The 56,974-nt window shown below is 74.1% G+C and carries 44 protein-coding genes and 1 pseudogene (1 of these 45 cut by a window edge); 21 read left to right on the forward strand and 24 right to left on the reverse strand.

The window, feature by feature from the left end:
• Positions 1–536: 536 nt before the first annotated feature.
• Together TNCT1_RS29045 and ptsP are read left to right on the forward strand one after the other, a co-directional pair.
• Positions 537–986, forward strand: coding sequence for a PTS glucose transporter subunit IIA (locus TNCT1_RS29045; RefSeq protein WP_143637959.1), 450 nt, complete (start codon positions 537–539; stop codon positions 984–986).
• A 75-nt stretch (positions 987–1,061) separates the two neighbouring features.
• The gene (gene ptsP, locus TNCT1_RS29050) at positions 1,062–2,732 is read left to right on the forward strand and encodes a phosphoenolpyruvate--protein phosphotransferase (RefSeq protein WP_143637961.1); all 1,671 of its coding nucleotides are present in this window, start codon (positions 1,062–1,064) and stop codon (positions 2,730–2,732) included.
• Between the two features lie 70 nt (positions 2,733–2,802).
• On the opposite strand, the gene TNCT1_RS29055 is transcribed toward ptsP, so the two are convergent.
• Both TNCT1_RS29055 and TNCT1_RS29060 read right to left on the reverse strand, forming a co-directional pair.
• Positions 2,803–3,696 (reverse strand): hypothetical protein, encoded by an 894-nt coding sequence (locus TNCT1_RS29055; RefSeq protein ID WP_143637963.1) that lies wholly within the window; start codon positions 3,694–3,696, stop codon positions 2,803–2,805.
• A 155-nt stretch (positions 3,697–3,851) separates the two neighbouring features.
• Positions 3,852–5,819, reverse strand: a complete 1,968-nt coding sequence (locus tag TNCT1_RS29060) for an acetoacetate--CoA ligase (protein ID WP_143637965.1) — start codon at positions 5,817–5,819, stop codon at positions 3,852–3,854.
• Positions 5,820–6,031: 212 nt separating this feature from the next.
• Between TNCT1_RS29060 and TNCT1_RS29065 the strand changes: the two genes are divergently transcribed.
• Complete coding sequence (locus tag TNCT1_RS29065) at positions 6,032–8,392, forward strand: glycoside hydrolase family 31 protein (RefSeq protein WP_143637968.1); 2,361 nt, start codon at positions 6,032–6,034, stop codon at positions 8,390–8,392.
• Between the two features lie 10 nt (positions 8,393–8,402).
• Here the strand turns inward: TNCT1_RS29065 and TNCT1_RS29070 are convergent, their stop codons facing one another.
• Positions 8,403–8,939, reverse strand: coding sequence for an NUDIX domain-containing protein (locus TNCT1_RS29070; protein ID WP_143637971.1), 537 nt, complete (start codon positions 8,937–8,939; stop codon positions 8,403–8,405).
• 201 nt (positions 8,940–9,140) lie between these two features.
• Between TNCT1_RS29070 and TNCT1_RS29075 the strand changes: the two genes are divergently transcribed.
• From TNCT1_RS29075 to glpK, 3 genes are all read left to right on the forward strand, one after another.
• Positions 9,141–10,790 carry a GGDEF domain-containing protein gene (locus tag TNCT1_RS29075; RefSeq protein ID WP_143637974.1) on the forward strand — a complete coding sequence of 550 codons (1,650 nt, stop codon included), beginning with the start codon at positions 9,141–9,143 and terminating at the stop codon, positions 10,788–10,790.
• A 364-nt stretch (positions 10,791–11,154) separates the two neighbouring features.
• Positions 11,155–11,904, forward strand: coding sequence for an MIP/aquaporin family protein (locus tag TNCT1_RS29080; RefSeq protein ID WP_143637977.1), 750 nt, complete (start codon positions 11,155–11,157; stop codon positions 11,902–11,904).
• An 87-nt stretch (positions 11,905–11,991) separates the two neighbouring features.
• Entirely contained in the window at positions 11,992–13,512 is a 1,521-nt protein-coding gene (gene glpK, locus TNCT1_RS29085) for a glycerol kinase GlpK (RefSeq protein ID WP_143637981.1), read from the forward strand.
• 189 nt (positions 13,513–13,701) lie between these two features.
• Here the strand turns inward: glpK and TNCT1_RS29090 are convergent, their stop codons facing one another.
• Genes TNCT1_RS29090 through TNCT1_RS29110 form a run of 5 tightly spaced genes read right to left on the reverse strand, consistent with a single transcriptional unit; the run spans position 13,702 to position 21,618 of the window.
• Entirely contained in the window at positions 13,702–14,307 is a 606-nt protein-coding gene (locus tag TNCT1_RS29090) for an ATP/GTP-binding protein (protein ID WP_143637983.1), read from the reverse strand.
• Positions 14,288–17,926, reverse strand: a complete 3,639-nt coding sequence (locus TNCT1_RS29095; RefSeq protein ID WP_143637986.1) for a hydantoinase B/oxoprolinase family protein — start codon at positions 17,924–17,926, stop codon at positions 14,288–14,290. Before TNCT1_RS29095 ends, TNCT1_RS29090 begins: the two co-directional genes overlap by 20 nt.
• A 24-nt stretch (positions 17,927–17,950) precedes the next feature.
• Positions 17,951–18,346, reverse strand: a complete 396-nt coding sequence (locus tag TNCT1_RS29100; RefSeq protein ID WP_143637988.1) for a DUF742 domain-containing protein — start codon at positions 18,344–18,346, stop codon at positions 17,951–17,953.
• A gap of 9 nt (positions 18,347–18,355) precedes the next feature.
• Complete coding sequence (locus TNCT1_RS29105) at positions 18,356–18,790, reverse strand: roadblock/LC7 domain-containing protein (protein ID WP_143637991.1); 435 nt, start codon at positions 18,788–18,790, stop codon at positions 18,356–18,358.
• Positions 18,787–21,618 carry a nitrate- and nitrite sensing domain-containing protein gene (locus TNCT1_RS29110; protein ID WP_143637993.1) on the reverse strand — a complete coding sequence of 944 codons (2,832 nt, stop codon included), beginning with the start codon at positions 21,616–21,618 and terminating at the stop codon, positions 18,787–18,789. Before TNCT1_RS29110 ends, TNCT1_RS29105 begins: the two co-directional genes overlap by 4 nt.
• A 418-nt stretch (positions 21,619–22,036) precedes the next feature.
• Here TNCT1_RS29110 and TNCT1_RS29115 point away from each other — a divergent pair, with 418 nt between their 5' ends.
• Positions 22,037–22,567 (forward strand): hypothetical protein, encoded by a 531-nt coding sequence (locus TNCT1_RS29115; RefSeq protein ID WP_143638258.1) that lies wholly within the window; start codon positions 22,037–22,039, stop codon positions 22,565–22,567.
• Positions 22,568–22,631: 64 nt separating this feature from the next.
• On the opposite strand, the gene TNCT1_RS29120 is transcribed toward TNCT1_RS29115, so the two are convergent.
• The 4 genes from TNCT1_RS29120 to TNCT1_RS29135 form a co-directional block, all read right to left on the reverse strand.
• Positions 22,632–27,311, reverse strand: coding sequence for a hypothetical protein (locus tag TNCT1_RS29120; RefSeq protein ID WP_143637996.1), 4,680 nt, complete (start codon positions 27,309–27,311; stop codon positions 22,632–22,634).
• Positions 27,312–27,348: 37 nt separating this feature from the next.
• Positions 27,349–28,227 (reverse strand): hypothetical protein, encoded by an 879-nt coding sequence (locus TNCT1_RS29125; RefSeq protein WP_143637998.1) that lies wholly within the window; start codon positions 28,225–28,227, stop codon positions 27,349–27,351.
• Between the two features lie 31 nt (positions 28,228–28,258).
• On the reverse strand, positions 28,259–29,785 hold the full coding sequence (locus TNCT1_RS29130; RefSeq protein WP_143638000.1) for a hypothetical protein: 1,527 nt from the start codon (positions 29,783–29,785) through the stop codon (positions 28,259–28,261).
• Positions 29,786–29,983: 198 nt separating this feature from the next.
• Positions 29,984–30,685 carry a GntR family transcriptional regulator gene (locus TNCT1_RS29135; protein ID WP_143638002.1) on the reverse strand — a complete coding sequence of 234 codons (702 nt, stop codon included), beginning with the start codon at positions 30,683–30,685 and terminating at the stop codon, positions 29,984–29,986.
• A gap of 165 nt (positions 30,686–30,850) precedes the next feature.
• On the opposite strand from TNCT1_RS29135, the gene TNCT1_RS29140 reads away from it, so the two are divergent.
• The 5 genes from TNCT1_RS29140 (at position 30,851) to TNCT1_RS29160 (ending at position 35,371) form a co-directional block, all read left to right on the forward strand.
• Positions 30,851–32,170, forward strand: coding sequence for an MFS transporter (locus tag TNCT1_RS29140; protein WP_143638004.1), 1,320 nt, complete (start codon positions 30,851–30,853; stop codon positions 32,168–32,170).
• On the forward strand, positions 32,170–33,006 hold the full coding sequence (locus tag TNCT1_RS29145) for a putative hydro-lyase (protein ID WP_143638006.1): 837 nt from the start codon (positions 32,170–32,172) through the stop codon (positions 33,004–33,006). Before TNCT1_RS29140 ends, TNCT1_RS29145 begins: the two co-directional genes overlap by 1 nt.
• 73 nt (positions 33,007–33,079) lie before the next feature.
• Entirely contained in the window at positions 33,080–33,838 is a 759-nt protein-coding gene (locus TNCT1_RS29150; RefSeq protein WP_143638008.1) for a LamB/YcsF family protein, read from the forward strand.
• Between the two features lie 5 nt (positions 33,839–33,843).
• Positions 33,844–34,461: an allophanate hydrolase subunit 1 gene (locus tag TNCT1_RS29155; protein WP_143638260.1), complete on the forward strand. Its 618-nt coding sequence runs from the start codon at positions 33,844–33,846 to the stop codon at positions 34,459–34,461.
• Between the two features lie 40 nt (positions 34,462–34,501).
• Positions 34,502–35,371: a biotin-dependent carboxyltransferase family protein gene (locus tag TNCT1_RS29160; protein WP_143638010.1), complete on the forward strand. Its 870-nt coding sequence runs from the start codon at positions 34,502–34,504 to the stop codon at positions 35,369–35,371.
• Here the strand turns inward: TNCT1_RS29160 and TNCT1_RS29165 are convergent.
• The 5 genes and pseudogenes from TNCT1_RS29165 to TNCT1_RS29190 all read right to left on the reverse strand — a co-directional run bounded on the left by TNCT1_RS29165 (position 35,272) and on the right by TNCT1_RS29190 (position 41,289).
• Positions 35,272–36,240, reverse strand: coding sequence for an SGNH/GDSL hydrolase family protein (locus TNCT1_RS29165; RefSeq protein WP_143638012.1), 969 nt, complete (start codon positions 36,238–36,240; stop codon positions 35,272–35,274). The genes TNCT1_RS29160 and TNCT1_RS29165 overlap by 100 nt on opposite strands.
• Positions 36,241–36,623: 383 nt before the next feature.
• Positions 36,624–37,754 (reverse strand): annotated as a pseudogene (locus TNCT1_RS29170) (glycosyltransferase); the annotation flags it as partial.
• The gene (locus tag TNCT1_RS29175; protein ID WP_143638015.1) at positions 37,751–38,881 is read right to left on the reverse strand and encodes a glycosyltransferase family 1 protein; all 1,131 of its coding nucleotides are present in this window, start codon (positions 38,879–38,881) and stop codon (positions 37,751–37,753) included. The gene TNCT1_RS29175 and the pseudogene TNCT1_RS29170, both read right to left, overlap by 4 nt.
• 297 nt (positions 38,882–39,178) lie before the next feature.
• Positions 39,179–40,597: a HEAT repeat domain-containing protein gene (locus TNCT1_RS29180; protein WP_143638017.1), complete on the reverse strand. Its 1,419-nt coding sequence runs from the start codon at positions 40,595–40,597 to the stop codon at positions 39,179–39,181.
• A gap of 299 nt (positions 40,598–40,896) precedes the next feature.
• Positions 40,897–41,289 (reverse strand): ankyrin repeat domain-containing protein, encoded by a 393-nt coding sequence (locus TNCT1_RS29190; RefSeq protein WP_143638019.1) that lies wholly within the window; start codon positions 41,287–41,289, stop codon positions 40,897–40,899.
• 264 nt (positions 41,290–41,553) lie between these two features.
• Here TNCT1_RS29190 and TNCT1_RS29195 point away from each other — a divergent pair, with 264 nt between their 5' ends.
• Positions 41,554–41,748: a hypothetical protein gene (locus TNCT1_RS29195; RefSeq protein ID WP_143638022.1), complete on the forward strand. Its 195-nt coding sequence runs from the start codon at positions 41,554–41,556 to the stop codon at positions 41,746–41,748.
• A 57-nt stretch (positions 41,749–41,805) separates the two neighbouring features.
• Complete coding sequence (locus TNCT1_RS29200) at positions 41,806–43,431, forward strand: hypothetical protein (protein ID WP_143638025.1); 1,626 nt, start codon at positions 41,806–41,808, stop codon at positions 43,429–43,431.
• Positions 43,432–43,511: 80 nt separating this feature from the next.
• On the opposite strand, the gene TNCT1_RS29205 is transcribed toward TNCT1_RS29200, so the two are convergent.
• Complete coding sequence (locus TNCT1_RS29205) at positions 43,512–45,017, reverse strand: PLP-dependent aminotransferase family protein (RefSeq protein WP_143638027.1); 1,506 nt, start codon at positions 45,015–45,017, stop codon at positions 43,512–43,514.
• A 102-nt stretch (positions 45,018–45,119) separates the two neighbouring features.
• Here TNCT1_RS29205 and TNCT1_RS29210 point away from each other — a divergent pair, with 102 nt between their 5' ends.
• The 4 genes from TNCT1_RS29210 (at position 45,120) to TNCT1_RS29225 (ending at position 48,580) form a co-directional block, all read left to right on the forward strand.
• Positions 45,120–45,773 (forward strand): YitT family protein, encoded by a 654-nt coding sequence (locus tag TNCT1_RS29210; protein WP_143638031.1) that lies wholly within the window; start codon positions 45,120–45,122, stop codon positions 45,771–45,773.
• Positions 45,770–46,546: a glycerophosphodiester phosphodiesterase gene (locus tag TNCT1_RS29215; RefSeq protein ID WP_143638034.1), complete on the forward strand. Its 777-nt coding sequence runs from the start codon at positions 45,770–45,772 to the stop codon at positions 46,544–46,546. Before TNCT1_RS29210 ends, TNCT1_RS29215 begins: the two co-directional genes overlap by 4 nt.
• A 57-nt stretch (positions 46,547–46,603) precedes the next feature.
• On the forward strand, positions 46,604–47,950 hold the full coding sequence (locus tag TNCT1_RS29220) for an MFS transporter (protein WP_143638037.1): 1,347 nt from the start codon (positions 46,604–46,606) through the stop codon (positions 47,948–47,950).
• Positions 47,951–48,205: 255 nt separating this feature from the next.
• Positions 48,206–48,580: an RNA polymerase-binding protein RbpA gene (locus TNCT1_RS29225; protein WP_003977404.1), complete on the forward strand. Its 375-nt coding sequence runs from the start codon at positions 48,206–48,208 to the stop codon at positions 48,578–48,580.
• Positions 48,581–48,667: 87 nt separating this feature from the next.
• Here the strand turns inward: TNCT1_RS29225 and fxsA are convergent, their stop codons facing one another.
• The 4 genes from fxsA to TNCT1_RS29245 form a co-directional block, all read right to left on the reverse strand.
• Entirely contained in the window at positions 48,668–49,219 is a 552-nt protein-coding gene (gene fxsA / locus TNCT1_RS29230; RefSeq protein ID WP_143638040.1) for an FxsA family membrane protein, read from the reverse strand.
• A gap of 54 nt (positions 49,220–49,273) precedes the next feature.
• Positions 49,274–50,092, reverse strand: a complete 819-nt coding sequence (locus tag TNCT1_RS29235) for a polyprenol monophosphomannose synthase (protein WP_235902954.1) — start codon at positions 50,090–50,092, stop codon at positions 49,274–49,276.
• A gap of 535 nt (positions 50,093–50,627) precedes the next feature.
• Positions 50,628–52,232 carry an amidohydrolase gene (locus TNCT1_RS29240; RefSeq protein WP_143638045.1) on the reverse strand — a complete coding sequence of 535 codons (1,605 nt, stop codon included), beginning with the start codon at positions 52,230–52,232 and terminating at the stop codon, positions 50,628–50,630.
• A 52-nt stretch (positions 52,233–52,284) separates the two neighbouring features.
• The gene (locus TNCT1_RS29245; RefSeq protein WP_030677853.1) at positions 52,285–52,725 is read right to left on the reverse strand and encodes an Lrp/AsnC family transcriptional regulator; all 441 of its coding nucleotides are present in this window, start codon (positions 52,723–52,725) and stop codon (positions 52,285–52,287) included.
• Positions 52,726–53,013: 288 nt separating this feature from the next.
• Between TNCT1_RS29245 and TNCT1_RS29250 the strand changes: the two genes are divergently transcribed.
• Together TNCT1_RS29250 and TNCT1_RS29255 are read left to right on the forward strand one after the other, a co-directional pair.
• Entirely contained in the window at positions 53,014–53,451 is a 438-nt protein-coding gene (locus TNCT1_RS29250; protein WP_143638047.1) for a hypothetical protein, read from the forward strand.
• A 226-nt stretch (positions 53,452–53,677) separates the two neighbouring features.
• A complete protein-coding gene (locus TNCT1_RS29255) occupies positions 53,678–53,920 on the forward strand; it encodes a hypothetical protein (protein ID WP_143638049.1) in 243 nt (80 codons plus the stop codon).
• On the opposite strand, the gene TNCT1_RS29260 is transcribed toward TNCT1_RS29255, so the two are convergent.
• Positions 53,883–55,055, reverse strand: a complete 1,173-nt coding sequence (locus tag TNCT1_RS29260; protein WP_143638051.1) for an acyl-CoA dehydrogenase — start codon at positions 55,053–55,055, stop codon at positions 53,883–53,885. The two genes, TNCT1_RS29255 and TNCT1_RS29260, sit on opposite strands and share 38 nt — an antisense overlap.
• Positions 55,056–55,390: 335 nt before the next feature.
• Here TNCT1_RS29260 and TNCT1_RS29265 point away from each other — a divergent pair, with 335 nt between their 5' ends.
• On the forward strand, positions 55,391–56,629 hold the full coding sequence (locus TNCT1_RS29265; protein WP_143638053.1) for a glycoside hydrolase family 18 protein: 1,239 nt from the start codon (positions 55,391–55,393) through the stop codon (positions 56,627–56,629).
• A gap of 71 nt (positions 56,630–56,700) precedes the next feature.
• On the opposite strand, the gene TNCT1_RS29270 is transcribed toward TNCT1_RS29265, so the two are convergent.
• Positions 56,701–56,974 carry the end of a TetR/AcrR family transcriptional regulator gene (locus tag TNCT1_RS29270; RefSeq protein WP_174266493.1) on the reverse strand. 389 nt of this gene lie beyond the right edge of the window, so 274 of the gene's 663 nt are visible here — the last part of the coding sequence; its start codon lies off the right edge, out of view; it ends in the stop codon at positions 56,701–56,703.

The following is a 56,974-nucleotide window of genomic DNA, read 5'->3' on the forward strand; positions in this document are numbered from 1 at the left end:
TGAACACCACGAGAGCGGTGCGAGAGGAGGAATAATCCCCTCGCACACAGCGTCCTCGCTGTGTTTTTCAAAGGAACCTCGTCCCGATCGTGATGACCGGAGACGGGGTATCAACATATCTGGCGTTGATTTTTGGCACGCTGTTGAGTTCTCAAGGAACGGACGCTTCCTTTGTACTCACCCTCTCGGGCTTTCCTCCGGGCGCTTCCCTTCGGTGTTCCAAACTCTATCAGTGTTTTTCCGACTCTCGGACCACCCTCCCGCAGACATGCGGAAGCGATCCCGAGAAAAGGATCTGACCAGTTTGGTTGCTGCCGGGCCGCGACACTTTCGCGTCGCACCGCCCCAGGCAGGAGTAAGACAGTACACGGGGTCTCGGATGGCATGCAAATCGGCGGTGTTGGTGGTCTAGACCACTAGCTGGTAGGTTCCGTACGGAACCGTCACTTCCTTTGGCATACGCTGCTGCTCAGCGCGCCGTTCACGGGACAAGCAGTGGCGGCCCTACCTGCAGCTCCACTCCTGGGAGGCTTCCCATGACCACCGTGACGTCCCCTCTCGCCGGACGGGCCATCGGACTGGCAGAAGTGCCGGATCCGGTCTTCTCCGGGGCCATGGTCGGCCCGGGTACCGCGATCGACCCCGTGCGTGAGCCCTCCGAGGCCGTGGCACCGGTGGACGGCGTCATCGTCTCCCTGCACCCGCACGCGTTCGTCGTGGTCGACGCGAATGGGCACGGGGTGCTGACCCACCTCGGCATCGACACCGTTCAGCTCAACGGCGAGGGCTTCGAGCTGCTCGTGAGCAAGGGCGACACCGTGACGCGCGGGCAGAGCATCGTGCGCTGGGACCCGGCCGCCGTGGAGGCGGCGGGCAAGTCCCCCGTGTGCCCGGTCGTGGCGCTCGAAGCGACCGCCGAGTCCCTCTCCGAAGTCCGGGACAGCGGTGACGTGAAGGCCGGCGACAGCCTCTTCTCCTGGAACTGACGGCAGGCCGCCGGCCGGCGGCGTACAGGACGACCATCGCGGCGGCGGCCCCGCCGCACTATCGGAGACGGTGAGATGGACACAACGCTGCGAGGCGTCGGCGTCAGCCACGGTGTGGCGATCGGCGAGGTCCGGCACATGGGGACGGCGGTGCTCGAGCCGCCGGCCAAGCAGATAGCCGCGGGTGAGGCGGCACGCGAGCAGGGCCGGGCCCGACAGGCGGTGGACGCCGTGGCGGCCGATCTGACGGCGCGCGGCAACCTGGCCGGCGGCGAGGCCCAGGCCGTGCTCGAGGCGCAGGCCATGATGGCCCAGGATCCCGAGCTGATGGCGGACGTGGAGCGGCGGATCGCCGTCGGCAGCACGGCGGAGCGTGCCGTGTACGACGCCTTCGCCTCGTACCGCGAGCTGCTGGCCGGTGCCGGGGAGTACCTCGCCGGGCGCGTGGCCGACCTCGATGACGTGCGGAACCGTATCGTCGCCCGGCTGCTCGGCGTACCGATGCCAGGCGTTCCGGACAGCGACCGGCCCTATGTGCTGGTGGCCCGCGATCTGGCGCCCGCGGACACCGCGCTGCTCGACCCCGCCCTCGTGCTGGGCTTCGTCACCGAGGAGGGCGGGCCGACCAGTCACAGCGCCATCCTGGCCCGCGCCCTGGGCGTTCCGGCCGTCGTGGCGCTGCCGGGCGCCGGGGAACTGGCCGAGGGCACAACGGTCGCCGTCGACGGCAGCACCGGTGAGGTCTTCGTGAACCCGAGCGCCGGCAAGAAGGCGCAGATGGAGTCGGCGGCAGCCGAGCGCAAGGCCGCGCTGGCCGCTTCCACCGGTCCGGGCGCCACGGCCGACGGGCACAAGATGCCGCTGCTGGCCAACGTCGGCGGGCCGGCTGACGTGCCGGCCGCTGTGGAGGCGGGGGCCGAGGGTGTCGGTCTGTTCCGCACGGAGTTCCTTTTCCTGGACGACAGCAAGAACGCGCCGTCCGAGGACAAGCAGGTGGAGGCCTACCGGCAGGTGCTGGAGGCGTTTCCCGAGGGCCGTGTGGTCGTGCGGGTGCTGGACGCGGGCGCGGACAAGCCGCTGGAGTTCCTGACTCCCGCGGACGAGCCGAACCCCGCGCTGGGCGTGCGGGGTCTGCGCACGCTCCTCGACCATCCCGACGTGCTGCGCACCCAGCTGACCGCGCTGGCCAGGGCCGCGGAGGGCCTGCCGGTCCACCTCGAGGTCATGGCGCCCATGGTGGCGGACCGTGCGGATGCCAAGGCGTTCGCGGACGCCTGCCGCGAGGCGGGGCTGCGGGCGAAGTTCGGCGCGATGGTGGAGATCCCGTCCGCGGCGCTGCGGGCGCGCTCCATCCTGCAGGAGGTCGAGTTCCTGTCGCTGGGCACCAATGACCTCGCGCAGTACACGTTCGCCGCTGACCGCCAGGTGGGCGCGGTGTCCCGGCTCCAGGACCCGTGGCAGCCGGCGCTGCTCGACCTGGTGGCGCTGTCCGCCGAGGCGGCCAGGGCCGAGGGCAAGAGCTGCGGCGTGTGCGGCGAGGCCGCGTCCGATCCGCTGCTGGCCTGTGTGCTGACCGGTCTGGGTGTCACCTCCCTGTCCATGGGCGCGGCGTCGCTCCCGTACGTACGGGCGACTCTCGCGAAGTACACGCTGGCGCAGTGCGAGCGGGCCGCCGCGGCGGCGCGGGCGGCGGACAGCGCGGCGGAGGCCCGCGGCGCGGCGCAGGCGGTGCTGTCCGGGGAGTAGCCGGGCCCGGTGCACAGCGGTCGGCCGGTTCAGGGGCGTCCCGCCTTCGGGTGGGGCGCCCCTGGCGCGCTCAGTGGCGGTGTTCCGGTGGCGTGTCCTCCTGTCCGAGGTCGGGCGGTGCGCAGTAGTCGACGTCCGGTTCGGGGCTGATGATGTCGCCGGATTCGGCGTCGGTGCAGTAGGCGTCGAAGACCTCGGCGGCGCTCAGCGGCACGAGGGCGCCCGCGCGCAGCCGCCAGCCGTGCACGCGGTCGGCCGTGCCGGCGGAGGTGACGCGCATGACGAGGCCGCCGGCGCGGCCGGTGGCCAGGCCGAGTGCCAGGACGCTGGTGAACTCCATGAGTTCCGCTTCGTCGAGTCCGGCGGCGCCCACGGCGTCCTGGTCGGCGTGCAGTACGGCGACGAGGGTTTCCGCCGGCGCGGAGACGCTGCAGACGAGGTGGCGGTCGCCGGGCGGGGCGGTGTCGAGGATGCGGGCGACGAGGCCGGAGGCGCGGGTGAAGGCGGCGCGGCCGATGTCCTCGCCGCAGGTGGCGCAGGGCCCGAGGCGGGTCAGGAGGGTGGTCGCGTACTCCCAGGTGGCTTGTCGTACGGCTTCGTCGACGAGGTCGGGCAGGAGTGCGGTGAGGGGACGGCCGTCGTAGGGGATGGTGGGGCCGGTGGCCGCCAGTCGTGCGGTGAACCGGGTGCGGCTGGCGGGTGCCTCCGGGTCGAGGCCGGTCTCCGCGCAGAAGACGGCGTAGTCCTCGGGGTCGAAGAGGGCCAGCGTGGTGTGTCCCCCTTGGGCCGCCCGGGTTTTCAGCAGTGATTCCACTTGTTGCAGGTAGGCGGTGTGGTCGTCGAAGACGAAGCTCCGGTAGCGCCGCATGGCGCGGAAGTCGTGCTCGTCGGTGAGCAGGCCGATGGTGCCGGCGATCTCGCGGCGCAGGACGCGTCGCATGGTCCGCTGGTCGGTGTGCGCCATGTTTCCCCCAAGTGCGCGGTCGATCAGTGCTCACTCACAGTAACCAGGGGTACTGACAACGGGCCGTGAGGGGGCGGCCGGCCGGGGGACGGAGGCGCCCGGCCCCGGACCTCGCCGGTGTGCCGGGCGAGTCCGGGGCTGGGCGCGGGGGCGGGTCAGGCGCGCTTGCGGGCCAGTTCCTCGTAGAAGCCCAGCAACGTGAGGTCGTCGATGGAGCCGGGGTTGACGGCCTTCTCGAGGGGGGTGCCCTGGAGGAGGCGCTTGACGGGGACCTCGATGCGCTTGCCGGTGAGCGTGTGCGGGATGCCCGGGACCGCGATGACCTCGTCGGGGACGTGGCGCGGCGAGAGCTGTTCGCGGATGGCCTGCTTGATGCGGCCCAGGAGCGCCTCGTCGAGGACGGCGTCCGGCGCCAGGTGCACGAAGAGCGGCATCCAGTAGCCCCCGTCGGGCTGTTCGATGCCGATGACGAGGGATTCCTTGATCTCGGGCAGCCTCTCGACCACCTCGTAGATGTCGGCCGAGCCCATGCGGACGCCCTGCCGGTTGAGGGTGGAGTCGGAGCGGCCGTGGATGATCACCGATCCGCGTGAGGTGACGGTGATCCAGTCGCCGTGCCGCCAGACGCCCGGGTAGGTGTCGAAGTAGCTGTCGTGGTAGCGGTGGCCGTCGGGGTCGTTCCAGAAGTGGATCGGCATGGACGGCATGGGGTTGGTGACGACCAGCTCGCCCACCTCGTCGACGAGGGGGTCGCCGTTCGGGTCCCAGGACCGCAGGTCGGTGCCGAGGCCGGGCGCCTGGAGTTCGCCGGTGTAGACGGGCAGGGTGGGTACGGCTCCGGCGAAGCAGGAGCAGACGTCCGTGCCGCCGCTGACGGAGGCGATCCACAGGTCGTCGCGTACCTCGTCGTGCAGCCAGCGGAAGCCGTCCGGGGGCAGTGGCGAGCCCGTGGTGGCGACGCACTGGACGCGGGAGAGGTCGAAGTCGCGGGAGGGGTGCACGCCCGCCTTGCGGCAGGCCATGACGTAGGCGGCGGAGGTGCCGAAGAGGGTGGCTCCGGTGCGTTCGGCGACGCGCCACTGGGCCCCGGTGTCCGGGTAGCCGGGGCTGCCGTCGTACAGGACGATCGTCGTGCCCGTGAGCAGGCCGGAGACGAGGAAGTTCCACATCATCCAGCCGGTCGAGGTGTACCAGAAGAAGCGGTCCCCGGGGCCGAGGTCGCAGTGCAGGCCGAGCTGTTTGAGGTGCTCCACCAGGATGCCGCCCTGGGACTGGACGATGGCCTTGGGCAGGCCGGTGGTCCCGGAGGAGTACAGAACCCACAGCGGATGGCCGAAGGGGACCTGTTCGAAGACGGGCTCGGTCTCGGCGGCCGTCAGCGCCGACCACTCCAGGGCGCCCTCGGGCGCCTCGGTGCCGAGGAGCGGGATGTGGACGACGGCGCGCAGGGTGGGCAGTTCCCGGCGCAGTTCGGCGACGGTCTCGCGGCGGTCGTGCTCCTTGCCGCCGTAGCGGTAGCCGTCGACGGTGAACAGGACGACGGGTTCGACCTGCTGGAAGCGGTCGAGGACGCTGCGGGCGCCGAAGTCGGGGGCGCAGGAGGTCCACACGGCGCCCACGGCGGCCGTGGCCAGGAGGGCGGCCACGGCTTCGGGGATGTTCGGGAGGTATCCGCTGACCCGGTCGCCGGGGCGGACGCCGAGGGCACGGAGTTCGGCGGCGAGGGAGCCCACCTGCCGGCGCAGCTCCGCCCAGGTCACCGGGCGCGGTTCGTGGGTCTCGTCGACGTACAGCAGGGCCGGTTCGTCCGGGCGGGCGGCCGCGGCGCGCAGGGCGTGCTCGGCGTAGTTGAGGGTGGCTCCGGGGAACCATTCGGCGCCGGGCATGGTGCGCTCGCCGAGCACGCGCGTGTAGGGGGCCGAGAAGCGGACGTCGAACCACTCGGTGACGGCTTTCCAGAACGTGTCGAGCCGCTCCACGGACCACTGGTGCAGCGCGGGGTAACCACCCTCGGCCGGGGCGCCGTGGTGCTCGGCGGCCCAGGCCTGGAACTCGGTGATGCGGGCCTGGGCGATCCGCTCGGGATCGGGCTGCCAGAGCGGCTGGGGGTTCGCTGTCGACATGGGGGCTCCCGGGCTGTGCGCTTCGTGTGCGTCGGTCCGCGCACGGGCTGGGGTGTGCGCGTGACGCGGCTGACAGGGACGATGCCATGTGATCGACTTCTGCACCAGGGTGGGCCCCACATAGTCCGTGTCGTGAAGATGTGGCCCGGGCACGGGTGAACGGCAGTTGAACGACACGCGCGCGTGGGGCGGTCAATGGCAGGGTGAACAGCATGGACGGTCGTGACCTGGTGCGTTCGGTGAGTGGTGGCGGTTCGGGGCGGGCGGCTCACGGGTTTCGTACCGTGCGGGCGGCGTGGCGCCGGCGGCGGATCGACGCCGCCGGGCTGCCCCCGCGGGGGGCGGAGCGGGCGCGTGTCCCCGGGCTGGTGCAGGGGGCGGAGCCGGGGCCCGGGGGCGGTCTGATCCGGTTCGGCCGGTCCGAGCTGCGGATCACCGTGACGGTCAGCGGGGCCGTGTTCTGGGGCTGGGACGGGGCGGGCCCGGAGCCGTCGTACGCGCTCGCCGGAGCGTGTCCGGAGCCCGATCCGCGGGCCGTGCTGGAGCCGGACAAGGACGGCGGCTGGCGGGTGGTGGCCGAGCGGGTGACGGTCGTCGTCTCGCGGCACGGGGCGCTGGAGGTGTGCACGCCGGGCGGTGTGGTGCTGCGGCGCGAGATGCCGCCGCGGTGGTGGGAGCCGGACGGCGGGGGCGCCGGGCGGTGGCTGCAGCGGTCCGAGGTGGCGGCGGACGCCCGGTTCTTCGGTCTGGGCGGGCGCGCGGCGGGTCCGCGGCTGCGCGACGGCACCTACCGGCTGTGGAACACCGATCCGGGTCGCGCGTTCGGCCCGGGGGACGATCCGCTGCACGTCACGATGCCGGTGCAGATGGTGGTCGCGGACGCGGCGACCCATCTGATGTTCCACGACAACACGTGGGACGGCACGGTGACGCTGCGGGAGGGCGAGGAGGGCGCCGGGTCCGGACACGACCGGGCGGGACGCTGCGAGCTGCGCATGGACGGCGGGCCGCTGCGCTGCTGGGTGATGGTGGGCACGCCCGCGCGCGTGCTGCTCACCTGGGCCGCGCTGACCGGGGCGCCCGCGCTGCCGCCGGCGTGGGCACTCGGCCACCAGCACCTGCGGCGGGGCCCGGGCGGTGAGCAGGAGGTGCGCCGGACCGTCACGGCCCACCAGGAGAGGGATCTGCCGCTGGACGCCGTCCATCTGGACGCCGGGCACCACGACCGGCATCAGGTGTTCACCGTCGACCAGGAGCGGTTCCCCAAGCTGCCGGTGCTCGCCGAGGAACTGCGCAGGGACGGGATCCGGCTGGTGTCGGCCGTCGGCCCGGCGGTGAAGGCCGTGCCGGGCGGCGCCGTGTACGACAGCGGTTCGGCGCTGGACGCGTTCGTGCGCGACGGTGCGGGGCGGACGGTCCGGGGCGAGGTGCGGGCCGGCGAGTCGGTCTTCCCGGACTTCACGCACGCACGCGTGCGCAAGTGGTGGGGCGGCCTGTACGAGGAGCGGCTGGGGCAGGGCTTCGCGGGGTTCTGGCACGACATGGACGAGCCCACGTCGTTCAGCACCTTCGGCGAGACGACGCTGCCGCGCTCGGCCCGGCACGCCGTCGAGGGGCGTGGCGGCGACCATCGCGAGGCGCACAACGTGTACGCCCTGTGCATGGCCAGGGCGGGCTACGAGGGGCTGCGCGAGCTGTCGCCGCAGGAGCGGCCGTTCCTGTTCTCCCGGTCCGGCTGGGCGGGCATGCAGCGCTACGGCGGCGCCTGGTCCGGGGAGGTGGCACCGGGCTGGCCGGGGCTGCGGGCCGCGCTGTCGCTGGTGCTGGGGATGGGGCTGTGCGGGGTGCCCTACTCGGGTCCGGACGTGGGCGGCCCCGACGGCGGTCCTTCGCCCGAGCTGTATCTGCGCCGGCTCCAGCTCGGTGCGTACCTGCCGTTGTTCCGGACGCACGCCGGGCCGCCGGCGGGGGGCGGGGAGCCGTGGGAGTCCGCTGCCGAGGTGCTGCGGCACGCGCGCGGGGCGCTGCTGGAGCGCCGGCGTCTGCTGCCGTACTTCGTGACGCTGGCGTACCTGGCGCGGCGCACCGGCGCGCCCTATGTGCGGCCGTTGTGGTGGGGAGCGCCCGAGGACCGCGCGCTGCGCGACTGCGAGGACGCGTTCCTGCTCGGGGACCATCTGCTGGTGGCGCCGGTCCTCGGCCCCGGCGGCGAGGGGCGTGCGGTGCGGCTGCCGCGGGGCCGCTGGTACGACATGGTGACGGAGGAGGCGTTCGAGGGCCCGGGGCGGGTCCGGCTGGACACGCCGCTGTCGCGGATACCGGTGCTCGCGCGCGCGGGAGCGGTCGTTCCCGTGCGGGGTGCGGACGGCGCGCTCGAACTGGAGGTGTGGGCGCCGGTCCAGGGGCGGACCGGGGGCGGGCTCGTCGTCCAGGACGCGGGCGACGGCTGGGCCGAGCCGGAGATCGAGCGTTATACGGCCCGCCGGCAGGGCCGGCGGGTGGTGGTGACCCGGGAGCGGGAGGACGGGGCGGCCGAGCCGCCGCACCGGGTGCGCGTACGGGGGCTCGGCTGAGCGGGCGGCTTCAGATGTAGCGGCCCTCGAAGAAGCCCCGTACGGCCAGGGTGTGCAGCGGGAAGGCGAGTTCCTCGGGTCTGCGCAGGAGGTGCCAGCCCTCGGTCTCGTCGGTGGGGCTGGAGGCCGGGAGCCCCTCGGCCGGGCGTTCGGGCAGGAGACCGAAGAGCAGCAGGTGCCCGTCGGGTGAGCTCATGGCGTCGACGAGGCGCACGTCTCGGGCGGCGGCGTCGATGCCCGTCTCCTCCTTCAGCTCGCGCACGACGGCCTGTTTCCAGTCCTCCCGGTCGTCGACGTAGCCCCCGGGCAGTGCCGTTCCGCCGCGCGCGGGGGCGACGGTCCGGGTGATGACGACCAGGGCGGTGCCCGTGGTGTCGTAGACGGGCTGGAGCGCGACGGCGACCGGGAGCGGGTTGCGGTAGGCGGCGGTGCCGCAGGCGGGGCAGGTGCGCGGCCAGCCCGTGACGCCCTCTCCGTAAGCCGCTCCGCAGCTCGAACAGTGGGAACCAGGCGCGGAGTTGGCGCTTGAAAGCTGATTTTCGGACACGCGCGGACTTTATCCGATCACAGGAGGGGCTTCTTCCGGCACCGGCGGACAGAAAGCCGGGCTGCGCCGGGAGGGTCCGGCCGGTGCGTCGCAGCCGCGGCCGCGACGGCGCTTTCCCACGCTCCGTGATCAGCCGGGAATGCTGTGTGAACGTCTCATGAACTGGGCCTGGGCGTGTTCCGGCGGCGTCATCATGCTCCCGTGCACTCCTGGTCGGATACTCTCCGCTTCGCCTTCCAGCCGGTGGTCAATCTGCGGACCGGCGCGGTCACCGCACTGGAGGTGCTCGCCCGCCCGGAGACCGGCGACGTCCTGGCCGAGGCCCGCCGTGATCCCGAACTCGACGGCCGGCTGGCCGTGCTGGCGTTCTGCGCGGCGGCGCGCAAGGAGACGCTGCTGCCGCTGCACCTCAACGTGTTCGCGGCCACCCTCGCCGACCTCGGCGGCCTCGCCCCGCTGTACGACGTCGTCCGCGGCGCGGGCCGGATGCCCTGGGAGGTGACCCTCGACGTCGTGCCGCCCTGCACCCACGTGCCGCACCGGGCGCTGCTCGATGCGGTCGGCGCGCTGCGTGAGCAGGGGTTCCGGATCAGCGCGGACGGCATCGGGGACGGGGACGTGCCCCTGCGGCTGCTGACCGACCTCTCCCCCGACCTGGTCAAGCTCGACGCCTCGCTGCTGGCCAGGCCGGCCGCGGTGCGGGCGATGCGGACGCTGTGCGAGCAACTGGGCGCCCTGGTGGCGGTGGAGGGCGTGGAGACCGAACTGCAGTGCGCGGCGGCGCTGTCGGCCGGTGCGCAACTGGCCCAGGGTGAGCTGTTCGCGCCGCCGGCCCGCATACCGGCGGCCGACGTGTACGTACCGCCCCGCTCCCCCGGGGCCCTGACGCAGCCCCGGCCGGGGCCGCCGGTGCGGGAGTTCGTGCGGCCCGCCGCCGTTCTGCCGGTGACCGCCTCGGCGGGGCAGGTGCGGGCGCTGCTGACCGGTTCGCCCGAGGTCTCCGGGGTGCTGCTGGTGGACCAGGCCGGGGTGCCCGTGCGTTCGGTGCACCGCTCGCGCTTCCTGCTGTCGATGTCCGGGCGTTACGGGCACGCCCTGTACGCGGACCGGCCCGCGCACAGGCTGGGCGACGCTCCGCGCGCGGTCGGCGTGGACGCCACCGCCTGGGAGGTGCTGGACGTGGTGGCGGTCGGCGGCAGCGACCGCACCTCGGACGACGTGGCGGTCGTCGACCGCCGTGGCCGGTGCGTGGGGGTGGTGCGGCTCGCGGATCTCGTGCGGGCACTGGCCGAGACCCGGGTGGAGGAGGCGGCGGGCCTGAACCCGCTGACCCGGCTGCCCGGTTCGGACGCGATCACGGGTGAGGTGGACCGGCGGATCGCCGAGGGGCGGGCGTTCGCGCTGAGCTGGCTGGACATCGACCACTTCAAGCAGGTCAACGACGGCGCCGGGTTCGCGGCGGGCGACGAGCTGATCCGCTCGGTGGGCCGGGCGCTGCAGGAGGCCGCCGCGGGGCACGCGCGCGTGGGTCACATCGGCGGGGACGACTTCCTGGTCCTGGCCGAGGAGGAGGTGCTGGAACCGCTGGCCGCCTCGGTGCTCGACGCTCACTGGTCGGCGGGCGGCCGCCCGGTGACGCTGTCCCTGTCGACCGTGGTGTGCCGGCCCGGGAGCGTGTTCGACCACCGGCAGGCCGCCGCCCATCTCGCGCCGGTGAAGAAGGCCGCGAAGGCCCTTTCCGGAACGAGCTGGGTGCTCGCGCGCGCGGGGCTGCCGGGTCAGGAGATCCGGCGCGGCCATGGGGCGGAACCGGCCCGGGCGGGCTGTGCGACGGCCGGGCCCCTCGGGTGAACCGCCGCGCCCCACGGGACCGTTCGGGCGCCCGTCCGCGGGAGGCGGGCCACCGGGGTCCGGGTCCGGGAGACCGCCGCCATCGTTGCCGTCGGCGACCTTGACGGCCTCCCGGCGCCGGTGAACACTTCCCGGTGTCAGCCGACATCGCCGTACATCCACGGCGTATTCAGGCACTGCGCCGCGGGCCTTTTCCCTGTTCACCGGCCTGCCCCTGGAGGCGATACGGCTGCGACGGCACGCTCGTCACGGACGCCGGGCGGGGCGCGGGGCCCTCCCTGTCTTCGGCTGAAGTCGCCAGAGGAACCGTTCCTGCACGGAGAGCCGGGGCCGTGTGCCCCAGGCCGGCGTCAAGGGAGCCGCCATGAGCAACGGAGACATATTCGTCGGCGAAGTCATCGGCACCGCGATCCTCATCCTCTTCGGCGCGGGCGTCTGCGCCGCCGTCACCCTCAGGTACTCCAAGGCGCGCGCCTCCGGGTGGGTGGTCATCGCGTTCGGCTGGGGGTTCGGCGTGCTCGCCGGCGCCTACACCGCCGCTCCTCTCTCCGGCGGACAGCTCAACCCCGCGGTCACCGTCGGCATCGCGGTGGACACCGGCAAGTGGGGCCAGGTCTGGGTCTACCTGCTGGGCCAGATGGTCGGCGCGATGCTCGGCGCTGTCCTCGCGTACCTCGTGTACCTCGCGCAGTTCCAGGCCAACGTCCGCAAGGAGGGCACGACCGAGGGGACCGCCGGCGAACCGGTGCCGACCCTCGGCGTCTTCTCGACCATCCCGGAGATCAGGAACCCGGTCGCCAACCTGATCACCGAGATCATCGCGACGATGTCGCTCGTGCTGCCCGTCCTCGCCTTCGGGCTCACCAAGGGGCTCGGGGAGTCCGGCACGACGGTGCTGATCGTCTCGCTGCTCGTCGTCGGCATCGGGCTCTCCCTCGGCGGCCCCACCGGATACGCCATCAATCCCGCCCGCGACCTCGGCCCGCGCATCGTGCACACCTTCCTGCCGATCCCGAACAAGGGCTCCAGCGACTGGGGTTACTCCTGGATCCCGGTCGTCGGGCCGCTGATCGGCGGCGCGCTCGCCGGTCTCGTCTACAACATCGCCTTCTGACCCGCGACCCCACCGCGCGGACCCGGCCGCAAGGGCCCGGTGCGGCGGCCCGCCCCAGCGACCCGACCCAGCGACCCAGGGACAGCCATGACGGACAACGCCGAGAAGTACGTCGCCGCCATCGACCAGGGCACCACGTCCAGCCGCTGCATCATCTTCGACCACGGCGGCTCGATCGTCGCCGTGGACCAGCGCGAGCACCGCCAGATCTTCCCCAGGCCGGGCTGGGTGGAGCACGACGCCACCGAGATCTGGTCGAAGGTGCAGGCCGTGGTCGCCGGGGCGCTGGCCAAGGCCGGGCTGCGCGCCGACCGGCTCAGCGCGCTCGGCATCACCAACCAGCGGGAGACCACGGTCCTGTGGGACCGGGCCACGGGCAAGCCCGTGCACAACGCGATCGTGTGGCAGGACACCCGGACCGCGGCCCTGTGCCGCGAACTGGGCGGCAGCGACGGACAGGACCGCTTCCGGGAAGCCACCGGGCTGCCGCTGGCCAGCTACTTCTCCGGGCCGAAGGCGGCCTGGCTGCTCGACCACGTGCCGGGCCTCAGGGAGCGGGCCGACCGCGGCGAGATCGCCTTCGGCACCATCGACTCGTGGCTGATCTGGAACCTCACCGGCGGCCCCGACGGCGGCCGGCACGTCACCGACGTCACGAACGCCGGCCGGACCATGCTGATGAACCTGGACACCCTCCAGTGGGACCCCGCCATCCTCTCCGCGATGAACGTGCCCGAAGCGGTCCTGCCGGAGATCCGGTCGTCCGCCGAGGTGTACGGCACGGCGGTCGGACCGCTCGCCGGGGTGCCCGTCGCCTCGGCGCTCGGCGACCAGCAGGCGGCCGTCTTCGGACAGGCCTGCTACGACGTCGGCACCGCCAAGAACACCTACGGCACGGGCAGCTTCCTGCTCCTCAACACCGGCGACCGGCCGGTGCCGTCCAAGAACGGCCTGCTGACGACGATGGGCTACAAGATCGGCGATGAGGCGCCGGTGTACTGCCTGGAGGGTTCCATCGCGATCACGGGCGCGCTGGTGCAGTGGTTCCGCGACCAGCTCGGCATCATCCGCAGCGCGGACGAGATCGAGACTCTGGCGGCGAGCGTCGAGGACAACGGGGGCGCCTACATCGTGCCCGCCTTCTCCGGGCTGTTCGCGCCCTACTGGCGCTCCGACGCGCGCGGGGTCGTCACCGGGCTGACCCGCTACGTCACCAAGGCCCACCTCGCGCGCGCGGTGCTGGAGGCGACGAGCTGGCAGACGCGCGAGGTCGTGGACGCCATGTACCAGGACTCCGGGGTGCGGATCACGACCCTGAAGGTCGACGGCGGCATGACGAGCAACAACCTGCTCATGCAGCACCAGGCCGACGTGCTCGGGGTGCCGGTGATCCGGCCGCGGGTCTCCGAGACCACCTGCCTCGGGGCCGCCTACGCGGCCGGTCTCGCCACAGGTGTGTGGAACGGCCTCGACGAGCTGAAGTCGCACTGGCAGCGGGACGCCGAGTGGACACCGGCGATGGCGGCGGAGGCGCGCGAGCGCGAGTACCGCAACTGGCGCAGGGCGGTGGAGAAGAGCTTCGGCTGGCTCGAGGAGGACGACGTGTAGGGCGAGGACGGCCGGCACGCGCGCGTGCGAGGCTCACGCCTCACGCGCGCGCCGGGCGTCCGCGGGGACCACGGTCCGTACCCCTGTCGGCGGGGGTACGGGCCGTGCTGTGGGCCGCAGGGGGTGTCAGGTGCAGAGGGGCCGCGACGGTCGGGGGTCGGGTGGCGAGGGGCCCGCGACGGCCGGAGGTCAGGTGGCGAGGGCGCGGCGGCGGTCGGCGGCGTGGGCCATCGCGTGCTGGACGACGCGGATGAGCACCTCCTTGACCGACTCCCGGTCGCGGGCGTCGCACAGCACGACCGGCACCCCTTCGTCGAGGTCGAGGGCCTGCCGCACGGCGTCGGCGGGGTAGCGGGCGGCGCCCTCGAAGCAGTTGACGCCCACGACGAACGGGATCGAGCGGCGCTCGAAGTAGTCGACGGCGGCGAAGCAGTCCTCCAGGCGGCGCGTGTCCGCGAGGACCACGGCACCGAGCGCGCCCTCGGACAGCTCGTCCCACATGAACCAGAACCGTTCCTGTCCGGGGGTCCCGAACAGGTAGAGCACGAGGTCCTCGCGCAGGGTGATGCGGCCGAAGTCCATGGCCACCGTGGTGGTGTGCTTCCCCTCGACGCCGCTCGTGTCGTCTACCGGACGCCCGGCCTCGGTGAGCAGCTCCTCGGTGCGCAGCGGCCTGATCTCGCTGACCGCGCCGACCAGCGTCGTCTTGCCCACGCCGAAGCCGCCGGCCACCAGGATCTTGAGCGTGACGGGCTCGACCGGGGGCTTGCCGCGTTCAGAACGCCCGAAGATCATCCGTCTCTTCTCCCGCTTGATCGTGTTCGGGTGACGGCCGGCCGTAGCCGCCGCCACCGGGGGTTTCGACGACGAGAACGTCGCCCGGACCCACGTCCGCCGAGCCGCTCCCGCCGAGATCGGTGACCGTTCCGTCGGCCCGCTCCACCCGGTTGGCGCCGAGCGCGCCGGGTTCGCCGCCGGCCATGCCGTAGGGCGGCACGCGGCGGTGCTGGGAGAGCGTGGAGACGGTCATGGGTTCGAGGAAGCGGATCCGGCGCACCGCGCCGTCGCCGCCGCGCCGGCGTCCCGCGCCGCCGCTGCCCCGCCGTACGGTGAACTCCTCGAGCCGGACGGGGAGCCGCCACTCCAGCACTTCCGGGTCGGTGAGGCGCGAGTTGGTCATGTGGGTCTGCACGGCGTCGGCGCCGGGGAAGCCGTCGCCGGCGCCGGAACCGGAGGCGACGGTCTCGTAGTACTGGTGGCGTTCGTTGCCGAAGGTGACGTTGTTCATGGTCCCGGAGCCCTCGGCCTGCACGCCGAGCGCGGCGTAGAGGGCGCCGGTGACGGCCTGGGAGGTCTCCACGTTGCCCGCGACGACGGCGGCGGGGGGCTCGGGGGCGAGCATCGAGCCGGGCGGCACGACGATCTCCAGCGGGCGCAGACAGCCGTCGTTGAGCGGGATGTCGTCGTCGACCAGGGTGCGGAAGACGTAGAGGACGGCCGCGTCGACCACCGAGGACGGGGCGTTGAAGTTGGTGGCGAGCTGGGCCGAGGTGCCGGTGAAGTCGATGGTCGCGCGCCGCTCGGCGCGGTCGACGCGGACACGGACGCGGATGACGGCGCCGGAGTCCGTCTCGTAGGCGTACTCCCCGTCGTCGAGGGCGTCGACGACCCGGCGGACCGCCTCCTCCGCGTTGTCCTGGACGTGCCGCATGTAGGCCTGGACGACGTCGAGGCCGAACTCCTCGATCATGCGCCGGACCTCGTCGACGCCCTTGCGGTTGGCGGCGATCTGCGCGCGCAGGTCGGCGAGGTTGGTGCGGACGTTGCGGGAGGGGTGGGGGGCCTCGGTGAGCAGGCGGCGGGTCTCCTCCTCGCGGAAGCGGCCGCGCTGGACGAGCAGCCAGTTGTCGAAGAGGACGCCTTCCTCGTCGATGGTCCGGCTGTGGGCGGGCATCGAGCCGGGCGCGATGCCGCCGATCTCGGCGTGGTGGCCGCGGGAGGCGACGTGGAAGAGGATCTCCGGATCACTCTCCGTCGCTGTCGCGTCGTCGGTGCCGAAGACCGGGGTGATCACGGTGACGTCGGGCAGGTGGGTGCCGCCGTGGTACGGATCGTTGACGGCGTAGCTGTCGCCGGGGCGCATGGAGGCGCCGCGGCGGCGGATGACCTCCTTGACGCTGGTGCCCATGGAGCCCAGGTGGACGGGGATGTGGGGCGCGTTGGCCACCAGGTTGCCGTGCGGGTCGAACAGGGCGCAGGAGAAGTCCAGCCGCTCCTTGATGTTGACGGACTGGGCGGTGGACTCGAGCCGGGCGCCCATCTGCTCGGCGATCGACATGAAGAGGTTGTTGAAGACCTCGAGCAGAACGGGGTCCACTTCCGTGTCGGCGTCGGAACTCTCCGTGACCGCCGCGCGTTCCATGACCAGATGCCCGTCGTCCGCGGCCGCGGCCCGCCAGCCGTCGTCGACGACGGTCGTCGCGCCGGGCTCGGTGATGATCGCGGGCCCGGTGACGGTCTCGCCGGGGGGAAGGGCCTCCCGGCGGTGGAGGGGTACGTCGTGCCAGGCGCCGCCGGTGTGCAGGCGGACGGTGCGCGGGGCGGCGCGGTGGCCCGCGTAAGGAGCGAGGGCGGAGAGGTCGGGGGGTGCGGTGATGCCGGTGGCTTCGACGGAGAGCGCTTCGACGACGACCGGGCGGTCGAGGGTGAAGGAGTACGTGGCGCGATGACGTTCTTCGAAGGCGTGCCGCATGGTGCCGGGCTCGGTCAGCTCGACGGTGAGGGTGGTGTCGGTGCCGTCGTAGCGGAGCTGCGCGCGCCGGGTGACCTCGACGCGGTCCTCCGGGACGTCCTCGGCCCGCAGTTCGGCGCGGGCGGCGCGCTCCAGGTCGTCGGCCGTCTCGCGGACGCCGGGCATCGAGGCGGCCTCCAGCGGCGCCTCGACGGACTGTTCGCGCATGGCCGTGGTGTCGGCGAGGCCGATGCCGAGCGCGGAGAGCACGCCGGCCATGGGCGGTACGAGGACGGTGCGGATGCCCAGCGAGTCGGCGACCCGGCACGCGTGCTGGCCGCCGGCTCCGCCGAAGGTGGTCAGGGCGTAGCGGGTGACGTCGTGGCCCTTCTGGACGGAGATCCGCTTGACGGCGTTGGCGATGTCGGCGACGGCGATCCGCAGGTAGCCCTCGGCCACCTGCTCCGGCGTGCGGTCGTCGCCGGTCCGCTCGCGGATCTCGTCCGCGAGGGCGGTGAAGCGGTCGCGGACGACGGCGGCGTCGAGGGGCTGGTCGCCGCCGGGGCCGAACACCGCCGGGAAGTGGGCGGCCGGGATGCGGCCGAGCATCACGTTGGCGTCGGTCACGGTGAGCGGGCCGCCGGCGCGGTAGCAGGCGGGTCCGGGGCTGGCGCCGGCCGAGTCGGGGCCGACGCGGTAGCGGGAGCCGTCGAAGTGGAGCACGGAGCCGCCGCCGGCGGCGACGGTGTGGATGTCCAGCATCGGGGCGCGCAGCCGGACGCCGGCGATCTGACTGGTGAAGACGCGTTCGTAGGCGCCGGCGAAGTGCGAGACGTCGGTGGAGGTGCCGCCCATGTCGAAGCCGATGACGCGGTCGAAGCCGGCCCGCTGCGACATGCGGGCCATGCCCACGATGCCGCCGGCCGGCCCGGACAGCACGGCGTCCTTGCCGCGGAACTGTCCGGCCTCGGTGAGTCCGCCGTTGGACTGCATGAACATCAGCCGCACCCCGCGCAGTTCTCCGGCGACGTGCCGTACGTAGCGGCGGAGCACCGGGGACAGGTAGGCGTCGACGACGGCGGTGTCACCGCGCGGGACGAGCTTCATCAGCGGGCTGGTCTCGCTGGACAGCGAGATCTGCGGGAATCCGGTGCGGGCGGCGAGGTCGCCGACGGCGCGTTCGTGGGCGGGGTGCAGGTGGCTGTGCAGGCAGACGACGGCGACCGCGCGGATCCCGTCGTCGTACGCCTGGCGGAGCGCTCCCGCGAGCGCTTCGAGGTCCGGGGCGCGCAGCACGGTCCCGTCGGCGGCGATCCGTTCGTCCACCTCGACGACCCGCTCGTACAGCGGCCCGGGGAGCCGGATGTGGCGGGCGAAGATGGCGGGGCGGTTCTGGTAGGCGATGCGCAGGGCGTCGCGGAAACCCCGGGTGATCACCAGCAGGGTCCGCTCGCCCTTGCGTTCCAGGAGTGCGTTGGTGGCGACCGTGGTGCCCATGCGCACGGCGTCGACGGGCTCCCGGGAGCCGCGCAGCAGTTCCGGGACGCCCGCGACCGCCGCGTCGGCGTACCGTTCCGGGTTGTCGGACAGCAGCTTGTGGGTGAGCAGCCGGCCGTCCGGGCGACGCGCGACGATGTCGGTGAAGGTGCCGCCTCGGTCGACCCAGAACTGCCAGCCTGTCACGTCGTCACTCCGCTTCCGCGCCGGTCACAGCGCCCGGAGGCCGTTGATCACGTCGCGCAGAATACTCTCGTCCGGCAGCTCGGCCGGGGGGACCGGGCGTGTCACGTGGACGAGTTCCGCGTGCACGAGGTCCCCGATCAGGACGCGCACGACACCGATGGGCAGATCGAGTTCCGCGGCGAGTTCGGCGACGGACTGCGGCGCCTCGGCGCACAGCCCGACGATCTCCACGTGCTCCGGGGCGAGCGTCGGGTCGGCCTCACGGTCCTGGGCGTCCGGCTCGGTGACGACCACCGCGATCAGATCGAGGCGGTGCTGGCCCGCGCTGGTGGTGCGGCCGCGCGTCATGGCGTACGGACGGACGACCGGCCCGGCCTCGTCGTCGAACCAGTGGCTGCTTCCCTGACCGTCTCCGCTCATGTCATCCCACTACCCGCCCGCGGGCAGATCGGTGCGCGGTGCGGTGACCAGATGCACGCCGACCCGCTTGACCAGCAGAGTCATCTCGTAGGCGACCTGCCCGACGTCGGAGTCCGCGTCGGAGAGGACGGCGAGGCAGCTCCCGTCCCCGGCGGCGGTGACGAACAGGAAGGCGTCGTCGAGCTCGACCACGGTCTGCCGGACGCTGCCCGCCTCGAAGTGGCGGCCCACGCCCTTGGCGAGGCTGTGGAAGCCGGAGGCGACGGCGGCCAGGTGTTCGCTGTCCTCGCGGGTCAGGTCCTTGGACACCCCCGTGGGCAGTCCGTCGCCGGAGAGCACGACGGCCTTGCGGATGCTGGCGACCCGGTCGACGAGTTCGTCGAGGAGCCAGTTCAGCTCACCCTTGTTCGGCTCCGTGCGGCCGGTGGCCTTCGGTGCGGTCATCGACCGTCCCCCTTAGTCGTTCCTTGTGCTGTGCCGTTGCTGGTCTCGTCGCCCGAGGCGTTCTCCTCACGGCCGCGCTGCCAGCCGCGCTGCAGCGAGGCCATCCGGTCGCGGACCTCCTCGGCGTCGCGGTCGGCCGGCTCCCCGGCGCCCTCGGGGCGCCGTGCGGGTTCCTGTTTCAGCTGCGGGGCCAGGCTGGCCTGCCGTACCCGCCGGGGCAGCGCTCCGGCGCCGGACGCGGGGTCCGGGGCCGGGCCGCCCGCGGGCGGGGCGCCCTCGCCGCCGCGCCCGGAAGCCGGCCGCGGGGCCCGGGTCCGCCGGGGCAGCTCGGTGGCCTCGGAGGTCTGGCCCGCGCCGTCGCCCGGGGGGACCGTCTGCTCGTCCGCCGGCTCGGGCAGCGCCGGTGTGCGCCGGGCCGCCGTGCCGCGGCGGCGGGCGGGCAGCGGCGCCGGTCCTGCGGCGTCGGTGCGGCGCGGGCCGGGCACGGGCTGGCCGTCGGAGTCGCCGCGCCGGGCGCGCTGTTCCGCCACGGGCCGGCCGTGCGAGCTGACCAGCTTGGGCGTCTGCCGCCGGGGCAGCGGTACGGGGCCGCCGGTGCGGTCGGGGTCCGGGCCGTCGGCCATGCGCGGTGGGACCGGCTGGTGCGGCTCGTCGGACAGGGCGATCCGGCGTTCGTCGGCGCGGTCGCGGGTGCGGCGGTGGCGGAACAGGCCGCCGCGCTCGCTCTCCTCGTCCGTCAGGGCGCCCGGGAAGTCGTCGATGGTGTCCAGGTCCACCGGCGCCTCGAGCTCGACCGGCCCGTCCAGCAGGGAGGTCGGCAGCCCGGGGAGCTGGACGGGGGCGTGGGACCGGGCGGGGCCGAGGCCCGCCGCGTGCCCGGCCTCCTTCGCCGGGCGGTCCCGGTCGAGGCGGAAGCCGAGGCCGTTGGTGTCGGGGACGTCGTCGGACAGCAGCAGGTCGGGGATGAAGACGACGGCGGTGGTGCCGCCGTAGGGGGACGGCTGCAGGGAGACCCGGACGTTCTGGCGCTGGGCGAGGCGGCTGACCACGAACAGACCGAGCCGGTCCGTGTCGGAGAGTTCGAACTCGGGCGTCTCGGCGAGCCTGAGGTTGGCGTCCAGCAGGGCCTCGGCGGTCATGCCCAGACCCCGGTCGTGGATCTCCAGGGTGAAGCCGTTGGCGACCCGCTCGCCGAGGACCTGGACGGCGGTGTGCGGCGGTGAGAAGACCGTGGCGTTCTCGAGGAGTTCGGCCACCAGGTGGGTGATGTCGGCGACGGCCGGGCCGGTGACGGCGACCCGCGGCAGGCGCCGGACCTCGATGCGCTCGTAGTCCTCCACCTCGGCGACCGCCGCCCGGACGATGTCCATGAGCTGCACCGGGCGGCGCCACTGCCGGGACGGGGCCGCGCCGGAGAGGATCACCAGGCCCTCGGCGTGCCGGCGCATGCGGGTGGTGAGGTGGTCAAGACGGAAGAGGTCGGCGAGCTCGTCGGTGTCCTCGGTCCTGCGCTCCATGGTGTCGAGCAGGGTGAGCTGCTTGTGCAGCAGCACCTGGCTGCGGCGGGCGAGGTTGACGAACACCTCGGAGACGCCGGAGCGCAGTTCGGCCTGCTTGACGGCGGCCTCGACGGCGGCGCGCTGGAGGGTGTTCAGGGCCTGGCCGACCTCGCCGATCTCGTTCTTGTCGTACTCCAGCCGGGGTACCTCGGTCTCCACGTCGACCTGTTCACCGGCGGAGAGGCGGCGCATCACGCTGGGCAGCCGCACGCCGGACGCCTCGTGCGCCTCCAGGCGGAGCTGGCGCAGGTCGCGCACCAGGGCGCGGCCGACGCGCACGGAGAGGACCACGGAGAGGAGGAGGGCGACCAGACCGAGGACGCCCGCGACGGCCGCCTGCGCGATCACGCCGACGGCCACCGGCCGCATCCGGTCCTGGAACCGGTCGCCGGCCTGGTCGTCGAGGGTGCCGAGGTCGTCGAGGACGCTCGCCGCGGCGGCGTCCCAGCTCTGCGCGGTGACCGGGCGCGGTGTCCCGGCCCCCGTGCCTGTGACGGACTGCTCGGCGGCCAGCAGCGGGGCGGTGACGGCGTTCTCCCAGAAGCGCTCGTACCGGTCGCGTTCGGAGGCGGGGAGCAGCGGCAGGCTGATGTCGTAGAGCAGGTCGCGCTGGGCGACGAGGTCGGAGACGTCGCGGCTCTCGTCGCGGGAGACCTTGCCCACCACCAGTGCGGAGCCGAGCAACGCGTCCTCGCGGGAGAGCAGTTCGCGGGCGCGGGTGAGGTTGACGAGGGCGCGGGCCTGCTTGTCCATCTCGACGTCGTCGACGCCGTCGAGGGAGGCGAGCAAGGTGTAGCAGGGGTCGATCAGGCGGTTGTACCGGTCGAAGGCCTGGGCGCGGCTGACCGTGCGCGTCTCGACGCCGCGGCGCAGCGCGTCCAGGCCCTCGAACGCGTCCAGGACCGCGGTGAGCCGCTCGCCGTCGTCCCCGTCCATGCCCTCGCGGACGTCCTTCTCGCGGGAGTGCCGGCGGACCTCGGCGAGGGAGCGGTCGGTGGCGGTGCGAGTGCGGTGCAGCGCCGACAGGGCGTCGGCCGCGCGCGGGTCGGCGAGGTAGACGAGGGTCTGGCGGCGTTCCTGCTGCAGTCCGCGGGCGGCGTCCTCGGTGGGGTAGCCGACGTCCTGCACGATGTCGGTCACGCTGAAGAGGCGGGTGACCTCACGACCCGTGAGCACGGTGGCGAAGCCCCAGATGGCGGTCAGGGACACCAGCGGCACGAGAAGCAGCGCCACGATCTTCCGGCGGATCGACTTCCCGCGAAAGCGCATGGCCTCCCCCAGCTCGACCCCCGCCGGCCGGGGGTACACATGTGCGTCAACAAACGGCGCGAGCCTACTACCGCCGCACAGATAACTCGAAGACGCGTGTGGCGTGCGAACTCCCGTGACGCAGGCGAGAGATGACGAGTTGTCCGGCCATTGCGGGACTTTGCGCCCGGGGTCCGGGGCCGGCGGCAGGGCCGACCGGAGGAGTACGGACAACTGGTTGGCCGGAACTTTTCGCCGGAGGGAATCTTCGCGGCTCGTCGCGCGTCTCACTACACAGGAAATGGGGGCGGAATCGGCCACAGGAGCCGCATCCCGCATCCCGGCGGCGTAAAAGTGCGCAAGCCGGGCAGCCCAAGGGGAGTCGGCGTCTTCGGACATCGGGGCAAGGGGCCTGCCGGCGGTGGGGAGTGACACGGTGATGGGCACGGCGGAGCGGCGCGGGGCGACCGCGGCGAGCGTGGCGGAACGCTCGCCGGTGCGGCGGCACCGGGAAGCGCCGGATCACGACATTCCGGCGGATGAGCGCGCCGGGGAGTTCACGGACGAGTTCCGGCAGCCGGAACGGCAGTTGTGGGTCGAGGAGCCCGCGCGGCGGCGCCGGCTGCCGGACCCGGTGCGCACGTCGGCGGTGCGGGCGGTGCTGATCATCTCGGTGACGCTGATCCAGGCGGTGGTGGCGTTCCTGTGCACCATGGCCGGGTCCTGGCTGGCCTTCCCGATGGTGATCAGCAGCGTGGTCAGCACGATCGTCGCCACCTGGGGTGTGGCCGACGTCTGGGTGACGCGCCAGGTGTGGAACCAGCGGTACGGCGTCGTCTCCGAGCCGAGCAGCACGGCCCGGGCGCTGCGCCGGGAGCGCCGTGCCCGCCGGCGTACGGAGCGGGTCACCCAGCGGGAGCAGGCCCGGACACGGCGGCGCGGCGGCGCCGGGCAGCTCTCGCACCCCTGACGGAGCCGGACGGACGGGAGGCGGCGGCTGAGCCGGCCCCTCCCGTCCGTCCGGGACGCCCTGGTCAGGAGGTGGCGGAGGCCGGCCGCTTGTACATGCGGGTCGCCGTGATCTCGCTGTGCCCCGCCTCTCCGGCCTGCGGCTGCTGCGGCAGGCCGGGCCGCAGGTGTTCCTCCACGCTGATGTACTTCAGGCCCGCCCTGAGGTCGGCGTCGTTGCGGAGCCGGATGACCAGCGGGAACTCGGCGAGCGCCGTCGTGTCGAACAGGCCGGTGGTGTACAGCAGTTGCACGCCCAGCGCGTCGGACACCGCCCGCTGCAGTTCCAGCAGGTAGGTGGCGTTCGCGCGGCCGATCGGGTTGTCGAGGAACAGCGTCCCGGCATGCCGGTGCCTGTCCCGGCCCCGGTCGTTGGAGCGCAGGGCCGCCATCGTGCAGTACAGGGCGATGGCGGCGGTGAGCAGCTGCCCGCCGGAGAACACGTCGCCCATCTGGCCGACGGGGACGCGCTCGGCGCGCAGCACGGCGTCCGGCTTGAGGATCTCCACGGCCACGCCCTTCGGCTGCAGCGCGGCCGCGACTCCGCGCAGCAGCAGTGACATGCCGTCGCGCCGCAGGTCGGAGTTCTTCCGCACGGCCGCGCGCGTGGCCTCGTCGATGACCTCTCCGAGCCGTTCGGTGAGCGTCGCCTGGTCGGGCTCCTCGAACCGGATGCGCAGGAACTCCTGCCCGGACCACTCGCCGAGCCCTTCCGGGAGGCGGGACAGCCGCTGGGCGGAGCGCAGGGTGGCCAGGGCCGACTCGACCAGGCCGCGCAGCCGGTCCACGATCGAGTCGCGGTTGCGCTCCAGCTGGACCAGCTCGTCGGTGAGCACGCGCAGGCGGGGCGCGAAGGCGGCCGCCCACTTCTGGGCGTGCTCGGGCAGGACGGAGGCCGGCAGCTCGCGGATCTGCTGCCGGGCGGGGGTGCGCACCTGCTCGTACCGCGTGGAGTTGGCGTGCCGCACGAGCACGTCGCTCGCCTCGCGCACGGCCGCCTCGGCGGCGGACAGGTCGGCGGCACAGCCGCGCAGGGATCGGCGGGCCTCCGCGGCCGAGTGCCGGGCCTCCTCCAGGGTGCCCGGGTAGGGCTCGGGCTCCTCCTGCTCGTCGTCGACGCTGTGTTCGCGCAGCAGGTCGCGGAGCATCGCGGCGATCTCGTCGAAGCCGCCGGCGGCGTCCTCGGCGGCCCGGTGGGCCTCCTGCAGCTCGGCGTGCGCGTCCCGGGCCCCGGCCAGCGCCTCCGTGCGGGCGGCGAGTTCGGCCGTGGCGGTGCGCAGCAGGGCCTGGGCGTGCTCGGCGTCGCGCGGGGTGAGTTCGCCGGGCAGCTCGGTGTGTGCCTCGCCGTCCTCGGGGGCGTGCCGTTCGGCCTCGCCGCGCAGCCGGCCGAGCTGCTCGCTCGCGGTGGACATCCGGGTCTCCAGGAGCTGCACCAGCTCCTCCGCCCGTGCGGCGGCCGCCTGCCGGGAGGGGCCGTCGGACCCGTCCGGCGACTGCAGCAGCTGCTCGGCGCGGGTGCGGACCTTGTTGCTGAGGCGGTCCAGTTCGGCGCGGGCGGCGCTCTCGTCGCTCTCCGCGCGGGCCTGCTCGGCCCGCAGGTCGGCGCCGACGCCGACCTTCTCGTACAGCTGGGAGGCGGCTCGGTAGGCCTCGCGCAGGGCGGGCAGGGAGGTCTTCGGGGCGCCGGTGTCCGCCGCCGGCACGTCGTCGGGGGCGCCGGCGATCTCGGAGCGCTCGGCGCGCAGCGCGCGCGCGGTGCGGCGGGCGTCGTCGGCGGCCCGCTGGGCGGCGCGGCGGTCCTCGTCGGCGGCGCGGGCGCGTTCCAGGCAGGTCTGGGCGCGGGCCTCGGACTCGGCCGCCTCGTCGGCTAGTTCGCGGAGCCTGACCTGCCAGCCGGCGCGCTCGCGCAGCCGGAAGGCGAGCCCGGCGAGGGCGTCGGCGACGCGCCGGGCCCGCTGCGCGGCCTCCTGCCGCTCGTCGCGGACCTGCGTGGCCTCGGCGGCGACCTCGTCGGCCTCCGCGCGCGCGGTGCGTGCCTCGGCGAGTTCGGCCTCGGCCTCCTCGGCGAACGCGCGCGCCTCCTCGGCGGCCTCGCCCAGTTCGGTGAGCCGTCCGGCCGGGCAGCCGGTGCGCCAGGAGGCGAGGCGGGCCGCCAGCTCGCGGTCCCGGCCGAGCCGGGCGGCGAGCGCGCGGATCTCCTCGTCGCGCTCGGTGGCCCGGGCGCGCAGGGCCTGCCGCTCCTCGTCGGCGGCGTGCTCGTCGTGCATGGCGGGGTTCGGCGGCACCAGGAAGACGTCGCCGGGGGTGGTGCCGGGCGCCGGGGTGGGGGCCAGCAGCGCCGCGGCCGTGCCGACCGCGACGGCGGAGCGGGGCAGCAGGGCGGCGTCGCCGAGCGCCTCGCGGGCACGCGCGTGCGTGTCGGGATCGGTGATGATGACGCCGTCGACCAGTTCGGGGCGGGCGGCGAGCACGCGCGCGTGGTCGGCGGGGTCGACGGCCTGCGCGAGGTAGCGCCAGCCGGGCAGCGCGGGGATGCCGTGCTCGCCGAGGAACTCGACGGTGGCCAGCACGTCCGGCCCGGGCGGCAGCAGCCCACCGTCGCCCAGGGCGCCGAGGATGCGGGCGTCGTCGGCGGCGGCCGTGCGCAGCTCGAACAGTTGCCGCTCGGCGGTCGACACGGCGCCGTCGAGGAGTTCGCGCAGCTCGTCGGCGAAGCGGTCGAGCCCCTCGGGACCCAGCGGGCCTTCGGCGCGCGAGCGGGTGGCCGCCGCCGGCTCGGCGGCGCGCGCCGGCGCGTCGGCGGACCCGGTCCTGGGCGCGGGCACCCCGGGTACCCCGGACCGGGCCGCCGCGGCGGCGGCGGCCGGCAGGCTCAGCAGCTCGGCGAGCCGTTCCTCGGCGGCGAGGGTCTCGGCGAGGCGCCGCTCGGCGTCGTGGGCGCGTTCCGCCGCGGTCGCGGCGTCCGCCGCGCGGGCGGCCGTCAGCTCGGCGCGCGCCTCGGCGGAGGCCGCCTCGCGCGCGTGCTCGGTGGCCTTGCGGGCGGTCTCGCGGGCCGCGTCCCAGGCGGCGACGGCGGTCTTCTCGGCGTCGCTCGCGGCGAGCGCGGCACGGGCCGGGTCGGCGTCCGGCGCGCTGTCGTCGAGCCAGCCCGCGCGGACCGCCTCGGCCGTCTCCTGCTCGACCTCGGTGAGGCGCTGGCGCAGGTGCCCGGCCTCGCTGCGGGCGCGCTGGGCCTCGGTGGCGGCGGCGGTGGAGTCGCGGTAGCCGCTCTCGCCGACCTCCTGCAGGGCCGCCGAGCGCTCCTCCTGCTCGTTGGCGAGGCTCTCGGCGCTCTCGGCGGCCGCGTGCAGGGCTCGTACGAGGTCCACGGCGGCCTTGGCGCGGGCGGCGAGCGCGGGGGCCGCGTCCCGTTCGGCCTCCTGGATGGCGGCGGACACGCGCGTGACGCGGTCGGCGGCGGCGCGGTGCCGCAGCACGGCCTCGGCCGCCTGCCAGGCGGAGTGCAGGGTGCGCGCGTCGGCCAGTTCGCGCTTCTGCGCTGCGGCGGCCTTCTCGGCGGCGGCGAGCGCCAGGGAGGCGTGGCGGTAGGCGAGTTCGGCGGCGACGAGCGAGCTGCGCTCGCGCGCCCCCTCGGAGTGCGTGACGGCGTAGGCGGCCGCCGTGACGCGCTGCGCCAGGTCGGCGGCCCGCACCCGTTCCCGCACGGCCCGCGCGGACAGCCGCCGGGCGAGGGTGCGGGTGCGGCGCTCGGCGCCGGCGTGCACGTCACGCGCGCGCGAGCGTGTCTCGGCGGCTTCGACGATCTTCCCCAGCAGGTCGGCGGAGCCGGCCGTGAAGTCCCGCTCCGCGATCAGCTCGGCCCGCCGGCCCAGCTTGTTGCCGAAGCCGCTGACCAGGTCGGCGAGGCCGTCGGTGTCGCGGGTGTCGGTGACCGCGCGCAGCAGCAGGTCGGTGAAGTCGGAGTCCTTCTTGACCGCGAAGAGGCCCGCGGCCTCGCCCTCGTCGGCGTTCATCTCCCGCTGGTAGCGGAAGAGTTCGGGGTCGAGGCCGAGGTCGCCGAGGTGCTCGATCCAGCGGTCGTGGATCTCCTCCCAGTGCACCTCGAGGTGGGGGTAGGCCTTGCCGGCCTCGGTGAGGGCGTCGCGGAAGCCCTTCATGGTGCGGCGGCGGCCCTGGGCGCCCGAGCTGCCCTCGACGGGCGGCCGTACCGCGGTGGACTCGGCGACGGGCAGGTTGTCCAGGCTGAGGCCCGGCCCGGGCCGGAAGGAGTACCAGGCCTCGGCGAACTTCCGCGGGTCGCTGGAGACCTGGCGTCCGCGCCACTCGCTGACCTTGCCGACGACGACGCACTCGCCGGTCTGCACGTGCTGCCACTCCAGCGCCACGTGCCCGCAGTCGTCGGCGAGCAGGAACTTGCGCAGCACGCCGGAGCTGGCGCCGCCGAGGGTGTTGCGGTGGCCGGGCAGCATCACCGAGAAGATCAGTTTGAGCAGGACGGACTTGCCGCCGCCGTTCTCCAGGAAGAGCACGCCCGCGGGCGCGGGCCGGCGTGGCGGGCCGGACGGCTCCTCGGCGAAGAACTCCGCCTGCGTGGGCGCGGGTTCGGGCACGGGCTCGCCCACGCCCCGCAGGTCGAGCACGGTGTCGGCGTAACGCGCACCGGCCGGCCCGATGGAGTAGAGGCGGACCCGGGACAGCTCGTACATGGCGGACTCTCGTAAGTCTGGTCAGGAATGCGGTGGATCAGGAGTGGAACGGCAGCCCGGCGTCGGCCACCAGGTCCAGGTCGTCGGTGTCCTCGGCGGGCAGCAGGCTGGCCGTGCCGTCGGTGACCGGGACGACGCCCAGTTCGAGCAGTTCGGCCATCGCGGCGGCGCCCGCCAGGTCGCGTACCTGGAGCTGGTAGCGCGCCGTGGTGCGGTAGGTGCCGCCGTGGTCGTCCCCGGTGCGCTGCAGGAAGCCGGAGTCGGTGAGGAAGGCCGCGGCCTTGGCGACGATGCCCGTGGTGGAGGCGGCCGGCCGGCGCGCGTCCTTGGTGGCGCCGGTGGCGCTGCGCCGGGCCCAGATCCGCCAGGCCGTCTCGAGGCCGGGCGCGTCGGTGGCCGGGTCGGTGTTCTCGCCGCGTTCCTCGGCCCGCTCCTCCAGACGGCGGCAGGCCTGCCGTACGAAGGCGTCGACGCCGTTGACGGTGATCCGGCCGATGTAGGAGTCGTCGGCCAGGTCCTCCGGGCGCGGGAAGGCGAGCGCGGCGACGGCGAGGTGGGCCAGCCCGTGCAGGAAGCGGTCCCCGGAGTCGGCGGCGGTGCGACGCGCGTAGTCGCCCATGCGGACGGCGAACACGGAGTCCTCGGCGGCCGTCACGGCCATCCCCGCGCGCGGGGACACCTCGAGCACGACCAGGCCGAGTCCGGCGGCGACGGCGTCCGCCAGCCGCGCGAAGGCCGGCTCCTCGCGGTAGCGGCGCAGCAGTTCGGTGTACTCCTGGTCGCGCGCGGGCTGCAGTTTGGGCTGCAGCCCGAAGGCGACGAGCCGCGCCGCGTCGGCGGCGTCGGCGGGGGTGACGGCGGCGGACGCCGACGGGGCCGGGGCCTCCGTGTCACTCCACTCGACGTGCTCGGTCACGGTCTGGGCTCCTTGTCGCGTGCTGGCTCGTTCATGCTGCTTCCGTCCGGTCGGCGGCCATTCCCGCCGCGTCCAGCAGCGCCGTTCCGACGATCAGGTCGGCCCCGCCGAACTCGGGATCGTCCAGTTCGGTCCCGTCGTCGACGGCGAACAGCAGTCTCTGCTCACCCTGCCGGTAGGCGGTGCCGACCGCGGGGCTGGCCGCGTGCACGGCCAGCAGCGCGACCAGGTAGGGCAGTTCGGGGTCCTGTCCGCGCGCCTCGGCGAGCAGCCCGGACAGTCTGCGCGGCGCGTCCGCCGGCAGGTCCAGCAGTTCCATGGCGGCGGCGAGCTGCTCCTCGCTGAACCGGCTGTCGTCGGGGGTCGCGATCAGGTCGGGCTCGGGCATCTCGGCGCCCAGGTGCTCCCGTTCCACCGGCGGCGTCAGCAGGATGTCCACGAGGTCGCCGACCCGCACCGACACGGGTGTGCGCAGTCCGGTGGCGTGGGCGAAGAAGGCGTCCGTGACCCGGACCGCCCGCTCCAGCTCCAGCGGCAGCGCCGGCGCGAGGAGGTGGCCGTACAGGTCGGTGCCGGAGGTGGTCGCCGGTGTGGCGAACGCCTGTCTGTCCTGTTCGGCGCGGAACAGCGGGCCCGCTTCCAGCAGCCGGGACTGCAGCTGGGTGTGCCGGCGGATGCAGTCCTTGACGATGTCCACCAGTTCGGCCGCGCGGCGCTTGTGCCCGGTGTCCTCGGTCTCGTCGCGGGCCTTGCGGATGTTGGTGAGGATCGCGTTCTCGTGCCGGTAGCGGTCGGCCACGTGGTCGAGGGCCTCGGCGATCATGTCGGGCACGGCGTTCAGCCAGTCGACCGCGCGGACGTTGCGCCGGGTGGCCTCCAGGGCGCGGCGCAGGGTCTCGGAGTACTGCACGGTGCGGTAGCGGGCCTGCTCGGCGGCGAGCTGGGCGTCGGCGAGGCGGCCCCGGTTGATCAGCACCTCGAGCTTGACCTCGGCGGCGATCTGCGCGCTGGTGACGTCGGTGTCCAGGGCGCCGACGAGGACGTTGACCGCTTCGTCGGTGGTGCGCAGGTACACCGTGCCGCCGGGGCCGGGGACCTCTTCGATCAGCTTGAAGTCGTAGTCGCGGCGCACGTAGGTGCCGTCCGGGGCGAAGGTGCCGTACACCGCGCGGAAGCCGCGGTCCACGCTGCCGACGTTGATCAGGTTCTCCAGGACCCAGCGGGCCACGCGCTCGTGCTCGGCTGCGGGCCGGTGCGGCGCTTGGGCGGCGATGCGGGGGACGAGCCGGGCCACGATCTGCTCGTGGTCGGCGCCCGTGTCGAAGTCCATGTTCAGCGTGACCAGGTCGATGGCGGCCAGGGCCACCTCGGCCATGCCGTACACCGAGTACTCGCCGGCCAGGTTGGCCTTGCGCGCGTCGAGGTCGTGCAGCGGCGCGGTGCAGGCGAGCGCGCGCAGCCGGCGCGCCAGCCCCTCGTCGGCGGCCGGGCCCGGCGCCGGGCGCGGTCCCGCGCTGAGCTGGGGCGGAGCGCTGTCCGTCGATGCAGGCGAAGTCACGGTGCACAGACTAGGTCCTCGGTCTGACAACGACCCAAACGGCGCAGAAGCGACCGTCGTCACGGAGGCTCTACAGGCACCGGCGGCCGGCTCCGCGGGCACCGCGCGCGTGATCCTCGCGGGACCGGTGTCGTGATCCTCACGGGATCCGGTGTCATGATCCCGCGGGACCGGTGTCATGGTTCCGCGGCACCGGCGTCAGCAGGCGCCGTCCTCGCCGACGCGGCGCCGGTACACCTCCACGACCCGCTCCAGCGAGTCGGCGAGGTAGGTCCGCAGCAGCCGCTCGGCCCCGCGCCGGTCCCCGGCCTGCAGGGCCCGCAGGATCTCACGGTTGCGGGCGAGGTACGGCTCGTGCAGCCGGCGCGGGTCGTCGACGACGTGGAAGGCCAGCCGCAGCTCGGCGAAGACGCTGCGCATCAGCTCGTCGGTGCGTTCGCTGCCGGCGAGGGCGACCAGTTCGCGGTGGAAGTGGATGTTGGCCGTGCCGAGCGTTTTCCAGTCGTTCTCCTGGGTGGCGAGCTGTCCCTCGGTGACGGCGTCGGCGAGGCCGTCGAGGGCGTACGGCGGCTCACCGAGACCGCGTACGACGGCGCACTCGACGAGGGTGCGGACGCGGTAGATGTCCTCGACGTCCTCCACGGCCAGGACCCGGACGAAGACGCCGCGGTTGAGTTCGTGGACGAGCAGGCGCTCGTGGGTGAGCAGCCGGAACGCCTCGCGCAGGGTGTTGCGGGAGACCCCGAGGGCGCCGCCTATGGCGTCCTCGGACAGACGGGTGCCCGGCGGGAAATAGCCCTCGGCGATACGGCTGCGGAGGATGTCGGAGACCCGTTCGGCGGTGCTGGTGCGCCCCAGGAGGGCGCGGTCGTCGGCCAGTCCCGTCAGCTGCTCTGCCATGCCCGGAATTCAACCGCAGTCAGGAGGACGGGACAACAGGGGTATTGAAGGATCGTTGAACGATCCTCTACGGTGCTTCGCACGGCACGATCGCCGCACCGCACAACTCCCGCAAGGCACTGCTCAGTTCACCGCACCCTCCGTCTCCTTCCTGCGAGGTGCCCCATGAGCACGACTCCTCCGCCCCGGTCCGCGGTACCGGACCTGCGACCAGCGACGGGTGAACGAGACGCCGAGGACGGCGCGTTCGGCTGGCTGCGGGCCCTCGGCCCGCGCGGCCGCCGGGCGTTCGCCGGAGCCTTCGGCGGATACGCCCTCGACTCCTACGACTACTTCACGCTGCCGCTGAGCATGGTGGCGCTCTCGGCCTACTTCGGTCTGGACAGCGGCCAGACCGGCCTGTTCACCACCGTCACGCTGGTGGTCTCCGCGATCGGCGGGGCCGTGGCGGGCGTGGTCGCGGACCGGGTGGGCCGGGTCCGGGCGCTGATGATCACGGTGATCACGTACGCCGTCTTCACCGTGGCCTGCGGCTTCGCGCCCGACTACGAGACGCTGCTGGTCTTCCGCGCCCTGCAGGGCCTCGGCTTCGGCGGCGAATGGGCGGTCGGCGCCATCCTGGTCGCCGAGTACGCGAGCGCCAGGCACCGGGGCCGCACCCTCGGCGCGGTCCAGAGTTCCTGGGCGGTCGGCTGGGCGCTGGCCGCGGTCGTCTACACGCTGGTCTTCTCCTTCGCCGGCGAGGACCTGGCCTGGCGGATCATGTTCTGGACCGGGGCGCTGCCCGCGCTGCTCGTGGTGTGGCTGCGCCGCCGGGTGCACGACGCGCCGGGGGCGACGGCGGTCCGCGAACAGAGCCCCGGACGCGGCTCGTTCACGGCGATCTTCCGGCCGGCCGCGGACGGCGATCCGGGTCTGCTGCGCACGACGGTCCTCGCGAGCCTGCTGTCCACCGGCGTGCAGGGCGGCTACTACACGCTGGCGACCTGGGTGCCGACGTACCTGAAGAGCGAGCGCGGCCTGTCCGTCGTGGGCACCGGCGGCTATCTGACCCTGCTGATCTCGGGTGCCTTCCTCGGCTACCTGACCGGTGGATACCTCACCGACCGGCTCGGCAGGCGCCGCAACATCTGGCTGTTCGCGCTGCTCTCCGCGGTCTGCGTGCTGGCCTACGCCAACATCCCGCACGGCGCCGACACGCTGCTGCTGGTGCTCGGGTTCCCGCTCGGCTTCTGCATGTCGGCCATCTTCAGCGGCTTCGGCTCCTACCTCAGCGAGCTGTACCCGACGCGGGTGCGCGGCACCGGGCAGGGCTTCACGTACAACACCGGCCGCGCGGTGGGCGCGGTGTTCCCGACCCTGGTGGGTTTCCTGGCCGACAGCTGGGGCGTGGGCGGCGCGCTGGTCTTCGGCGCGGTCGGCTACGGCCTGGCGGCGCTCGCCCTGCTCGGGCTGCCCGAGACGCGCGGGAAGGAGCTGGCGTGATGCGGACGAACCGTGCCCCGGACCGGCCCGTGCCCCTCGTCGACGAGCACGCGCACGCGTGGACTCCGGCGGCCGCGCGCAACCGCTTCCGCGCGGGCCTCTCCGGCCCCACGGCGGGCGTTGCGGCCGGGCACACCCAGGCCAACCTGATCGCGGTGCCGGCCGACTGGGCCTACGACATGCTGCTCTTCTGCCAGCGCAACCCCAAGCCCTGCCCCGTACTGGACGTCACGGACGCGGGTTCCGTCTCGACCGTGCTCGCCCCGGGCGCTGACCTGCGCACCGATCTGCCGCGCTACCGGGTGTGGCGGGACGGCGAGCTGGTCGAGGAGCCCGCGGACGCGCGCGCGTTCTGGCGGGACGACCTGGTGTCGTTCCTGCTGGGCTGCAGTTTCACCTTCGAGTGGGCGCTGGCCGCGGCGGGGGTGCCGATCCGGCACGTCGAGCAGGGCCGCAACGTGCCGATGTACGTGACCGGACGGCAGTGCCGTCCCGCGGGCCGGCTGCGCGGGCCGATGGTGGTGTCCATGCGCCCGGTGCCGCCGCAGCACCTGCGCGCCGCGATCCGGGAGAGCGGCCTACTGCCCGCCGTGCACGGCGGGCCGGTGCACTGCGGCGACCCCGCGGCCCTCGGCATCAAGGACCTCGGCCGGCCGGACTTCGGCGACCCGGTGGACGCCGCGCCGGACGACATACCGGTGTTCTGGGCCTGCGGGGTGACCCCGCAGGCGGCGGTGATGGCGTCCCGGCCGCCGTTCGCCATCACCCACGTGCCCGGCCATATGTTCCTGACCGACGCGCGGGACGAGCAGTACCGCGTGGCCGGCGTCGACTGACGCCGGCGAGCGGCGCGTCGGGCACGACGGCCCGGGCGGCATCCGACACGAGGACGTAAGGACACGAGGGACCATGACCGCGATCGATCTGAACGCCGACCTGGGCGAGGGCTTCGGCCGCTGGCGCCTGACCGACGACGAGCAGCTGCTGTCCGTCGTCACCAGCGCCAACGTGGCCTGCGGGTTCCACGCCGGGGACGCGGCCACCATGCGCCGGGTGTGCGAGCTGGCCGCCGCACGCGGGGTGACGATCGGCGCCCAGGTCTCCTACCGGGACCTCGCCGGGTTCGGGCGGCGCGCGATGGACGTGCCGCCCAACGAGCTGGCGGCCGAAGTGGCCTATCAGATCGGCGCCCTGGAGGTGTTCGCCCGGGCGGCGGGCGCGCGCGTGGCGTACGTCAAGCCGCACGGCGCGCTCTACAACCGGGTGGTGCGCGACGAGGAGCAGGCCGCGGCGGTGGTCGACGGCGTGCTGCTGGCGGACGCCTCGCTGCCGGTCCTCGGCCTGCCCGGCTCCCGGCTGCTGGAACGGGCCGGGAAGGCGGGCCTGCCGGCCGTCACCGAGGCGTTCGCCGACCGCGCCTACACGGACGCGGGCACACTGGTGCCGCGCGACCGGGACGGCGCCGTGGTGAGCGACCCGGAGACCGTCGTGGAGCGCTCGGTCGGGCTCGCGCGCTCCGGCTCCGTCGTCACGCACTCCGGCGCGCGCATCCGGATGCGCGCCCGTTCGCTGTGCCTGCACGGCGACACGGCCGGCGCGGTGGACCTGGCCCGCCGGGTGCGCGAACGGCTGGTGGCGGCGGGCGTCCGGGTGGAGGCCTTCGCATGAGCGGCGTGACGGCCCTGCCCGTCGGCGACGACGCACTGCTGGTGGAGGTCGCCTCAGGTGTGCAGGCGCAGGCCCTACACGCGGAGCTGCTGCGGCGCCGGGCGGAGGGGTCGCTGACCGTCCGCGAGATCGTCCCGGCCGCCCGTACGGTCCTGCTCGACGGCCTGGCCGACCCGGCCCGGCTGGCGTCCGAACTGGCCGCAGCCGACGTGCCGGCCGCTCCCCCGCACGCGCGTGAGCTGGTCGAGCTGCGTGTGCGCTACGACGGCCCGGACCTCGCCGAGGTCGCCGCGCACTGGGGCGTGTCCGTCGGCGAGGCCGTGCGGATCCACGCCGGCACCGAGTTCACGGTGGCCTTCTGCGGGTTCGCGCCCGGCTTCGGCTACCTCACCGGCCTGCCCGCCCGCTACGGCGTCCCGCGCCGGGCCACCCCGCGCACGGCGGTACCGGCCGGCGCCGTGGCGCTCGCGGGGCCGTACACGGGTGTCTACCCGCGCTCCTCGCCGGGCGGCTGGCAGCTCATCGGCACCACGGAGGCGGTGCTGTGGGACCACACGCGCGTACCGGCCGCGTTGCTCTCACCGGGCACGCGGGTGCGCTTCGTACCGGCGGGGGACGAGTGACCGCGTACGCGCGCGCGTGCCCGGAGTCCGGGGAGGGGTCATGACCGACCGTGCGCTCGTCGTGGTGCGGGCCGGGGCGCTGACCACCGTGCAGGACCGCGGGCGCCCCGGGTACGCCCACCTCGGCGTGCCCCGCTCCGGTGCGCTCGATCCGCACGCGGCGGCCCTCGTCAACCGGCTGGCGGGCAATCCCGCGGCCGCGGCCGTCCTGGAGACCACGGTCGACGGCTGCGCGCTGCGCCCGCGTTCGACGGTGACCGTCGCCGTCGGGGGCGCGCCGTGCCCGGTCACCGTGGGCGGCCGCCCGGCCGCCTGGGGCGCACCGGTCGTCGTGCCGGCGGGTGAGCTGCTGGAGGTGGGCACGGCCGTGTTGGGCCTGCGCAGCTACGTGGCCGTGTCCGGCGGCATCGCCGTGGAGCCCGTGCTCGGCAGCCGCTCCCGCGACCTGCTGTCCGGCCTCGGTCCGCCGCCCCTCGCGGACGGCGTGGTACTGCCGCTGGGCGCCCCGGCCGGTCCTCCCGCGCGCGTGGACGCCGCCCCGCAGCCCGGTGTGCCGGATGAACTGGTGCTCCGGGTGACCCTGGGCCCGCGCGACGACTGGTTCACGGCGGGCGCGCTGCGCACGCTGACCACGCGCGCGTACCGGGTGTCCCCGGCCGGCAACCGCATCGGCCTGCGCACCGAGGGGCCCGCCCTCGAGCGGGCCCGCGACGGCGAGCTCCCCAGCGAGGGCATGGTCCTCGGCGCGGTCCAGGTGCCGCCGGACGGCCGCCCGGTGGTGTTCCTGGCCGACCATCCGACGACCGGGGGCTACCCGGTGATCGCCGTGGTGCGCGCCGCGGACCTCCCCGCGGCCGCGCAGGCGGTCCCGGGCACCCCGGTGCGCTTCGTGGCCGCCGGGCGCCGCTGAACGCCGGAGCCGGACCGGCGGTCCTCGCTCCGCCGCGCGGCGGGCAGGGCGGCCAGCGCCCGTGCCGCCGCTGCGGACGCGCGCAGGTCGAGCCGGTCGCCGGTGCCCCGCGCGCGGTGCCGGGCCTCGTCCGCCGCCAGGAGCAGCAACTGGGGCAGCAGATCGGTGCTGCGCCGGGCCACCCAGCCGGTCCCGGCGGTGGCGAGCCACCACAGGCTCGCCGCACGGGTCGGCGACGGGAGGTCCGGTTCGGCGGACGGCGGTGCCCCGGCGGCCAGGCCCGCCGCGGCGAGCAGGGCGTGGAAACGGGCCGCGAACTGACGGTGGCCGCGCTCGCCCGGGTGCAGCCGGTCCGCGCTCCACAGGGCGCGGTCGGCGAGCCAGGCGCCCTGCGCGGCGTGCAGGTGGACCGCCCCGTACCGGTCGGACAGCGCGTGCACGACCGTGTTGACCGCCCGCTGCCGTCGGGCCAGCGGCCGGGCCAGGGCGCCGGGGAGCCCCAGCATCGCGCCGGGATCGGGCAGACAGGCGGTGAGCAGGGTGGCGCCCTGGCCGGTGAAGGCCGCGTACACCTGGTCGAGCCGTGCGGCCACGGCGCCGATGTCGAAGGTGCGGCGCAGGGTGTCGTTGACGCCGACGACCACGGACGCCAGGTCCGGGTTCAGGGCGAGCCCGGCCGGGGTCTGGTACTCGCGCACGTCCCGTGTCAGCGCCCCGCTGACGGCCAGGTTCGTGAACTCCGTCCGGCCGGGGTCCTCGGTGAGCGCCGCGGCCAGCAGGGCGGCCCAGCCGCGCCAGGCGCCCCCGGCCGGGTCGCCCACGCCCTCCGTCAGCGAGTCGCCGAGGGCCACGAAGCGGACGGGTCTCATGCCGCGCCCTCCTGAGCGGCGGGCCGGCCCGCCGCGCCCGGAGAGCCGAACACACCGGCACCGGAACGCGCCGGGGCGCCCCCCGGCCCCAGCACCTCCCCGGCCGAAGGGCCCGCCGCACCCGCACGCTCACGCACCGCCGTAGCCGAGCCGACCGACGTGTCCACGCCCCCGAACACCTCGCCGTCCCGACCAACCGGCACATCCGCCTGAGCGAACTCACCACAGGTCGAACCAGCCGAAACGTCCGCCCGCCCGAACACCTCCCCGGCCGAAGGGCCCGCCGCACCCGCACGCCCAAGCACCACCGCAGCCGACCCGACCGGCCCGCCCGCACCCCCGAGCACCTCCCCAGTCGAACCAGCCGACGTGTCCCCCCGCCCCAGCACCTCCGCGTCGTGGGCGGCCAGGAAGGCCTCCACCGCCGTGCCCCAGCCGAAGCATTCGGCACGCGCGCGTGCCGCTTCCCTCCGCTCGGGCTCGGAGCGCGTCAGCAGGAGTTCGACGGCGTCCGCGAAGGCCTCGCCCCGGTCGGCCGCCGCCGCTCCCGCGGACCCGAGCACCTCGGGCAGCGCCGAGGACGCGCTCGCCACCACGGGCGTCCCGCAGGCCATGGCCTCCAGCGCGGCCAGCCCGAAGGTCTCGGCGGGTCCGGGCGCGAGGCACACGTCGGCGGACGCCTGGAGCGTGCCGAGGTCCGTCCGGTCCGTGACATGGCCCAGGAACGTCACCGGCAGCCCGCGTTCGCGCGCCCGGTGCTCCAGCCGCGTCCGCAGCGGCCCGTCCCCGGCCACCACCAGCACCGCACGCCGGCCGCGCAGCAGCAGAGCCTCCAGGGCGTCCAGGGCGGTTCCGGGCCGCTTCTCCACGGACAGCCGCGAGCACATCACCAGCAGTGCCTCGTCCCCGCGCGCGTGGAGGGCCCGCAGCCCGGGGTCCCGCAGGGCGGGGTGCCGCTCCGTCAGGTCGACGCCCAGCGGGGCGCGTACGACGTTGCGCGCGCCGACGCGCACGAACTCCCGCTCGGCGAACTCCGTGGTGCACACCACGCGCGCGTAGACGTGCGCGGTGCGGGTGTTCAGGGCGTCGGCGGTCCGCCGGGCGAGCCGCTCCGGCAGGCCCCAGGTGCGCAGCACGCCGTCGGCGGTCTCATGGGAGACCATCACCGCGGGCACGCGCGCGCGGCGCGCCCAGCGGCCGGTCCAGCGCAGGGTGGTGCGGTCGGACACCTCCAGGCGGTCCGGGCGGAGCCCTTCCAGGAGCACGGCGAGGCGCCGCCTGTCGGCCAGGACGCGGTAGCCGCCGGTGCCGGGCAGCACGGGGCCGGGCAGGGTGATGACCCGGCCCTGCTCCGTTTCGCGGTCGGTGTGCCGTTCGCCCGGCACCACCAGCACCGGTTCGTGGCCCGCCGCCCGGTAGCCGCGGCCCAGTTCGCGCAGCGCGGTGCGCAGGCCGCCGGAGGCCGGGGTGACGAAGTTGGCGAGCCGGACGATGCGCAGGGGTGTGCCGGTCATGCCGCCACCGCCGTCCGGCGGGCCGCGAGCACGTCCTCGTAGTGGGCGATCAGCCGGTCGCCGACGGCGGCCCAGGTGCGGCCCTCGACCGTCTCCCGCCCGGCGGCTCCGTACGCGGCCCGCGTCCCCGCGTCGGCGGCCAGGATGCGCACGGCCTCCCGCACGGCGACCGGGTCGCGCGGCGGCACGAGCAGGCCGGTGCGCCCGTGGGCGACCAGGTCGAGCGGTCCGCCGGCGGCGGGGGCCACCACGGGCACCCCGCTGGCCATGGCCTCCTGGACCGTCTGGCAGAAGGTCTCGAAGGGGCCGGTGTGCGCGAACACGTCGAGCGAGGCGAAGATCCGGGCGAGGTCGTCGCCGGTGCGCCGGCCCAGGAAGACGGCGCCCGGCAGGGCTTCGGCCAGGTGGGCGCGGCTGGGCCCGTCGCCGACCACCACGACCCGCACGCCCCGCAGTCCGCAGACGCCGGCCAGGAGGTCGACCTGCTTCTCGGGGGCGAGCCGGCCGACGTAGCCGACGATCACCTCGCCGTTCGGGGCGAGTTCACGGCGCAGCGCCTCGTCCCGCCGGTCCGGCCGGAAGCGGTCGGTGTCCACGCCGCGCGGCCACAGCCGGACCCGGGGCACGCCCTGCGCCTCAAGGTCCCGCAGGGCGGCGCTGGACGGGGCGAGGGTGCGGTCGGCCGCGCTGTGCACGGAGCGGATCCGGCGCCAGGCCGCCGCCTCGCCGGCGCCCATGTAGGTACGGGCGTATCCGGCCAGGTCGGTCTGGTAGACGGCGACCGCGGGTATGCCGAGCCGGGCGGCGGCGGCCATGCCCCGCACGCCGAGGACGAAGGGGCCGGCCAGGTGGACCAGGTCGGCCCGGTGCCCGGCCAGCGCGGCGGTGAGCCGCCGGCTGGGCAGGGCCACCCGGACCTGCGGGTAGCCGGGCAGCGGGAGGGAGGGGACGCGGACGACGGGACACGGCTCGGCCAGGGCGTCGGGCCTGGTGCCGGGCGCGGTGGCCGGGGCGACGACGAGCGGGTGGTGACCGCGGTCCACGAGGTGGCGGGCGGTCTGGAGCGCGCAGTGGGCGACGCCGTTCACGTCGGGGGGAAAGGATTCGGTCACGATGACGACACGCATAGGTGTGTTGTCGCCGTGCTGGACGTGGCCGCGTCAACGTCGATCTTTCCGGCCGGGGAACGTCCCATGAGCGTTGGACCGCGCACCCGAGCGGGTCGGAGTGCCGCCATGTCCGCCTGTCCCGCGGGTCATCCGGTGTTCACGCGGCGGGCGGGTCCCCGCCCGGGCCGCGAGCGTCTCGGGCCGGCCCGGCGAGGGCCCGCCGGGTGCCTTCGAGGGCCCGCCAGGTGCGCTCGGCGCCCCCTCCGGCGGGGCCTGCCCTCGCCCGCGGCGCGGGGGCGCGGCGCAGGCCGTGCGTCACTTGGTCTGCGCGTCCGGTCCGAAGCGGCTGCGGACGGCCGTCTGCACCTCGTCCTCCTCGGCCGGGTCGGCGGCGAGGCGGCGCAGTCGTTCGACGACCCGGATGTCGCCGGTCTCGGCGTGCCGGGCGGCGATCTCGCGGGTGGTCTCCTCGCAGTCCCAGAGGCATTCGACGGCGAAGCCGGTGGCGAAGGAGGGGTCGGTGGCGGCCAGGGCGCGGGCGGCGCGGCCGCGCAGGTGGGACGAGGCCGTCTCGCGGTAGACGTGGCGCAGCACGGGGGCCGCGCAGGCGATGCCGAGGCGTCCGGCGCCGTCGACCAGGGTCCACAGGGTGGGCGCGTCGGGCCCCTCGCCGCGCACCGCCTCGCGCAGGGCGCCGAGGACCAGGTCGCTGTCCTGGGCGCCGCCGCGGCAGGCGAGGACGCGGCCGGCGGCCGCCCCGAGGGCGTCGGGGCGCTGGGCCCAGCGGCGGGCGCGCTGGACGGCGGCGATGCTGCGCATGCGTTCGAAGGAGTCGACGGCGGCCTCCACGACGACCGGGGTTCCGTCGGCGACCGCGGCCTCGACCAGGTCGAGGGCGTCGGGGTCGTTGCCGTCGGCCAGGTAGCGCAGGGCCGTGCAGCGGGCTCCGTCGGTGCCGGTCCGGGCAGCCTGGAGGATCTCCGGCCGGTCCTCCGGACCCGCGACGGCGACCAGGCAGCGGGCGGCCGGCACATGGAGGGCGGCACCCCGCTCGACGCCCTGCTGGGCCCACTCGAAGACGGCCCGCACACTCCAGCCGGGACGTGGCCCGGTGGGCCGCATCTGGCGCTGCCAGCGGTCGAAACAGCCGGTCTCCTGGGCGGCACGCACGCGCGTGGCGATCGATGCGCGCGGATCCTCGGCCCACAGCCGCCAGGGCCTGGGCTCGAAGGCGTCGCGGACGGCGGCGGCCAGCTCGGCGTCGCCCTCCGGGCCGGTGGCGAAGCGGGCCAGCACCGGGGCGGCGAGGGCGCGCAGGCCCGCGTCGTCGTCCCGCAGGGCCAGTTCGTCCAGGGCCCAGGCCCAGTTGGAGCCGTGGGCGGCGTACCTGCGCAGGAGTTCCAGCGCGTCGCGCCGGCCATAGGAGGCGAGGTGTCCGAGCACGGCCAGGGCGAGTCCGGTACGGGACTCGTCGGTGTCCAGGACGTCTTCCGCGCCGAAGAGGTGCGCCTCGACGGCGTCCAGTCCGCCGTTGAGGTCGAGGTGGAGCCGGGCGTAGTAGAGGGAGCGGTTCTCCACCTGCCAGTCGTGGCGGGGGTCGTGCAGCACACAGTGGTTCAGGGCCGCGAGCGCCTCGGCGCGCGGGGCGGTGAGCGCGTGCAGCGTGCCGTCGCCGCGGCCCCGCTGGAGCAGGCCGAGCAGCGTACCGCTGGGCGCTATGACCGGATCGAACATGGGAAACAGCCTCACATCAAGCGTCGACGCAACCGGGGAACACGCATTACCTGGCCGCGTGACACAACGTCGGAGCGCCCGCCGTCTCTTGCTTGCTGTAGCCCATTTCTCTCTGCCTCTCGTCGGTGGCCCATGCGGACCGCATCACGGCCCGCGCGGTGCGGCAACACCTGCCCAGCCATCGCGTCCGTGAATCACGTCGTCATGATGACCCGCGCCGTGAGCTGCCGCGACCGTATTTCCGGCGGCTTTGTACCGCCTCCCCCGTTGTCCGTGTCGTACCTGGTCAGTTCGGCGCGTCAGTGCGCGCCGAACAGCTCCAGGAGTTCCGCCTTGCCGAACATGCGCGCCGTGTCGACGGCCGAGGGGGTGCCCGCGGCCGGGTCGGCGCCGCCCTCCAGGAGGGCTCTGATCACGTCCGTCTCCCCCTTGAAGACGGCCCCCGCGAGCGGGGTCTGGCCCCGGTCGTTGATGCGGTCGGCCTCGGCGCCCCGGGCGAGCAGGGCGCGCACGGCTTCGGCGTGACCGTGGTACGCGGCGAGCATCACCAGGGAGTCGCCGCGGTCGTTGGTCAGGTTGGCCGGCACGCCGGCGTCGACGTACGCCACGAGCTCGTCCGTCCGCCCCTGCCGGGCCAGATCGAAGATCTTGGTCGCCAGCTCCACGACCTCGGGGTCGGGAACGTCACTCATCGGCGGGACCGCCTCTCGTTACAACCGTTCAGGTGAATCGCAAGGGTACTGGCTCGCGCCTCACGGGAGCCGAAGTGCCCGGGGCAAAGATCACCCGTGATCGCGGCGGACGCAAACGCCCTGGCCGACCGGGCCGCCGACGGCTGCGCCGGTCGAGGGAAAAGCGCCGGAATTCACCCAGTTGCACCTTTTATCGTATAGATACATCCTGTGATCCTGGAAGAACTCACGGTGACTGTCCCCCTCGACACCAGGAGGCCTCAAATGATCCTCTCCATGTCCGGCGTCGTCCTGCTCGGCGTCGTCGTCTTCCTCTTCTTCCGCAAGGACGGCCTCAAGGGCTCGCACGCCTGCGTCTCGGCCCTGTTCGGCTTCTATCTCTCCAGCACGGCCATCGCCCCGAGCATCAAGGCCGGCGGCGAGAGCCTGGCGAGCCTGCTCGGGGGCATCAAGTTCTGACGCCCCCGCACCCCGTCCGTACGCACCGACACCCGTACGACTCAACAGGAGACAGCAGTGGCCCGGCGCCCTCTTCCCCGCATTCTGAGCAAGGACAGCGCGCAGATCGCCCGGACCCAGATCGCCCGGAGCCGGGAGCTGGCCCGGACGGCGGCCGACAGCGCCACGGACGTCCTGCACCCGCTGATCACCGTCTCGCGCGGGCTGCGCCGGCTGGCCTCGGCCGGGCGGCGCAGATGGGCCGGGACACCCAAGGACAAGCGCGGGCCACTGCTGTTCCTGACAGCCTCCGTGGTCCTGGTGGTGGTGCTGATGCCGTACGGCCCGCTGCTCGCCGTCATCGCCGTGATGGCGGCGGCCGCCTGGCACGGCCGCGACCGTACGCCGGCGGCGCCCGAAGGACCCGACGAGGCACAGGCCGAACGCCTCCGGTCGCTCTACGAAGCCCTCGTGCCGCACTTCTCCACCGCGGAGGACCCCGCCCCGCTGTACGCGCACGGCGGCGAGTGGGCGCGGGCCTTCGAGGCGCACGAGTTCGAGGACGGCGGGCGCCTGGCCCACCTCGTGATCCGTTACCCCGCGTACTTCCCGGACGGCGAGGCCACGGCCCGCGCGCGGATCGAGCACCTGCTCGCCGCGAAGGCCGGGCGGGGCCGCGAGTACCACTTCGGCTGGGACGAGGAGGCGAACCGGCTCACGGTGTCCGTCCTCGCGCCGCTGCCCGCCGGGATCGCCGCCCAGCGGTTCGTCACCTCGCCCGGCGAGACGGTCCTCGGGTTCACCGACGCCGGCGAGGTCCAGCGCACTCTGCCGCTCTCCTACGAGGAGGAACGGCGCGACGTGCCGCCGGTCGTCTGGCGCACCGGCATCCGCTCCACCGAGCCGCACCTGCTGGCCATGGGCCACCCCGGCAGCGGTACCTCCACCCTGCTGCGCTCGATCGCCCTGCAGGCCCTGCGGTACGGCGACGTGGTCGTCGTCGACGGCGGCGGCACCGGCGAGTACGCGTGCCTGATCGGCCGGGACGGCGTGCTCGCCGTGGAGTGCGCGCCGGCCGGGGCGCTGGCCAGCCTGGAGTGGGCCGCGCAGGAGACCGAGCGGCGGCTCACCGCGGTCAACCGCGCCCGGCAGGCGGGCGACCCGCCGCCCGAGGACACCCGGCGTCCGCTGTGGATCCTGCTGGACCGGCCGACCGTCTTCACCCACCTGGCGGAGGCCGACCACCGCAGGGACCCGCAGACGTATCTGCAGGTGCCGCTGCGGCACGGCCGCGCCGCGAACGTGACCGTGGTGGTGGCCGAGCAGTTCGACAGCGCGGAGTCGCTCAGCGAGGCGGTGCGGCAGCACACGCGCGCGCGTGTCGTGCTGGGGCCCGCGGCGCCGCAGCAGGTGGAGGCGGTCCTGGGGATGCCGCCGCACACCAGTCCGCCGGCACAGGTGCCGGCCGGGCGGGGGTACGCGCGGCTCGGGACGGGGCCGGTGCACCGGCTTCAGGTGCCGGCGACGCCGGATCCCTACGACGACGCGACGAGCGACGCGGACCGGCAGGCGGTGATGCGGCTGTTGCCGCCCCGCACCACGCCCGCCGACGCGGAGGGTGCCGACGCGGAGGCCGTCGAGACAGAGGCCGTCGAGGCGGCGCCGGTGAGTTTGCAGAAGGCCGTCGCCGCCGAGAGTGCGTGAGGTCGTCGGCTCGCGCCGGGCGAGGGGTCTTGGTTCACCCGGCGGGCGCGGTGCGGGCGGCCGCGGTGAGCCGAGCGCGGTCAGGCCACGAAGGTGCGGGGGGACTCCGTGTCGCTGGTCGCGCCCGTCTTCACCAGGCGGGACGCCGCCGCAAGGCGGGACGCCGCCTCGTCCGCCACGGCTCCGCCCACCGTGAACGGAAGACGTACGTAGCCCTCGAAGGCGCCGTCGACGCCGAAGCGGGGGCCCGAGGGCACCCGGACACCGACCCGCTCCCCCGCCTCGGCCAGCCTCGAACCGGAGAGGCCGCCCGCGCGGACCCACAGGGTCAGGCCTCCCTTCGGGACCTCGAACTCCCAGTCGGGCAGTTCCCGGCGCAGCGCGGCCACCAGGGCGTCGCGGTTCTCGCGGGCCTGGCCCCGGCGCAGCTCCACGGCCTGTTCCCAGCCGCCGGTGGAGAACAGCCAGTTCACGGCGAGCTGCTCCAGCACGGGGGTGCCGAGGTCGGCGTACGCGCGCGCGGCGACCAGGCTGCGGATGACGTCCGGGGCCGCCCGCACCCATCCGATGCGCATGCCCGCCCAGAAGGCCTTGCTGGCCGAGCCGACCGTGATCACGGTGGAGCCCGCCGGGTCGAAGCCGCAGACCGGGCGCGGCATCCCGGCGGCGTACTCCTCGTCGAGCCACAGCTCGGTCATCGTCTCGTCGGCGACGAGGACGGTGCCCGCCGAGCGGGCCGCGTCCACCAGCCGGCGCCGCTGGTCCTCGTCGGCGAGCGCGCCGGTCGGGTTGTGGAAGTCGGCGACGACGTAGGCGAGCCGGGGCGCGGACTCCCGCAGGACCTGCCGCCAGCGGTCCAGGTCCCACCCGGTCAGTCCCTCGGCCATGGCGACGGGCACCAGCCGCGCGCCGGCCTCCCGCATGAGCTGGAGGATGTTGGCGTACGACGGCGACTCGACGGCGATGCGCTCGCCGCGGCCCGCGAAGAGATGGCAGATCGCGTCCATGGCGCCCATCGCGCCGGTGGTCACCATGATCTGCTCGGGCATGGTGGGGATGCCGCGCGCGGTGTAGCGCTCGGCGATCATCGAGCGCAGGGCGGGCAGACCGGCCGGGTAGTCGCCGTGCGTGTGGGCGTAGGGCGGCAGTTCCTCGAGGGCGCCCTGCACGGCGCGGGTGAGCCACGGCTCCGGGGCCGGGAGCGAGGCGCAGCCCAGGTCGATGACGGAGCCGAGCGCCTCGGGCGGCAGGGGCTCGAGGCCCCGCGCGGGCAGCGGGTTGCCCGCCGGCACCGCCGTCCAGCTGCCGGCTCCGCGCCGGGACTCCAGGAACCCCTCGGTGCGCAGCGCTTCGTAGGCGGCGGCGACCGTGGTGCGGCTGACGGTGAGGGAGAGGGCGAGCTCCCGCTCGGCGGGCAGGCGGGCGGCCACCGGGACCCGGCCTTCGAGGACCAGCAGCCGGATGCCGTCGGCCAGGGCGCGGTAGGCGGGCGGGCGGCGGCTGCCGGGGCCGGCCGGGCGGTGCTGCTGGGAGGTCAGCAGCCGGGCGAGCTGTGCGGCACCCACCGCGGAGGTCCAATGCGCCATGCCGATCAGTCCACCTTCCCCGAATTGGCCATGGAAGGGATGTCCTCCCACGCCACAGAGTGACACGCGTCGGTCCACCGCCACCACTCAGGGGGGTACGTCGTGTCCACTTCCGGTCGTCCAGGACGACGGCTGATCCAGTTGTACGCGGGTCTCGCGCTCTACGGCGCGAGCTCGGCGCTGCTCGTGGCGGCGGGGCTGGGCCTCGAGCCCTGGAACGTGCTGCACCAGGGGCTCGCGGAACTCACCGGGCTGACCATCGGCGTGGTGTCGATCGCCGTGGGGGCGGTGGTGCTGCTGCTGTGGATCCCGCTGCGCCAGCGCCCCGGCCTCGGCACGGTCTCCAACGTCTTCGTGGTCGGCCTGGCCATGGACGGCACCCTCGCCCTCCTGCCGGACGTGCGCGCCCTCGCGGTGCGCGTCCCGCTGCTGGTGGCGGGCATCGTGCTCAACGGCGCGGCGACCGGCCTGTACATCGCGGCGAGCTTCGGCCCGGGCCCGCGCGACGGGCTGATGACGGGCCTGCACCGGCGCACCGGGCGCTCGATCCGGCTGATGCGGACGGTGGTCGAGGTCACCGTCGTGGTCACCGGTTTCGCCCTGGGCGGCACGATAGGCGTCGGCACCGTGCTCTACGCGGTGTCCATCGGCCCGCTGGCGCAGCTGTTCCTGAAGGTGTTCGACGTACGCCCGGCACCGAGCGGCAGCACCGTCGTTGCCGCGGGGCCACCCGATGGGGCGATACTGCGTCCGTGACCCTCACGAGACCGCCCCTGCGCCACCCGTACCTGGACCATCCGGGCCCGATCGCCTTCGCCCACCGGGGCGGGGCGGCCGACGGGCTGGAGAACACGGTGGCCCAGTTCCGGCGCGCCGTCGAGCTGGGCTACCGGTACATCGAGACCGATGTGCACGCGACGGCGGACGGCAGGCTGGCCGCCTTCCACGACGCGACGCTGGACCGGGTCACCGACGGCGCGGGCCGCATCGCCGACCTGCCCTGGCAGGAGGTGCGCCGCGCGCGCGTGGCGGGGCGGGAGCCGGTGCCACTGTTCGAGGAGCTGCTGGAGGCCTTCCCCGGGGTCCGCTGGAACGTGGACGTCAAGGCGGAGCCGGCGCTGCGGCCCCTGCTGGAGCTGATCGAGCGGACGGACGCCTGGGACCGGGTGTGCGTGGGCTCGTTCTCCGAGGCGCGGGTGCTGCGGGCGCAGCGGCTGGCCGGGCCGCGCCTGGCCACCTCGTTCGGCACGCGCGGTGTGCTCAGCCTGCGGCTGCGCTCCTGGGGGCTGCCGGCCGCGGTGCGCCGGTCGGCGGTGGCCGCCCAGGTGCCGGAGGCCCAGTCGGGCGTCCCGGTGGTGGACCACCGTTTCGTGCGCGCGGCCCACGCGCGCGGGCTGCAGGTGCACGTGTGGACGGTCAACGAACCGGAGCGGATGCACCGGCTGCTGGACCTCGGGGTCGATGGCATCATGACCGATCACATCGACACGTTGCGCAAGGTCATGGAGGACCGCGGCGTCTGGGTCTGACCGGGCGGCCCCGTCCGGGCCCGCGCACGGCACTGCGGCGGGGAAGCGAGGGCACGGGTGGGCACCGACACCGTGCGGGCGGGGACGGACGACGACGCCGCGGGCCGGCGGCGCGAGCAGCGCGGCTGGTACTTCTACGACTGGGCGTGCTCGGTCTACTCCACCAGCGTCCTGACCGTGTTCCTCGGCCCGTACCTGACCTCGGTCGCCAGGAACGCGGCCGACGCCGGCGGCTATGTGCACCCGCTGGGCGTCCCGGTCCGGGCGGGCTCCTTCTTCGCCTACTCGGTGTCCCTCTCGGTGATCCTCGCCGTCGTGGTGATGCCCCTGGTGGGGAGCGCCGCGGACCGCACGGGCCGCAAGAAGCCGCTGCTCGGGGCGGCCGCCTACACCGGGGCCGCCGCCACGGCCGGCATGTTCTTCCTGGACGGCGACCGCTACCTGCTCGGCGGGGCACTGCTGGTCGTGGCCAACGCGGCGCAGTCGGTGGCGATGATGCTCTACAACTCCTACCTGCCGCAGATCGCGCCGCCCGGGGAACGCGACGCGGTCTCCTCCCGAGGCTGGGCCTTCGGCTACGCGGCGGGGTCCCTGGTGCTCGTCGCCAACCTGGTGCTGTACTCGGCGCACGCCTCCTTCGGGCTGACGGAGACAGCCGCCGTCCGCGTCTGCCTGGCCTCGGCCGGACTGTGGTGGGGCGCCTTCACCCTCGTGCCGCTGCGGCGGCTGCGCGACCGGCGCACACGTGTGGCGGGCGCCGCCGTCCCCGGGGCGCGGCAGCTCGCCGCGACGTTCAGGGACATGCGCCGCCATCCGCTGACCCTGGCCTTCCTGCTGGCGTACCTCGTCTACAACGACGGCATCCAGACGGTGATCTCCCAGGCCTCGGTCTACGGCTCCGAGGAGCTCGGGCTCGGGCAGTCCACGCTGATCACGGCGGTGCTGCTGGTGCAGGTGCTGGCCGTGGCGGGGGCGCTGGCGATGGGGCGGCTGGCGCGGCGGCACGGGGCCAAGCGGACCGTGCTCGGGTCGCTCGTGGCCTGGACGGTCACCCTGGGGGCCGGCTACTTCCTGCCCGCCGGGGCCCCGGTGTGGTTCTTCGTGCTGGCCGCCGGCATCGGGCTGGTGCTCGGCGGCAGCCAGGCGCTGTCCCGGTCGCTCTTCTCCCACCTGGTGCCGGCCGGGAAGGAGGCCGAGTACTTCGCCGCGTACGAGATGAGCGACCGCGGCATGAGCTGGCTCGGCCCGCTGCTGTTCGGGGTGACCTACCAGCTCACCGGGAGCTACCGCTCGGCGATCATCTCGCTGGTGGCCTTCTTCGTCGTCGGCTTCGTGCTGCTCGCCCGGGTACCGGTGCGGCATGCGATCGAGGATGCGGGCAACCCGGTTCCGGACACGATTTAGCACTCGACACGAAAGGGCGGTAGTGTACGCGTTTGGCCTGCCAGGCGTACCGTTACTGCGCGTCAAAGATGCCGAAACGCTGGGTGACATCTGCTAGCAGATGTGACAAACCGGGCGCCTGTGGGTAGAACAAGGGGCGGCTACGACGGCGACGCATGACCCGGAACGGGAATCTTTACCGCCGACCGGACGTTGACCGGATGACGACGACAGCGACACCTGTCCTGTGGGCGACAAGCCCGGGAGGCACGATTCATGAGTGAGCGAGCTCTTCGCGGTACGCGCCTCGTAGTGACCAGCTACGAGACGGACCGCGGTATCGACCTGGCTCCGCGCCAGGCCGTGGAGTACGCATGCGAGAAGGGGCACCGGTTCGAGATGCCCTTCTCGGTCGAGGCGGAGATCCCGCCGGAGTGGGAGTGCAAGGTCTGCGGGGCCCAGGCACTCCTGGTGGACGGCGACGGCCCTGAAGAGAAGAAGGCCAAGCCCGCGCGTACCCATTGGGACATGCTGATGGAGCGGCGCACCCGTGAGGAACTCGAAGAGGTCCTCGAGGAGCGTCTGGCGGTTCTGCGCTCGGGGGCGATGAACATCGCGGTTCACCCCAGGGACAGCCGCAAGAGCGCGTAGCGCGAGACACACGAACAACCGCGGGCGCCGTACGTGATCACGTACGGCGCCCGCGGTTTCGTGCTGTCCGCCTGTCGCGGGGCCGGTTCAGCGGGCCAGCGGAGGGCGCTGCTCACTGGGGCCGGCGGTGTCCTCCCTGATGACCTCGCCCTGCACCACCTTGCCGTCGGGGCGGTGCATGCGGGCCTGCTGGAAGGCGTCACTCAGGCCGCCCGGAACGGTGCGGCGGAGTTTGCTGTCCAGGGTGCGCCCGGTCCAGCGGCTCACCGCCCTCTGGACCGGCGGGAGCAGCAGGAGCAGTCCGGCCGCGTCGGAGACCAGGCCCGGGATCATCAGCAGCAGCCCGCCGAGCATCAGCAGCCCGTTGCCGCCGCCGCGGGCCGGCGAACCGCCCCGCTGAAGTGCCTCGCTGAGGTTCTGGAAGGCGCGGCGCCCGGCCCGCTTGATGATCACCGAGCCGGCGACGACCCCCGCGACCAGGAGCAGGAACACGGTGGCGCCGCCCGCCGCGCCCGCCACCTGGGTCAGCAGCCAGATCTCCAGCACCAGCCACGCCGCGAGTCCCAGCGGCAGGTACCTGCGCAGCCGGGATCGGCGGGGCCGGGCGGTGGTCGGAGAGATGGGTGCGCCAGTCGTCATGCTCCCAGTGTGCCTGGGCGCGGCTCAGCGCGGGATAAGCGGGCGGCGGGACGGTCAGCCGGCGCCGTGCGTCCGGGTCCGGTCCTGCCCGGCCTTGCCGGTGATCTTGCCGACCCGGTCGCCGACGCCCCAGGCGGTGACCCGCCACAGCGCCTCGACCAGGATGTCGCGGCTCATCTTGGAGTCGCCGAGTTCGCGCTCCACGAAGGTGATGGGCACCTCCACCACGTGGTAGCCGGCCTTCACCGCGCGCCGGGCCAGGTCGACCTGGAAGCAGTAGCCCTGCGAGGCGACGTCGTCCAGGCCCAGGCCCTGGAGGGTCTCGCTGCGGAAGGCGCGGTAGCCGCCGGTGATGTCCCGCAGCGGCAGGTCGAGGGCGAGGCGGGAGTAGAGGCTGCCGCCGCGGGAGATGAACTCGCGCGACTTGGGCCAGTTGACCACCCGGCCGCCCGGCACCCAGCGCGAGCCGAGGACCAGGTCGGCGCCCTTGAGCGCGGTGAGCAGCCGGGGCAGTTCCTCGGGCTGGTGGGAGCCGTCGGCGTCCATCTCGACCAGCACGCCGTAGCCGTGTTCCATGCCCCAGCGGAAGCCGGCCAGGTAGGCGGCGCCCAGGCCTTCCTTGCCCTTGCGGTGCAGCACCTGGACGTGGTCGTCCGCGGCGGCCAGCTCGTCGGCCAGCTTGCCCGTGCCGTCGGGGCTGTTGTCGTCCGCCACCAGCACGTGCGCCTCGGGGACGGCCTTGCGCACCCGGCCGACGATGGACTTGATGTTCTCCGCCTCGTTGTAGGTCGGGATGATCACCAAGGCCGTGCCGAGCGGACCGAACTGCCTCCCCTGGGCCTTGGCCGCGAGGGTCCCGTCGCCGTCGTTCACTGCTGCCCCTTCATGTCGTACGCAGGCGTCCACCATAGTGGCCGCGGCCTGCGATGACGCGACGGCACGGTCTTACGGTGGTGTTCTTTCCCCAAGCGTGGGGTAAGAATGTGCTTTTCGGCATCCGCGTTCCACTGCGGATGGGGGCCCGGCGCCCTTCGGGCCGACCTGGGACCCGCTGGCTGCGGGTCTACCGAAAGCCGTTGTCTACTGAGCGTCCGGGCCCCACCCGGGTCACACCTTGCCGACCGGCCGGAGCGTTCCCCCGTCGGCGCGGGCGCTGAGCCTGGCTGCCAGTGACGGTGCCCCGGTGCGGCACACCGTCCCTGACCCAGCGGCGCTGCGACGAGTGCGCGAACACTCCACGGTCGGACGTCCGGTGGTGGACTCCGCCGAACCTACCGGCCCCCGGCCGCCGACTGTCAACAGCCGTCTGATCTGCACGGACGCACTTCAGGCCGGGACGGACCCGGAGGACGCGCAGGTAGGGCGAGGCTGTGGCGCCGGTCCGTCGCCGTCGCGCCGCCCCGGGAGATCACTCGCCCGGCCCTACGAACACCGTCCGTCCGCCGACCACGGTGCGCAGACAGCGGGGCAGCTCGCCGCCGGGGCTCAGATCGGGCAGGCCGGGGGTGCCGGAGCGGGGGTCGGTGGACCAGCGGGCCACCCGGTCGTCGGGGGCCTGCACGACCAGCTCACCGGTGCGCCAGACGGCGTAGTCGGCGGGTGCGCCGGGCACCAGGACCCCGGCGTCGTCGCGGCCGATGGCGCGCCAGCCGCCGCGGGTGTGGGCGGTGAACGCGGCGCGGACGGAGACCCGGTGCTCGGGCGTGCGGTGGAAGGCGGCGGCGCGGACCGTGCCCCAGGGGTCGAGCGGGGTGACCGGACTGTCGGAGCCGAAGGCCAGCGGCACCCCGGCCCGCAGCAGGGCCGCGAACGGGTTGAGGGTGCGGGCCCGCTCGGCGCCGAGGCGCCGGGCGTACATGCCGTCCTCGCCGCCCCACAGCGCGTCGAAGGCGGGCTGGACGGAGGCGATCAGACCCAGCTCGGCGAAGGCGGCCACGGCCTCGGGGGTGAGCATCTCGGCGTGCTCCACGCGGTGCCGGGCCGCTCGGACCCGGGCGAGGCCGGTCTTCTCGGCGGCCGCGCGCACGCCGTCGACGACCGCGGTCACCGCCGCGTCGCCGATGGCGTGGAAGCCCGCCTGGAGCCCCGCCTCGGTGCAGGCGACGACATGGGCGGCGACGGCGTCGGCGTCCAGGTAGGCGGTGCCGGTGTGGCCGGCGTCGGCGTACGGCTGGTGCAGGCAGGCGGTGTGCGAGCCGAGGGCGCCGTCCACGAAGAGGTCGCCGGCGGCGCCGAGCGCGCCCAGCTCGCGGGCCTTGTCGACGTTCTGCTCGGCCCAGTAGCCGATCACGCGCGGCCCGGGCACCTCGGCCGCGAGCCGCAGCAGGGCGGTGAAGTCGTCCTCGGAGGAGATCTGCGGGCCGCCGCACTCGTGCACCGAGCCGATGCCGAGGGAGGCCGCGTGGGCGAGGGCGGTGCGCTGCGCCTCGGCGCGCTGGGCCGGGGTGACGGCGGCCAGGGCGGCTTCGCGTACGGCGTGGTGGGCGCCGGCGGTGAGCGGCACGTCCTCGCGGGTGACGTCACCGGGGACCAGGTCGAACAGGGCGGTGGTGACGACCGCCGAGTGCACGTCGATGCGGGAGAGGTACAGCGGGCGGCCGCCGGTGGCGGCGTCCAGCTCCGCGCGCGTCGGCGGCCGGCCGCCGGGCCAGCGGGCGGCGTCCCAGCCGTGCCCCAGCAGTACCCGGTCCGCGGGCCGGGCGGCGGCGAAGTCGCGGACCAGGGCGAGGGCCGCCTCCAGGGAGGGGGCGCCGGACAGGTCGAGGCCGGTCAGCGCGAGGCCGGTGGCGGTGGTGTGCACATGGGCGTCGGTGAAGGCCGGGGTGACCAGGGCGCCGTCGAGGTCGACGACCTCGTCCACGCCGTCGGCGAAGGCGTCGGCGGCGCCCTCGGAGCCGACCCAGGCGACCTGGCCGCGCTCCACCACCATGGCGGTGGCGAACGGGTCGGCGGGGCTGTGGACCTCTCCGCGGCGCAGGAGGACGGTCTTGGGGTCGGCGGACTGCTCACTCATGTCCCACAGTCTCTCGCGCGCGTGGGGCGCGCGGGGCACCGGGGCGGGGTGTTCAGATCCTCGGCGGACGCGCCTCGTACGGGGTGGAGAGCACGACGGTGGTGCGCGTGGAGACCCCGGCCAGGCTGCGTAGCCGGGCGAGCAGCTCCTCCAGTTCGTGTGGGGTGGCGACCCGCACCTTGAGGATGTAGTTCTCGTCGCCCGCGACGCTGTGGCAGGCCTCGATCTCGGGGACGCCGGCGAGGCGCTCCGCGATGTCGTCGGGGGCGCTGGGATCGAACGGTTTGACCGAGATGAACGCGGTCATCGGCAGCCCGACGGCCTCCGGGTCGACGACCGCGGCGTAGCCGCGGATGACGCCACGCTGTTCGAGCCGGCGCACCCGCTGGTGCACGGCCGACGTGGACAGGCCCGTGGCCTTGCCCAGGTCTGTGTAGCTCATCCGCCCGTCCTTGACGAGCAGCTGCACGATCTGACGGTCCAGCTCCTCCATGGCGCCAAAACCTACAGTGCGCGTGATCTCCTCGGATACCCGGGCAACGCTGGTCATGCCCGGTTTGTGCGGTGCGGAGCGGCCGCGGCCCGGCCACCGGGCGCGGGACGGGCGGACCGCGGGGTACAAAAGCACCGCACCGGACACTCGCCCGCGGCATGTGACGAAGACCACAGCGAAGCCGCGTCCTCCGTGATTTTCCCGTGATTACCCCCGGGACGCGGGGGGAAGTGCTTGCTGTGGTCGAGGCCGCAGTGCCTTCACGGCCCAGCCTTAGGGGGGAATCCCATGCAGAGTGTCAAGCGCCCTGGTCGATCCGCGTCCAAGCGGCAGCAGCCGGCCGTCGAGCCCGAGCCGGAGGGCGTCGAACCCGACGCCTACCAGGCCGACGAACTCGACGACTACGACACCTTCGAGATGTACCGGGTGCTCTGCCCGGACTGCGCGCAGCCCATCGCGCTGCTGGCGGACGAGGAGTTCCTGCCGGAGCACGCGCTGTGCGCCTCGCCGTGGAACCCGTTCGGCCTCACGGTCTGCGCGGGCACGGGCCGCGCCGCGGCCGAGGCCCGTCCCGCGGACGAGTCCTTCGCCCCGCAGGAGCAGGACACCGCCCTGCTGCTGACGCTCCCCCAGGGTCTGAACTGGCGGACGCAGCCCTTCTCGCACATGGGCGGCCCGGGCTCGCGCCCGATGCGGGTGCAGGCGATGCGCCGCCAGGCGGCCTGAGCCGCCCCGGCCCGAGGGGGCACACTCATCGGATCCGCCACCACGGCCGCGTAGCCGCCGTGGTGCGGGACCGGCGTGCCGTGGTGCGGTACCGGCGTGCCCGGACGCGGTCCGCGCGGGAGCACCGCTCGCCGGTTGCGGCGGTGCGCGGGAGCGGACGCCGGTGAACTGAAGCTCGATTCCGCCGGGCGGTTACCCGCCCGGCCCGCACCGCGTTCATCCGGGCATGACCGCCTTGCACACGGCCACCGGGCGCCCTCGCCGCATCTTCGTGCCCCGCCCCGCGGAGCCGGCCGCGCCGCCCGCCCCGCAGGACCCGCCCATCTACCGCGATCTGATGCGGACCTGGGCCGACCGGGGCCGCACCCTGCCGGGCCGCCACGACCCGGAGTGGGTCAGGCTGGCGGCTCCGACGGTCCGCAGCGGGGAGTTCAGCGCCCCTCAGGTCCTGCCACGTGACGGGCGATGACCATCCGCTGGATCTGGTTGGTGCCCTCGACGATCTGCAGGACCTTGGCCTCGCGCATGTAGCGCTCGGCCGGGAAGTCGGCGGTGTAGCCGTAGCCGCCGAGTATCTGCACGGCGTCCGTGGTGACCTTCATGGCCGTGTCGGTGCAGTGCAGCTTGGCCATGGCCGCCTGCTTGGCGAACGGCCTGCCCGCGTCCCGCAGCCGGGCGGCGGCGAGGTAGAGCGCCCGGCCCGCCTCGATCTGCGTCGCCATGTCGGCGATCATGAAGCGCAGGCCCTGGAAGTCGGCGACCGGACGCCCGAACTGCCGGCGCTGGGTGGCGTAGGCGACCGCTTCGTCCAGCGCCGCCTGGGCGAGGCCGATGGCACAGGCCGCGATGCCGAGCCGGCCCGAGTCGAGGGCGGACAGGGCGATGGCGAAGCCCTGCCCCTCCTCGCCGAGGCGCCGGCTGTCGGGCACGCGCACGCCGTCGAGGTGGACCTGGGCCGTCGGGCTGCCCTTCATGCCCATCTTCCGCTCGGGCGCCGCGCCGCTCAGCCCTTCGGCGTCGCCGGGCACCAGGAAGGCGGTGATGCCGCGCGGCCCGTCCTCGCCGGTGCGGGCCATGACCGTGTAGAAGTCGGCGATGCCGCCGTGCGTGATCCAGGCCTTGGTGCCGGTGATCACCCAGTCGTCGCCCTCGCGTACGGCCCTGGTGCGCAGGGAGGCCGCGTCGGAGCCGGAGGACGGCTCGGAGAGGCAGTAGGCGCCGAGGAGGCCGCCGCCGAGCATGGCGGGCAGGTGCTCGACCTGCTGCTGCTTGGTGCCGTAGGCGGCGAGCGCGTAGGAGGCGAGCGTGTGCACGCTGACTCCCAGGCCGACGGTCAGGCGGGCCGCGGCCAGTTCCTCCAGGACCTGGAGGTAGACCTCGTAGGGCTGGTCGCCGCCGCCGTACTCGGCGTCGTACGGCAGGCCGAGCAGGCCCGTCTCCGAGAGCAGGGTGAAGACCTCGCGCGGGAAGCGTCCGGCGTCCTCCTCCTCGGCCGCCCTGGGCGCGATCTCGCGCTGCGCCATCTCACGGACGAGCGCGAGCAGATCCCTCGCCTCTTCCGTCGGCAGTTGACGCTCCACCGGCTGCGGGTCGCGGTCGGACATGGCGTCGGTCTCCTCCCTGTTCGGGCACACGGGGCGGATGTGCGCCTTGGGTGGGGCGGCTCCGCCTGATCGTTCCGGTTCCGGCCGAGGCGCCCGCTCCCGGGTTGCGGAAGTTGCTGACCAGCGGCTGTGTGCCGTGAGTATGCCCGATCGGCGACCTCCCGTCACCAGTTAACGACCGCTTACTCCAGGATTCCAGCCGAAGCGTTATCGACCTTCGAATTGGTCCGCACCATTGACCTATTGGTCTAGTCCTCCTACTGTGCATGACCAACGCTTTACCGCGTTCATGCCAATCGGCGCGCGTTCCCCTCTCCCCCACGAGGAGCCACCCGATGCACACTCCCCACCGCCCTCGCACCCGGTTCCGGGCACTGGTCGCCGCCGCGTGTTCGGCCGTCCTCGGCGCCGGACTGCTGGCCGGCGCCGGCACCGCCACCGCCGCCGCTCCGGCCGCCCCGCAGCTCAAGGCCGGTTCCAAGGTCGTCGGCTACTTCACCGAATGGGGGACCTACGACCGCAAGTACTACGTCAAGAACATCGAGACCTCGGGCTCGGCGGCCCGGCTGACCCACATCAACTACGCCTTCGGCAACGTCACCGGCGGCAAGTGCGCCATGGGCGACTCCTACGCCGCGACCGACCGCGCCTACACCGCCGCCGAGTCCGTCGACGGCGTGGCCGACACCTGGGACCAGCCGCTGCGCGGCAACTTCAACCAGCTGCTGAAGCTGAAGAAGAAGCACCCGGGTCTGAAGGTGCTGTGGTCGTTCGGCGGCTGGACCTGGTCCGGCGGCTTCGGCGAGGCGGCGAAGAACCCGGCCGCCTTCGCCCAGTCCTGCTACGACCTGGTGAAGAACTCCAAGTGGGCGGGTGTCTTCGACGGCATCGACATCGACTGGGAGTACCCGAACGCCTGCGGCAACACCTGCGACACCAGCGGCCGGGAGGCCTTCCGGAACGTCATGGCCGCCCTGCGCTCGAAGTTCGGCACCGGCAGCCTGGTCACCGCGGCGATCACCGCGGACGCCACCGGCGGCGGCAAGATCGACGCGGCGGACTACGCGGGCGCGGCGCAGTACGTCGACTGGTACAACCCGATGACCTACGACTACTTCGGCGCCTGGGACGCGGCCGGCCCGACGGCCCCGCACGCGCCGCTGAACTCCTACGCGGGCATCCCGAAGGCCGGCTTCCACACCTCGGCGACCATCGCCAAGCTCAAGGGCCTCGGCGTCCCGGCCTCGAAGCTGCTGCTCGGCATCGGCTTCTACGGCCGCGGCTGGACCGGGGTCACCCAGGCGGCGCCGGGCGGCACGGCGACCGGGCCGGCGGCGGGCACCTACGAGCAGGGCATCGAGGACTACAAGGTACTGAAGACCAAGTGCCCGGCCACCGGCATCGTGGGCGGCACCGCCTACGCCAAGTGCGGGAGCGACTGGTGGAGTTACGACACCCCGGCGACCATCGGCACCAAGATGGCCTACAAGAACCAGCAGGGTCTCGGCGGCACGTTCTTCTGGGAGCTGAGCGGCGACACGGCGAACGGTGAGCTGATCAAGGCGATCGGTTAGCCGCGGCGGCGCGTCCGGGCGTGGAGCGGAGGATCACCGGCCTTCGCTCCACGCCCGTTCGCGCGCCCGCCTCAGGCCTGCGGCGCGTCCCGGCGCGCGGGCGGCGGCGCCGGGTAGGCCGGGTCCAGCTCCTCGACGGCGCGCAGCACCCCGCCGAGCGTCTTCACCAGCAGGTCGCGCATGGTGTCGCGGGACAGTTCGGGCCGGCCGATCCAGTCGAGGGTGGCGCCCTCCACGCTGCACACCCAGGACAGCAGCCCCATACGGGCCGGCGCGGCGATGTCGCGGCGGCCGTACGCCCCTTCGGCGATCGTGGCGACGATCGCCTCGCGGACGCCGTCCCGG

Source organism: Streptomyces sp. 1-11 (assembly GCF_007176755.1).
Lineage (GTDB): Bacteria > Actinomycetota > Actinomycetes > Streptomycetales > Streptomycetaceae > Streptomyces.

Excerpts from the sequence above, each read along its gene's own strand:
- TNCT1_RS29190 (WP_143638019.1), bottom strand. The coding sequence starts at position 41,289 with ATGAGTGACGTTCCCGACCCCGAGGTCGTGGAGCTGGCGACCAAGATC.
- TNCT1_RS29045 (WP_143637959.1), top strand. The coding sequence starts at position 537 with ATGACCACCGTGACGTCCCCTCTCGCCGGACGGGCCATCGGACTGGCA.
- TNCT1_RS29055 (WP_143637963.1), bottom strand. The coding sequence starts at position 3,696 with ATGGCGCACACCGACCAGCGGACCATGCGACGCGTCCTGCGCCGCGAG.
- TNCT1_RS29105 (WP_143637991.1), bottom strand. The coding sequence starts at position 18,790 with ATGACCGCACCGAAGGCCACCGGCCGCACGGAGCCGAACAAGGGTGAG.
- TNCT1_RS29090 (WP_143637983.1), bottom strand. The coding sequence starts at position 14,307 with ATGATCTTCGGGCGTTCTGAACGCGGCAAGCCCCCGGTCGAGCCCGTC.
- TNCT1_RS29160 (WP_143638010.1), top strand. The coding sequence starts at position 34,502 with ATGACCGACCGTGCGCTCGTCGTGGTGCGGGCCGGGGCGCTGACCACC.
- TNCT1_RS29195 (WP_143638022.1), top strand. The coding sequence starts at position 41,554 with ATGATCCTCTCCATGTCCGGCGTCGTCCTGCTCGGCGTCGTCGTCTTC.
- TNCT1_RS29145 (WP_143638006.1), top strand. The coding sequence starts at position 32,170 with ATGCGGACGAACCGTGCCCCGGACCGGCCCGTGCCCCTCGTCGACGAG.
- TNCT1_RS29150 (WP_143638008.1), top strand. The coding sequence starts at position 33,080 with ATGACCGCGATCGATCTGAACGCCGACCTGGGCGAGGGCTTCGGCCGC.
- TNCT1_RS29225 (WP_003977404.1), top strand. The coding sequence starts at position 48,206 with ATGAGTGAGCGAGCTCTTCGCGGTACGCGCCTCGTAGTGACCAGCTAC.
- TNCT1_RS29115 (WP_143638258.1), top strand. The coding sequence starts at position 22,037 with ATGGGCACGGCGGAGCGGCGCGGGGCGACCGCGGCGAGCGTGGCGGAA.
- TNCT1_RS29100 (WP_143637988.1), bottom strand. The coding sequence starts at position 18,346 with ATGAGCGGAGACGGTCAGGGAAGCAGCCACTGGTTCGACGACGAGGCC.
- TNCT1_RS29165 (WP_143638012.1), bottom strand. The coding sequence starts at position 36,240 with ATGAGACCCGTCCGCTTCGTGGCCCTCGGCGACTCGCTGACGGAGGGC.
- TNCT1_RS29255 (WP_143638049.1), top strand. The coding sequence starts at position 53,678 with ATGACCGCCTTGCACACGGCCACCGGGCGCCCTCGCCGCATCTTCGTG.
- TNCT1_RS29205 (WP_143638027.1), bottom strand. The coding sequence starts at position 45,017 with ATGGCGCATTGGACCTCCGCGGTGGGTGCCGCACAGCTCGCCCGGCTG.
- ptsP (WP_143637961.1), top strand. The coding sequence starts at position 1,062 with ATGGACACAACGCTGCGAGGCGTCGGCGTCAGCCACGGTGTGGCGATC.
- TNCT1_RS29140 (WP_143638004.1), top strand. The coding sequence starts at position 30,851 with ATGAGCACGACTCCTCCGCCCCGGTCCGCGGTACCGGACCTGCGACCA.
- TNCT1_RS29120 (WP_143637996.1), bottom strand. The coding sequence starts at position 27,311 with ATGTACGAGCTGTCCCGGGTCCGCCTCTACTCCATCGGGCCGGCCGGT.
- TNCT1_RS29265 (WP_143638053.1), top strand. The coding sequence starts at position 55,391 with ATGCACACTCCCCACCGCCCTCGCACCCGGTTCCGGGCACTGGTCGCC.
- glpK (WP_143637981.1), top strand. The coding sequence starts at position 11,992 with ATGACGGACAACGCCGAGAAGTACGTCGCCGCCATCGACCAGGGCACC.
- fxsA (WP_143638040.1), bottom strand. The coding sequence starts at position 49,219 with ATGACGACTGGCGCACCCATCTCTCCGACCACCGCCCGGCCCCGCCGA.
- TNCT1_RS29250 (WP_143638047.1), top strand. The coding sequence starts at position 53,014 with ATGCAGAGTGTCAAGCGCCCTGGTCGATCCGCGTCCAAGCGGCAGCAG.
- TNCT1_RS29080 (WP_143637977.1), top strand. The coding sequence starts at position 11,155 with ATGAGCAACGGAGACATATTCGTCGGCGAAGTCATCGGCACCGCGATC.
- TNCT1_RS29060 (WP_143637965.1), bottom strand. The coding sequence starts at position 5,819 with ATGTCGACAGCGAACCCCCAGCCGCTCTGGCAGCCCGATCCCGAGCGG.
- TNCT1_RS29180 (WP_143638017.1), bottom strand. The coding sequence starts at position 40,597 with ATGTTCGATCCGGTCATAGCGCCCAGCGGTACGCTGCTCGGCCTGCTC.
- TNCT1_RS29135 (WP_143638002.1), bottom strand. The coding sequence starts at position 30,685 with ATGGCAGAGCAGCTGACGGGACTGGCCGACGACCGCGCCCTCCTGGGG.
- TNCT1_RS29110 (WP_143637993.1), bottom strand. The coding sequence starts at position 21,618 with ATGCGCTTTCGCGGGAAGTCGATCCGCCGGAAGATCGTGGCGCTGCTT.
- TNCT1_RS29245 (WP_030677853.1), bottom strand. The coding sequence starts at position 52,725 with ATGGAGGAGCTGGACCGTCAGATCGTGCAGCTGCTCGTCAAGGACGGG.
- TNCT1_RS29175 (WP_143638015.1), bottom strand. The coding sequence starts at position 38,881 with ATGCGTGTCGTCATCGTGACCGAATCCTTTCCCCCCGACGTGAACGGC.
- TNCT1_RS29260 (WP_143638051.1), bottom strand. The coding sequence starts at position 55,055 with ATGTCCGACCGCGACCCGCAGCCGGTGGAGCGTCAACTGCCGACGGAA.
- TNCT1_RS29065 (WP_143637968.1), top strand. The coding sequence starts at position 6,032 with ATGGACGGTCGTGACCTGGTGCGTTCGGTGAGTGGTGGCGGTTCGGGG.
- TNCT1_RS29240 (WP_143638045.1), bottom strand. The coding sequence starts at position 52,232 with ATGAGTGAGCAGTCCGCCGACCCCAAGACCGTCCTCCTGCGCCGCGGA.